Below are 44,903 nucleotides of genomic sequence, written 5' to 3'. Positions count from 1 at the left end.
AGCCGGGGCGGGTGCGGTCGGTGGACAGGCGGGGGTCGGCGAGCAGCGCGCGTGCGGTGGCGTGGCCGGTGACCATCCAGACCTGGCGGCCGTCGAAGAGGGTCGCGCGGGACAGGGCCCGTCCGTCGCGCAGCGGGTCGTAGCCGGTGGGCGGGTGGTAGGGGCAGGTGCGGTCCTGGGGGAAGGCGACGGGTTCGGCCGTGTTCGCCTGGCCGGTGATGTCCGTCAGTTCCGTCATCGAAAGACCTCGCAGACGAAGAGGTGCGTCGTGCCGATCTTCATTAGATGCCCGAGGCACCTATGGCACGACGGCAAGTTCGGCCAGATCGGTGATCGGCGTGAACTGGCCGGACGGCGTGGTCGGCGGGGGCGGGAACGCGCCGAAATTCGTTTGCCGCCGAGAGGGCGGCGGCCCCAGGATCTGGCCATGTCTCCTACGCACTCCATTCTGCCGCCGACCGCCACCGCCGTCCTTCCGGCGCCGGTCCAGCAGCAGCCCGGCCGTCCACGGAGGCCCGACGCCGCACGCCCGTGAGGGCCGCCCTGCTGGCGGGGCTGCTCGCCGGCTACGGCATCGCCGTGCCCGTCGGCGCGGTCGGGACCTATCTGGTCTCCCTCACCGCCCGCACCTCGCTGCGCACCGGCGCCTGCGCCGCCCTCGGCGTCGCGACGGCCGACGGCGTCTACGCCCTGCTCGCCGCGGTCGGCGGCTCCGCCCTCGCGGCGGCCCTGCGGCCGGTACTGGCCCCGCTGCGCTGGGCGTCCGCCCTGGTCCTGTGCGTCCTCGCGGTGTGGGGCGCGGCCGCCGCCCTGCGCCAGTACCGGGCCGCCCGGCTCGCCACGCGCCCCGAACGGCCGGTTCCGGGCGCGGCACGGACCTATCTCGGCCTCCTCGGGATCACGCTGCTCAACCCCGTCACGGTGATCTACTTCGCCGCCCTGGTGCTCGGCACCAGCACCGCGGACGCCGTACGGCCACTGGAGCGAGCCGTGTTCGTGCTGGCGGCCTTCGCCGCCTCGGCGAGCTGGCAGCTCCTGCTGGCGGGCGGCGGCGCCCTGCTGGGCCGCGCCCTCACCGGCCGCCTGGGACGGCTGGCGACGGCACTGCTGTCCAGCGGGGTGATCCTGCTGCTGGCGGCACGGATGACCATGTCCCCCGGCTGACCCCTGCCGGGGCCTCGGGGCAGGGGGGCGGCGCCGGCGCCCTGGCCTTCCGGGTCAAGGCGAACGCCGTCCCCCGGCCCCCGGGGCGAAGGCGCGGGCGACCGCGAGGCTGTCCTCGTAGACGTGGTGGCGTACGACCAGGCCGTCGTGGACGGTGAGGTGCAGGGCGAAACGGGCGGTGTAGGAGCGGCCGGTCGGTTCGGCCGTCTGGCGGATGACGCCGACCACCACCGCGTCCTCGCCGTCCACCAGGATGCGCTCGACGCGGGTGTCCGCCTTCTCCGGGACGTGGTGGGCGGCGAGCTCCCGGTAGTGGGCGACGGCGTCGGAGCGGGTGCTGCGGTGCCGGATCCAGGGGGTGTCGCGGCGGCCGTGCTCGTCCTCGGGCCAGCTCAGCCGCCAGTCGCCGTGCTCGGCGTACAGCTCACCGATCCGCTCGGGGTCGCCCTCGCCGATCCTGCGGAGCAGTTCCTCCACGACGGAGCGGGTCGGGAGGGTGCGGCTGGGGAACACTGCGGTCCTGCCCCCTTGCTCGGCCGGGTGCGTCGGGCGTGTGGTGATCACCACGGGAACCACTGTGCCCGAGGGACCCCGGGCGGCACGCCGACCCGCGCGGCGATCACCCGCGCGGGCGAACCGGCACGCGGTACGGATGATTTCCGGGGCACCAGACGTTGCTGAGGGCGGCAGGTCAGTCGCTGGACCGACGAAGGAGACGGAATCCATGCCACTTGAGGGCGAGTACGAGCCGAGCCCGACGCAGTGGGTGCGCGAGCAGGTCGAGCTGTACGAGAGCTCCGGCGGGACGAAGGGCACGACGCTGCGGGACACCGGGCTGCCGGTCATCGTCCTGACCACCCGGGGCGCGCGCAGCGGGAAGATCCGCAAGACGCCGCTGATGCGGGTGGAGCACGAGGGGAGGTACGCCGCGGTCGCCTCGATCGGCGGTGCCCCGAAGCACCCGGTCTGGTACTTCAACGTGAAGGCCGACCCACACGTGGAGCTGCAGGACGGCCCGGCCAAGCGGGACATGAGGGCCCGTGAGGTCACCGGCGCGGAGAAGGCCCAGTGGTGGGAGCGTGCCGTGGCCGCGTTCCCGCCGTACGCCGAGTACCAGGCGAAGACCTCCCGGGAGATCCCGCTGTTCGTCCTGGAGCCCCTCGACGAGAGCTGACACGAGAGCCGGCACGAGCACTGGTTCAGGCCGGGGAGCGGCTCCTTTCGGAAAAATCCGTGCCCGCCCGGCATGAACGCGATTCCGTACGGGCACCCGTGCGTCAGGCCCCGCCGCGTTCCCCCGTCGCGGCGGGGCTCTGTCGTGCCTCGCCCGCCGGCCGGTCGGTCACGTCGAGGAAGATCTGGTCGGCGGCCGGGACCGTACGGGTGATGGACCGCTTGATGCGCATGGAGACCTCCTCGACCCGCTCGCTGTCGAGGCCAGGCGCGAGGTCGATGCGGGCGGCCACCAGCATGGAGTCGAGGCCCATCTTCATCGTGAACAGCGCCTCCACGCTGTCGATTTCCGGCTGGGCGACCAGCAGGGACCTGATCCTGCCGCTCAGCTCCGGATCGGCGGCCTCGCCGATGAGCTGGTCGCGGGCGTCGCGACCGAGCCGGTAGGCGACGTACACCAGCAGCACGCCGATCGCCAGCGAGGCGGAGGCCTCCCACACGACCTGGCCGGTCACCATGTGCAGGGCCATGCCGATGATGGCGAGGGTCACGCCGACCACCGCCGTGCCGTCCTCGGCGACCACCGTGCGCAGCGCCGGGTCGCGCAGGCCGCTCTTGGCGCCGCCCTGCCGGTGCACCTGGTGCAGCGCACGGGCCAGGGAGAGTCCCTCGGCGAGCAGCGCCACGCCCAGCACGATCAGGCCCGCCACATAGCCGCTGAGCTTCTCCTCGGCCCCGTTGCGCAGCGCCTCGACGCCCTGGAAGAAGGAGAAGCAGCCGCCCATGACGAAGATCCCGACAGCCGCGAGCAGGGACCAGAAGAAGCGCTCCTTGCCGTAGCCGAAGGGGTGCCTGCGGTCGGCCGGCCGGTTGCTGCGGTGCAGCGCGGCCAGCAGGAAGACCTCGTTGAGGCTGTCGGCGACCGAGTGCGCCGCCTCCGACAGCAGCGCGGGCGAACCGGCGAGCACGCCGCCGACCGCCTTGGCGACGGCGATCACCAGATTGGCGCCCAGGGCCACCAGGACGGTGATTTTGGTGTGCCGGTCACCGGCCGGAGGGCTGCTCCCGGGCGGGGACGAGGATGCCCCTGCGGGCTGCGTCCCCGTGTCCTGGCCCGTGCTTCGGCCCGCGTCCGGCGCGCGCTCGCGCGCGCTCTCCGCAGAGGTCCTGTCGTCGGCCGTCCGTGCGGCCGTGTTCTGTTCCGAGGGTGTCCCGCTCACCTCCGCCGAATGCCCCTGCCCCGGCGGATCACACCGTGCCGACCGCCGAAAACGGGGAACGCGTCTCCCGGGAGCGTCCCGGCACGGTGAGGAGGAGACATGGGCGAGGACGGCAACAAGGCCTACGGCCACAAGACGTTCAACCGGTCCAGGAGCCACTTCACCGACCGGATCACCGCCGACGGCAGGGACGGCTGGCCCGTTGCGGCCGGGCGGTACCGTCTGGTGGTCTCCCGTGCCTGTCCGTGGGCGAGCCGGGCGGTGGTGTCGCGCCGGCTGCTGGGCCTGGAGGAGGCGCTGCCGATGGCGGTGGCCGACCCGATCCAGGACGACCGCAGTTGGCGTTTCACGCTGGACCCCGACGGGCGCGACCCCGTGCTCGGCATCCGGTTCCTGAGCGAGGCGTACGACAAGCGGGAGACGGACTACCCGGGCGGGGTGAGCGTGCCCGCCGTCGTGGACGTGCCCACCGGGCGGCTGGTCACCAACGACTACCAGCGGCTCACCCTCGACCTCGCCACCGAGTGGACGGCGCTGCACCGCGAGGGCGCGCCCGACCTCTATCCGCAAGGCCGGCGCGACGAGATCGACGCGGTGATGGCGGAGGTCTACGAGGACGTGAACAACGGCGTGTACCGGGCCGGGTTCGCCACCCACCAGGCGGAGTACGAGCGGGCGTGCACGGCCGTCTTCCGGCGGCTGGAGGCGCTCACCGAACGGCTGGCCGGGCAGCGCTACCTGGTCGGCGACACGATCACGGAGGCGGACATCCGGCTGTTCACCACGCTGGTCCGGTTCGACCCCGTCTACCACGGCCACTTCAAGTGCAACCGCTGGAAACTGGCCGAGAACCCGGTGCTGTGGGCGTACGCCAGGGACCTGTTCCAGACACCCGGCTTCGGCGACACGGTCGACTTCGACCACATCAAGCGGCACTACTACCAGGTGCACTCGGGCATCAACCCCACCGGCGTCGTGCCCCTCGGCCCCGATCTCTCCGGCTGGACCGCCCCGCACCACCGGGAGGAACTCGGCGGCCGGCCGTTCGGGGACGGGACGCCGCCCGGCCCGGTGCCCGAGGGCGAAGAGGTGGCGGCGCGCGGCCGCCCCGCATGAGAGTCCTCTGACGAGGAAGGAGTTCAGCATGGCGAACAAGAACAAGAAGAGGAAACTGCCGCTGGCCTACCAGCCGGTCGGCTTCGTGCTCAGCTGGGCCGGCGGTGCGCTGGCCGGCATGGCGTTCCGCAAGGCGTGGATGGCGATACGGCACGAGGAGGACGCCCCGGACGCGCTGGACCCGGACCGCGGCTGGGGCGAGATCCTGCTGGCGGCGGCGGTCCAGGGCGCCATCTTCGCGGTGGTGCGCAGCGCCGTCGACCGCACCGGCGCCAAGGCCATCGAGCGGTCGACGGGCGTGTGGCCGGCCGCCGACAAGGGCGGCCGGGACTGAGCCCGGGCGGAGCGGGGGCGCTCAGCCCTGCTTGGGCGCCATGGGCGGGACGAGGCGCAGGGTGAAGGAGTGGCCGGCCGGATCGGAGTAGCCGCGCTCCTCGTACGGGCCCGGCGCGTCGCGCGTCTCCAACGGCCGGCCGCCGAGCCCGACCACCCTGCGCTCGGCCTCGTCCAGGTCCTCCACCAGGAAGTCCAGGTGTGCCTGGAGGGAGTTCTCCGGACGGGGCCAGCTCGGCGGGGTCGCGTTGGCGTCCCGCCGGAAGGCGATCCGGAAGCCGTCGGCGCCCCTGATCTCCACCTGGTTGGCGCTCACGTCGGTCTCCCGACCGTCCAGGAACTCCTTGTAGAACTCGGCGAGTTTCTCGGGTTCGGCGCAGTCGAGCACCACGACGCCGGCGGTCACGAGGGACATGCTTCCTCCCGGGGATTCGTCTTTCCCCTGCGGATATCCCCGTCCGCCGGATTCAGTCGGCGACCAGCCACGCTCCGTCGCGCATCAACTCCCTTCCCTCCAGCTCGTTCTCCTCGCGCCAGGCCTGGACGCGCCGCGGGAGCACGTGGAAGTAGAGGTAGCGGGTGGTGAGCAGACGCGGGTCGAATCCGGTCTTGCCGGCGAACACCTCGGCGTCCTCCTCGGGGAGGTCCTCCGGGGTGACGGCCCGCGCGGTGCCCTCGACCATGACGACGTCGCGGGTCGGCCCGATGCCCAGCCGGACCCGGCCGGTGGCCACGAGGTTGCGGCCGGTGGGGCTCTCGGCCGCGGTGGCGATCAGCAGGGTGGCGCCGTCCCAGACGAACGACAGCGGGACGAGGTGCGGCGCGCCGCCGTCCGCGCCCGCGGTGGCGACCCAGGCGTCCACCTCGTGCTCCAGTCGGTGGAGGGTGTCCTTCTTGCGCTGACCCGCGGTGCGGGCGGGGGGCGGGGTCATGTCGTACGGCCTCCTCGGGACGGGTTCCACTCGTCCGACGTGCGGAACGCGTCCAGTGTGACCGTCAGCCTTCCGTCCGCGCACGGAAGGCGTCGAGGCGTGTCTGGGCGGCCGTCAGGAGCAGGTCGAGGGCGGCCGGGTAGGAGCTGTGGCGCATGGTGGCCATGAGGTGGCGCGCGGTGGCCGCGATGTGCGGGTGGGTACCGGCGGGCAGGTGGGCGTAGGTGGCCCGCCACACCTCGGCCTCGGCGTCCCGGGCGGGCTCGGGCAGGGCGGTGCCCGCGGAGTCCAGGGCGCCGAAGGCGACGGCCTGGTCGACGAAGGCGTGGTAGATCCGCACCGCCTCCGCGTCCGGGAACCCGGCGCCGCGCAGCGTGCCGATGATGTTCTCGACGGCCTGGATCTCGTGCGCCCGGCCGGTGACGCGGTGGGCGCTGAGCACCGCGGCCCGGGGGTGGGCGAGGGCGCCGGCGTGCATGCGCAGGCCGAGGTCGCGCAGGTCGGCGCGCCAGTCGCCGGTCGGCCGCCAGGCCCGCAGGGTGCGTCCGATCAGCTCGTCGGCGATGGCGAGCATCAGGTCGTCGGTATGGCGGAAGTACCGGTACAGGGAGCTGGGGTCGGCGCCGAGGGCGCGGCCGAGCCGCCGGACGGAGAGGGCGTCGGCGCCGTGCTCCTCGATCAGCCTGAGCGCGGTCTCGACGATCAGCTCCTCGGAGAGCACCACGCCCTGTCTGGTGGGGCGCCGGCGTCTGCGGTCGCCGGCCGGCACGACGCGTTCGGTCATGGAAGGCGCTCCTGACGGGGGGTGTCCGGCCGGGGTGTGCCCGCGCCCCGGTTGTGCCGGCACCTTATGACAACACTGTTGACCTGTGAAGCGGCCGGGCGGTTTCATCTGCGGTCACCGGGGCCGACCAGGCCCCCCGGTGCGAGCGGAGAGCCGGTCATGAGCAACGTCCCCAGCGGTGTGGATCCATCCGCGCCGCCCGAGCTGCGCAAATCCCTGAGCGTGCTGGACGGCGTCGCCGTCGCGGCGTCCAGCACGGCCGCGACCACCAGCATCGGCATCGGTCTCGGTGTGACGGCCGGGGTGGTCGGCCTGCGGCTGCCGGCCGTCATGCTGCTGGCCTTCCTGCCGGTCCTCGGCATCGCCGGGGCCTACTCCCGGCTGAACCGGGTGGAGCCGAACGCGGGCAACGGCTACGCGTGGGTGGGCCGTTCGCTCAGCCCCTGGCTCGGCTTCATGGTGGGCTGGGTCAACTTCACGGCGAGCCTCGCCTTCCTCGCGTACACCACGGCGGTCACCGGATCGGCGATGCTGCAACTGGCCGGGGACGCGGGCCTGCACCGGATCGGCTCGCTCGCCCTCGACCCGGGCTCGACCGCGCAGACCACGGCCGTGGGCATCGTCGTCCTGGTCCTGGTCACCCTCACCGCCGTGACCGGCGTGCGCACGGCGGCCAGGCTGCAGACCTGGCTGCTGGTCTTCGAGTACGCCGTGCTGCTCGGCTTCTGCGGGTACGGCATCGTCACCGGTCCGCACCCGTTCCGCCTGGCCTGGTTCGACCCGTTCGCCATCCCGTCGGCCACCGCGCTGGCGCAGGGCCTGCTGCTGTCGGTGTTCTGCTACTGGGGCTTCGAGGCCGCGTTCACCGTCAACGAGGAGGTGCGCGAGCCGCGGGACGCCTCCCGGGCCGGGATGATCACCCTGGTCACCATGCTCGGGCTGTTCCTGCTCGGCTCGGTCGCCTTCCAGCGGGTGCTGTCCGAGGACGAGCTGGCCGGGCACGGCGCGCAGGGGCTGGCGTACTTCGGCGACCGGCTGGCCGCCCAGCCGCTGGCCGCGCTGCCCCTGGTGGCGCTGATGTTCTCGGCCGTGGCCTCGCTGCAGGCCGGGGTCATCCCGACGGCGCGCGGCATGTTCGCCATGAGCCGGGACCGTACGCTCGGGCCGGTGTGGTCCAGGGTCAGCTCCCGCTACGGAACGCCCGCGGCCGGCACGCTGCTGGTCGGGGCGCTGGCCACGGCGGTGGCGGTGCTCGCCCTGGTGATCCCCCGGCTGGCCGACATGATCACGGCCACGGTGAACGCGGTCGGCATCGTCGTCTCGCTGTCGTACGCGCTGACCGCGCTCGCCGCCGCCGTGCGGTTCCGCTCCCTGCTGCGCGAGGGCCGGCGCCAGGGGGTGCGGGCGGTGGTCCTGCCCGCACTGAGCGCCGTCGCCCTGCTGGCCCTCGGCGGCTACCTCGGCTGGTCCTTCTACTCGTCCGCCGACCACTTCGAGGTCAGGGCGGACAACGGCTGGTTCCTGCTGCTCATGCCCGTGGTCATGATCGCGTCCGGGTTCGCCGTGGCCGCGTGGGCCAAGTGGGTGCGCAGGTCACCGTACTTCCGCACCGGCGCCGGTACCGACGCCGACTCCCGGCAGCTCCTGACCACCTCCGACTGACCCTTCAGGAAAGGCATCATGCACGCTGATCTGCTCTTCACCGGCGGCCCCGTCCTCACGCCCCGGGGCCGCACGGCGACCGCGGTGGCCGTGACCGGGGACCGCGTCATCGCCGTCGGGCACGACGAACTGCGGGACCTCGCCGGGCCGCGCACCGAGGTGGTCGACCTGGCCGGGCGGCTGCTGCTGCCGGGATTCCAGGACGCGCACGTCCATCCCGTGCCGGCCGGGCTCGAACTGACCCAGTGCGACCTGTCCGGGATCACCACGGCCGAGGAGAGCGTGGCCGCCGTACGGGCCTACGCCGAGGCCCACCCCGATCGGGCGTGGATCCTCGGCGGCGGCTGGTCGATGGAGGCGTTCGAGGGCGGTACGCCGACGCGGGACCTGCTGGACTCCGTGGTCCCCGACCGCCCCGTGTACCTGCCCAACCGGGACCACCACGGGGCCTGGGTCAACAGCCGGGCGCTGGAACTGGCCGGCATCGACCGCGACACGCCCGACCCGGCCGACGGGCGGATCGAGCGGGACGCCTCGGGCGAGCCCAGCGGCACCCTCCAGGAGGGCGCGATGCGGCTGGTCGGCGAGCTGGCCCCGGCGGCCACCGCGGCGGACCGGCTGGCCGCGCTGCTGCACGCCCAGCGGCATCTGCACGCGCTCGGCATCACCGCCTGGCAGGACGCGCTGGTCGGCGACTTCCTCGGCATGGACGACCCGGCCGGCGCGTACCTGACCGCGGCCCGGGACGGTTCGCTCACCGCGCGGGTCACCGGCGCGCTGTGGTGGGACCGGGAGCGCGGAGCCGAGCAGATTCCCGGACTCGTCGCGAAGCGGGCCGAGTTCAGCCACGGCAGGTTCCGCGCGGGCACCGTCAAGCTGATGCTGGACGGGGTCGCCGAGAACCACACCGCGGCGCTGCTCGACCCCTATCTGGACAAGTGCGGCTGTGCCACCGCCAACCGCGGCAAGAGCTTCCTCGACCCGGAGCACCTGCCGCGGTACGTGACGGAGCTGGACGCGCTCGGTTTCCAGTGCCACTTCCACGCGCTGGGCGACCGGGCGGTACGGGACGCGCTGGACGCCGTCGAGGCGGCCCGGGCCGCCAACGGGCCGAGCGACACCCGGCCGCACCTGGCGCACCTGCAGGTGGTGCACCCGGACGACGTGCCGCGCTTCGCCCGGCTCGGCGCCACCGCCAACATCCAGCCGCTGTGGGCCGCGCACGAGCCCCAGATGGACGAGCTGACGATCCCCTTCCTCGGCGCCGAACGGGCCGCGTGGCAGTACCCGTTCGGGGCCCTGCTGCGCTCCGGGGCGCGGCTCGCGGCGGGCAGCGACTGGCCGGTGAGCAGCCCGGACCCGCTGCACGGCATCCATGTGGCGGTCAACCGGGTGGAACCGGGCGGCGACGCGCCGGTGTTCCTGCCGGACGAGCGGCTGAGCCTGGCGGACGCGCTGACGGCGTACACGGCCGGGTCGGCGTACGTGAACCACCTGGACGACGGCGGGCGGGTGGCCGCAGGGGCGCTCGCGGACCTGGTGGTGCTGGACCGCGACCCGTTCGCCGGGCCCCCGGAGGCGATCGCGGAGACGCGGGTGGCGCTCACCTATGTGGGGGGCGAGCGGGTGCACGCGGCCGACAACGCCTGAGCGCCCCCGCCTGAGTTCTTGGACAGGTGTCCAGCTATCCTGGACACCTGTCCAACAAAGGGCGAAGGGGAGGGTGCTGTGATGGGGACCGTGGCGAGCGTGCTGGTGGGTCTGGTGGCCGCGCTGCACGCGTACATCCTGGTGCTGGAGATGTTCCTCTGGCAGAAGCGGCCGGGGCGCGGGGTGCACGGGTTCGACCGGGAGACGGCCCGGCTGACCGCGCCGCTGGCCGCCAACCAGGGCCTGTACAACGGCTTTCTGGCGGCCGGTCTCGGGTGGGGGCTCGTCGCGGCCGATCCGACCGGCTTCCGGGTCCGGGTGTTCTTCCTGGCCTGCGTCGTGGTGGCGGGCGTGTTCGGCGCCGCCACGGCCAACCGCCGCATCCTGTTCGCCCAGGCGCTGCCCGGCGCGCTCGCCCTGGCCGCCGTCCTCGCCGCGCGATGAGCCGGACCGCGCCCGGGGACCCGCGCGCCGCGCGGACCCGCGCCCGGCTGCGCGCCGCCCTGCTCGACGAGTGCGCGCTGCGCCCGCTGGCGGAGGTCGGGGTGGCCGCGCTGGTGCGCCGGGCCGGGGTCGGCCGGGCCACCTTCTACGTGCACTACGACGGCCTGGAGGCGTTGGCGGTCGACGCCTGCGCGGATGTCGTGCGGCAGGCGGTGGACGCGCTGCACGCCTGGCGCGGGCGGCCCGACCCGGTCGAGGCACCGCCCGCGCTGCGGGAGTTCTTCACCGGCCTGGCGCCGCATGCGGCCCTGTACCGGTCGCTGCTGGCGCCGGGCGGCGGCGGGCCGCTCGGCCGGGTGCTGCACCGGGACCTGCGGGCCCGCAGCCTCGCCGAGCGCGAATTGGCCGGCGCGGCGGACGCCCCGCTGGTCGCCTCTGCGGTGGCGGCGACCTTCGCGGGGGTGCTCGCGGACTGGCTGCACGGTCTGCTGCGGGCCACTCCCGAGGACGTGGCGGACCAGGTCTGGCAGTTGCTGGTCGCGCTGCACCGCAGCCGGTGACCGGTCACTTGCAGGCGACGCCCCGGGCGGCCCGCGGCCAGGCCTCCACGCCGGCGGAGGTGCGGATGTAGGCGGTGTCCCGGTCGGCGGTCAGCCACAGGTGCCGGCCGCGGCGGTGGTAGCCGGTGTCGCGGGCGTCCGCCGGCATGCGCACACGCTGCCGGTAGGGCGCATCGATCAGACCGTTCCGGCCGAAGACGCCCTTCGGGTCGCGGACGTACGTGCGCTCGCCGAGGGTGAGGAAGTGGACCGACTGCCAGTCGCAGTGCTCGGGGCCGGGGGAACCGCTGAGCCGCCGCACCGGCACCCGCTCCCCCGCGCGGTCCGTCCAGATCTCGTAGCCCAGATCGGCCGCCCACCGGCCGGGCAGCTCGGCGGGATCGCAGGCCGCGTTCGTCTCCGGGCCCCAACCGGGGCGGCCCTTCTGATCTCTGGCCACCACGACGGCCACCTTGGTGCGGCCCTTGACGTCGAAGGAGTACAGCACCCGGTCGGTCTCCTCGCGCTCGGCACGGTAGCCGTGGTCGGGCTGTCCGGGCTCGAACATGTCGAAGTAGAGCCGGAGCCCTTCCTCCGGTGTGTCACCGCCGTCCGACCGGCTCCAGCCGTCGGGGCCGCCGCCCTCGAAGATCTGCCCGTCGCACTCCAGTGCCCGCCCGGCCGCGCCGGACGCCGACCGCAGCGCGCGCGGGCCGCTGCCGTCGACGGCGCGGGTGGGGACGTGCAGGGGGCCGCGGTACGGGGACGCGGGAGGCGTGCCCTCGACCACCACGGGGGCCCCGGCGCCGTCGTCGCACCCCAGCGCCGCCAGAGCCACCGGCACCGCCATGGCCACGGCCACGAGTCCTCTGCGCATGTCCCACCCCTGTTCCCCGACTGCGGTTGCCCTCCTGCGACGCGCGAGGGGCGGGGAACGTTCAGGCGTTTTCCCGGCTTCGGGCACTGTCGTCCGTGTCACAGAGCGACACGGGGCGCGAAACTCGAAGACATATGTCAATCGAACATGCTCAAATTCCTTCTGTCGAGGGTAACTTGACGGTCGAGAACGGTTTCGGGGCGGGCGTGGGAGGTGGTGCCGTCGTGCAGCAGGAGCCCCCGCCGCCCACCCCGCACCTGCGCGTCCGCGAGGACCGCGGGCACACGGTGCTGGAGCTGCGCGGTGAGATCGACATCGCCGCGGCGGCGGAGATCATGCCCGCGCTCGACCGGGTCACCGGGCGGCCCGGCGCGCGTGTCGTGATCGACCTGCGGTCCGTCGAGTTCTTCGACTGCTCGGGTCTGCGCCTGCTGTACCGGGCCCGCGGCCGGGTGCTGGAGCGGGGCGGGCGGCTGCACCTCGTGTGCACCCACCCGCTGACGCTGCGCGTCTTCCGGGTCACCGGCCTGTCCCGGCTGCTTCCGCCGCAACCGACCGTGGAGGCGGCACTCGCCCGGTCGGAGGCCGCGTCCGGCTCGGCCTGAGGGCCTGCCGTCCGCCGTTCCGGGTGCGGTGCCGGCGTCAGGTGCCGTGCGGTTCCTCGAACAGGGCGCTGACGGATTCCCCGTTGTGGATCCGCCGCACCGCCTCGGCCAGGGCCGGGGCGATGGACAGGACACGCAGCTTGTGGGTGTGCTCGTCGTCCGGCACCGGCACCGTGTTGGTGCACACGATCTCCAGCACGTCGGACTGCTCACCCAGCCGCTTGAGGGCTCCGGCCGCGAACAGCCCGTGCGTGCACGCCACCCGGATCGAGCGCGGCCCCGACTCCCTCAGCCGCTCCAGGAGTTCGAGCACGGTGCTGCCCTTGGCGATCTCGTCGTCCAGCACGATCACGTCCCGGCCGGCGACGTCACCGATGACTGCGCTGATACTCACCCGGTCGTCCGGGAACCGCTGTTTGGCACCGGCCGCGACCCGCGCGCCGATCAGCCGGGCGAAGGCGGCGGCCTCCTTGGCGTTGCCGAGGTCGGGCGAGACGACCGTCGTGCGCGTCAGGTCGTACTGCCTGAAGTGCGCGGCCAGTTCGTGCAGGGCGTGCAGATGGTCCACCGGCACCGAGAAGAAGCCGTGCACCTGCGGCGCGTGCAGGGTCATGGCGAGCACCCGGCTCGCGCCCGCCGCCACCATCAGGTCGGCGACCAGCCGTCCGCCGAGCGAGATGCGGGGCGCGTCCTTCTTGTCGGACCGGGCGTAGGAGTAGTGCGGCATGACGACGGTGATCCGGGCCGCGGAGGCGCCCCGGGCCGCGTCGCACATCAGCAGCAGCTCGACCAGATGCTCCTGCACCGGTCTGACCAGCGGCTGGATCAGGAAGACGTCCCGTTCCCGGCAGTTGTCCTGGAGCTGCACCTCCAGACAGTCGTTGGCGAACCTGCTGACCCGGGTCGGGCTGAGCGGCACGCCGAGGTGTGCGCACACCTCGTGGGCCAGGTCGGGATGGGCACTGCCACTGAAGACGGCGATGTCTCGCACGATCCGCTCCTCGCATGATCAGTACGGGCTGGCGCCGGTCATGCTAGTGGTGGCACCGCTGCCACCAGCAGTTGTGAGCGGCGAAACGGGGCGGGACTGGCCCGATTGCACCGCGCTCCACGGCCGCCCGGCGGAGCGGCCGGTCGACCCCGTGACTCCCGTCCGTCCGCCCGGGTGCCTGCGTCATCGATGCGATTGCGCCGACTCCGCGGTCTGGCACGGCGTTCGGCGGGCATCCGGTCTCCAGGAAGGAGGGCCGTCCCCATGACGACTCCCGTCAGGCGCCCATCCCGGCGCATGCCCGCCTGGGCCAAGGTGGTGACCGCGGTCGTGCTGGTGCTCGTGGTGCTGTTCGCGGGCTTCGCCCTGGCCGTGGTGCCGAGCGTCAAGGAGCTGTTCGGCACCGAGTCGCACGACCGTTCCGGCCCCACACTGCTCAAGTCCATCCAGGACATGAGCCGTTACGATGCCGCGTCCGGCAACTTCCAGGTCGTCGTGGACCTGGACAAGGACGCCAGGTTCCTGCCCGACGCGATCCGCGGCAGCCGCACCCTGTACGTCGGGGCGGGCACCGTGGAGGCCTATGTCGATCTCGGCCGGATCGGTGAGAAGGACGTGAAGGTCAACGGCGACCGGACCTCGGCCACCCTCCGGCTGCCGCACGCACAGCTCGGCCGGCCGGCCCTCGACCCCGACCACTCCTACGCCGTGTCCAAGCAGCGCGGGCTGCTCGACCGGCTCGGCGACCTGTTCTCGGACAACCCCAACAGCGAGCAGGCGGTGCAGCAGCTCGCCGTGCGGCACATCGGCCGGGCCGCGAAGGACAGCGGCCTGACCACCCGGGCGGAGACCAACACCACGGAGATGCTGCAGGGGCTGCTGCACTCCCTCGGCTTCGAGGAGGTGCACGTCGCCTACGGGTCCTGACCCGCGCCCTCGGGTCAGCCGCCCAGCACCCCCGGCAGGGCCAGCGCGCCCAGCGCGGTGGCGCCGAACAGCAGCCAGGCCACGTAGTCGCCGACGTGGCCCGACTGCAGGCGGCGCAGGGGCAGCGCCCAGCCGGGCGTGGTCACCCAGCTCGGGCGGGTCACCGCGAGCGCGGCGAGCCCCAGGGCGATCAGGGCGGAGAGCAGGCCCAGCAGGATGCCCGCCGCCGTCCACTCGGCGGCGGCGTGGGCGCCGCCCGACCCGGCCTCGTTGACCGAGCGGGCCACCATCTCACCGAAGCCGGGGGCCAGTCCGGCGGCGAAGGCGGCCGCGAGCAGCACGGCGGGCACGGCCGTCATGGAGTCGGGGACGCGGCTCATGAGGCCGCTGGTCTCCGGCTCCTCGCCGGAACCGCTGGTCTCGTACGCGGCGTCCTTCGGACGCGGTCCGAGGCCGAGGAAGACCCGGGCGGTGACCCGCAGCACGGCGCCCCCCGTGATCGCGGACGCGACGACGAAGACCACGGTGAGCGGGCCGCCGACCGCCTCCTCGGCGACCCCCTTGCCGAGCGCCGTGGCGAAGGGCGGCAGCCCCGCGAGGGCGAGCCCGCCGATCGCGAACATCACCCCGAACCCGCGCATCGCGCGGGCCCTGCCGTGCAGGGCGTGCTCGTCCACGCTGCCGAACCGGTCGAGCAGGGCTCCGGTGCAGGCGAACAGGGCGGCCTTCACACAGGCGTGCCCGACGATGTAGAGGGCGATCCCGTCGTCGCCCTCGGGGGTCAGCACCCCGAGGCCGACGAGGAACAGTCCGGTGTGCGCGATCGTGGAGTAGGCGAGCAGCCGTTTGATGTGCCGCTGGTACCAGCACATGAGGGCGCCGATCACGGCGGTGAGGACGCCGAGCGTCACCAGGGCCCGGGTCAGGTCGGCGGCGGGGATGCCGCCGGGTCCGGCGAAGACGGTGGTGTACACGCGCCAGACGCCGTAGGAACCGAGTTCGACCATGACGCCGGACAGCAGCATGCACACCGGGGTCGGGGCGACGGCGTGCGCGTCGGGGAGCCAGAAGTGGAACGGCACGGCGGCCGCCTTCACCAGCAGCCCCGTCAGGACCAGGACGAAGGCGGCGAGGACGAGGGCGTCGGGCCCGCCGGGGCCGGCCGTGGCGTCCAGTCCCCGCCCGATCTTCGCCAGCGCCAGCTCGCCGGTGCGGGCGTACAGCAGGCCGAGGCCCATCAGCAGCGCGTACGCGCCGAGGGAGTTGACGACCCCGAAGGTCAGGGCCCCCTGCACGGCCTTGGGTTCGTCGATGCGGTAGCCGGTCAGGGCGTAGGCGACGACGCTCATCAGCTCGAAGAACACGAACGCGTTGAACAGGTCGCCCGCGATCGCGAAGCCGCACATGGCGCCCTGGAAGACCAGCATCAGTGCGGGGAAGGCACCGGCGTGGCCATGCGGCGGCTCGTCGAAGTAGCGCCAGGAGTAGGCGAGCGCCGCCAGGGTGAGCAGCGAGGCGAGTGCCGCCATGCCCAGCGCCGGGCCGTCACCGACCACCACGATGCCGACGCTCTCTCCGTCGGCCGGCCACCAGCCGCCGACCCACTCCACCAGGGGTGGCGAGGAGTCGAGGAGCAGCAGCAGGGCGAGGGCGGCGGTGCCGCCCGAGACCGCGAGGCCGGTGATCTCGGCCGCGGGCCGGGGCAGCAGCCGGCCCGCGGCCACCAGCAGGCCGGCGCCGAGCAGCGGTACGGCGACCAGCAGCGGGAGCAGGTGGTGCATCAGCCGCGCAGCTCTTTCAGTTCGTCGGGGTCGACCGTGCCGTGCCGTTTGGCGATCTGCAGGACGAGGGCGAGCAGCAGCGCGGTGACGGTGGCGCCGACGACGATGTCGGTGAGGGTGAGGGCCTGCACGACCGGGTCCACGACCGGCCGCGAGCCGGGCCTGATGTCGGAGAAGACCGGGGCGGTGCCTCCGTCGCGGTAGCCGACGGCCAGCAGCAGGATGTACGTGGAGGACTGGCACACGGCCAGGCAGCCGATGGCGTGGATCAGGTTCCGGCTGGTGGCGAGACCGTAACAACCCGTCAGGAAGACGTAGGCGGCGACCAGGTAGGGCAGGACGTGCATCACGGTCATGTCAGCTCCCCTTGTCCTCTGTGATTTCGACGGCCTGGTCGAGGAAGCTCGCGAGGAGCACGACGACCGCGCCCGCCACCTCCATGCCGACGGCCGCGTTCAGCACCGGGACGGTGCCGCCGGAGGACAGCGTGTTGAAGGTGCCGTAGGGCAGCAGCGTGTTGGCCAGGAAGGCGGTGCCGGCCAGGACGCCGGCGAGCCCGGTGACGAGGTAGCCGCTGACACAGAGCGCGTCGACGGTCGTGTACAGGCCGAGGGGGCGGACGCGTTCCAGGGCGCCGTAGTCGGCGCCCAGGTACAGCAGGTGCAGCGCGGTCGCGGCGACGACGCCGCCCTGGAAGCCGCCGCCGGGGCTGAGCTGGCCGTGGGCGATGATGTAGACGCCGGTGACCAGGGCGACGGGCAGCACGATCAGCGCGTAGCGGCGTACGGGCCGGACCACCTCGGCGGCTTCGGGCCGGTCGCGGTGTTCGTCGCGGGCCTGCCGCAGGAGCGCCATGCAGCCGAGGACCGCGGCGAACAGGATGCTGATCTCGCCGAGGGTGTCGTAGGCGCGCTGGTCGAAGTTGACGGCCGCGATGGTGTTGGCGATGTGCCGGCTCAGGGAGGCGCGCACGGCGCGGTCGCCGTACGGATGGCTCCGGCCGCCGAATCCGGGCAGGTCGAGGCAGGCGGCGACCAGCAGGGCGGCGATGCCCGCGCCGCCGACGGCGAGCACCCACAGCCGCAGCCGGCGGCTCACCGCGCGCCGTCCTCGGACCGGCCGCGCCGTCTGACCTTGCGCACCGACAGCATGATCAGCAGCGGGGTGAGCGCGGAGCCCACCGCGAGCTGCGACAGACCGACGTCCGGGGCCTGGAGCACGGTGAACAGGACGGCCAGGACGACGCCGAGCACGGAGAGCACCAGGGCCTGCCGGGCCGGTTCGCGCACCGCCACGGCGGCGGTGGCGGAGCCGGCCACCAGGAGCAGGGCGACGACGATCACGGCATCGGTCATGCCGCACCTCCCGCACGAGCGCGACGTGCCGGGTCAGCCACCGCGCACCCCCCGGAACCCGCCGGCCAGGGCGGACGAGGCGACCAGGTTCCCGCCGATCAGCAGGACGCCGATCACCAGCACCTTCACCATCGCCCGGCCGGGTCCGGTGGCCACGCACACGGCGACCACGGCCACCGCGCTCAGCGCGGCCGCGGTCCAGGTCAGTCCCCAGGCGCGGGGTGGGTCGTCCGCCAGTTCGTCGGCGAGCAGGCGGGCGAAGACGAGGGTGCCGATCGGGGCGAGCAGGGCCATCAGCAGGGCGAGGTCGACGTAGGCGGGGCGGGCGTAGCCCTGGGAGAGCAGCAGCAGGGCCGGGCAGAGGGCGGAGGTGATCAGGTTCTGGGCCGTGGCCCGGCGGGGCAGCGGCCCGGTGGAGACGCCCCAGAGGGCGGCCGTCCCGGCCACGGCCAGCTCGGCGGTGGCGGCGAGGATCCATCCGTTCACCGCCAGGTCACCGCCCGTCTTCCGGCCCGGGCCAGCAGGGCCGCGACGGCGGCGGCGCTCGCGCCGACCACACGTTCCAGGGTGTCGACGGAGGTGATGAACACCAGCCACAGCAGGGCCAGTCCGGCCCACCAGGCGAGGAGTTCGGCCGCTGCCAGGAGGACGGTGCGCGGGTCCGTGCGCCGGGACATCCGCCACCTCCTCGGTCCGATCCGCCCGCGCGCTGCCGCGAGCTCTGCCCGATATGCCGCTCGGGGCATCCAAGCACCGCCCGGCCTGTGAGGTGCGGCGGCACGCGGGCCCGGGGGCGGAGTGCCCCGGGAGCGTGAACGTGAAACCGGCGGTGTGCGCCCGCTGCTTGCGCCGGCGGCGGCATCTCGGGGCGCTCGGCGGGTAACCGCCCTTCGGGAACGGGGAAGTTGACGACTGGAGGACCGAATGGCCCGCACCGCCCTGCACCTGCCCGCGGCCTTGCGCCGCCCGACCAAGCGGGGCCGGGCCGGGGAAGCCCGCCCGAGGCGCGAGGGGACCGGGAAGCCGCGCCCGGCCGAGCGGTTCCGGACCGCGAAGGCCCGCCCGGACCGGAAGCGGGCCGGTCAGGCCCGTCCGGAGCCCGGACGGCACACGCTCGCCCTCCCCCTCCGGCTGCTGGCCATGCTGGTCGCCTTCGCGTTCATGGTGGCGTTCGCGGTGATCCTGGCCCGGCTCACGCTGCAACCGTCACCGGCGTCGGTGGCCCTGACGCACAGCAACCTGCACCCGGGCCGCTCGCTGCGGGCCTACGTCGACCACGGTCAGTTGCGGGACACGGTCAAGCAGATCGGCGGCAACGTGCTGCTCGGCGTCCCGTTCGGGGTGCTGGTGCCGGTCCTGGCGCCCCGCGCGCGCGGCATCCTGCACGTGGTGGCCCTCACGGCCCTGGTGATGCTGATGGTGGAGCTGGTCCAGGGGGCACTGATCACCGGGCGGGCCTTCGACATCGACGACGTCATCCTGAACACGACCGGCGCGCTGCTGGGCTGGCTGGTCCTCGGACGGCGGCTCGGGCGGGCGGTGCACGCGCGCGAGCCGCGGCCCGCCGACTGAGCGATCGTCAAGAGGTGGTCCGTACCAAGGTATTGACGCTCCGCTTATTTCACTTCTTAAATCAAGAGGCATCATCCCCCCACGCCGAACGGAGAGCCATGGCCTCCCCACGCCTGCTCCGCAGATGCCTCTTCGCCGCCCTGTCCGCCGCGCTGGTCGGCTCCGTCGCCGCCGGCCCGGCCCGGGCCCAGACCCCCGCGCCGGCGGCCGCGGCCGCCACCACCTTCTCCGACTCCTTCGACGGGCCGGCCGGCTCCGCCGTCGACTCCTCGAAGTGGACGCTGGAGACCGGCGACAACGTCAACAACCACGAGCGGCAGTACTACACGTCGGGCAACAGGAACGCGGCCCTCGACGGGCAGGGCCACCTGGTGATCACGGCCCGGAAGGAGAACCCGGCCGGCTACCAGTGCTGGTACGGCAGCTGCCAGTACACCTCGGCCCGGCTGAACACGGCCGGGAAGTTCAACGCGCAGTACGGCCATGTCGAGGCCCGGATGAAGATCCCGCGCGGGCAGGGCATGTGGCCCGCGTTCTGGATGCTCGGCACCCCGGTCGACTGGCCGACCTCCGGGGAGATCGACGTGATGGAGAACGTCGGCTTCGAACCCTCCACGGTGCACGGCACGATCCACGGCCCCGGCTACTCCGGATCGGGCGGCATAGGCGCCGGCTACTCGCTGCCGGGCGGGCAGGCCTTCGCGGACGCCTTCCACACCTTCGCCGTGGACTGGGCGCCCGGCTCCCTCACCTGGTCGGTGGACGGCAACGTCTACCAGCGGCGCACGCCCGCCGACCTGGGCGGCCGGACGTGGGTCTTCGACAAGCCGTTCTTCCTGATCCTCAACCTGGCGGTCGGCGGCTACTGGCCGGGCGACCCGGACGGCTCCACCCCCTTCCCCGCGCAGCTCGTGGTCGACTCGGTGTCGGTGACGACGAGCGACAGTGCGACCGGCGTACCGATCCGGGGGCTGGCGGGCAAGTGCGTGGACGTGGCCGGCGCGAACCCCGCCAACGGCACCCCGGTCCAGCTCTACGACTGCAACGGCACCGCCGCCCAGTCGTGGACCGTCGGCTCGGACGGCACCGTACGGGCGCTGGGCAAGTGCCTGGACGTCACCGGCAACGGCACGGCGGACGGCTCGACCGTGCAGCTCTGGGACTGCACGGGCGGCCCCAACCAGAAGTGGGCCGTCTCGGCGGCGCACGACATCGTCAATCCGCAGGCGAACAAGTGCCTCGACGTGACCGGGAACAACCCGGCCAACGGCACCCGGCTGCAGATCTGGAGCTGCTCCGGCGGCGCCAACCAGAAGTGGACGGTCGGCTGAGCCACCGGCTCAGTGCAGCGTCCAGGTGTACTTGCCGCCTCCCACCCAGCGCACCGCGTCCGGGTCGTCCAGGTCGTGGATGGGGATGCCGTGGGAGGCGGCGGCCTCCAGGACGTCGGTGACGGTCCTTGCCGCGCCGATCACCTCGCCGTCGATCTCCATGATCCTGAACGGCGGTTCGCCGTGCCTGCCCGGACACACCCCGAGCACCTGGACCCGCGGGTGGGCGATGTGGGGAACTCCTTGTTCGGTCATGCAATAGAGCCTAGAACGCCGGGCGGGCGGACGACTCGTCCGCGTCAGCCGTCCAGGAGGCCGAGCACCGCCGCCTCCACCGCCCCCTGCGTGGCCGGACGCCCGAAGTCCCCGTGTTCCCCCGGCCGGGCGAGCGCGGGGGCGATTGCCACGTCCTGCTCGACGAGAACACGGACCATCCGCGTGCCGCCCTCGGGTGCGCGGTCTCACGGCCGGCTCAGGGACGACGCCAGTCGTCGCTCGTCAGGTGCGAGCCGGCCTGCGGGCCCATGCGGAGCATGCCGCCGTCCACGCTCCAGGAGGCGCCGGTGACGTAGGAGGCGTCGGGGCTCGCGAGGAAGGCGATGACGGCGGCGACCTCGCGGGCGTCGCCGGGCCGGCCGAGGGGCACGCCGGGGCGCCGCTCGGTGTGCGGGTCGACGTCCTCCTGGCCGGTCATCGGGGTGGCGATCTCGCCGGGCGCCACCGCGTTCACGGTGATGCCGTGCTCGGCGAGCTCCAGGGCCATCACCTGGGTGAGCAGGCCGAGTCCGCCCTTGGCCGCGCAGTACGGCGCGGCGCCCACCCGGGGCTGGTGCTCGTGCACGGACGTCACGTTGACGATGCGGCCGCCGCCACCCTGCCGGATCATCTGCCGGGCCGCCTTCTGCCCGCACAGGAAGGGGCCGACGAGGTCCACGTCGAGCACCCGGCGGACGTCGTCGAGGGTGAGGTCGAGGTACGGCGTCATCGTGCCCGTACCCGCGTTGTTGACCAGGACGTCCAGCCGGCCCAGCTCGGCGCACAGCTCGTCCACGGTGTCGGCGGCGCCGGGAAGCCGGGTGAGGTCCAGGTGGGCGACGGCCGCCCGGCGGCCCGTCGCGCGGACCTCCTCGGCGGTCTCCCGGGCGCCCTTCTCGTCGGTGTGCCAGGTGATGCCGACGTCCAGTCCCTGCTCGGCCAGCCGTACGGCGGTGGCGCGGCCGATGCCGCTGTCGCCACCGGTGATCACGGCGGTTCGCTGCGTGTCCGGTACGGGCATGACACAGCTCCTCGGATGGTCGCTCGGACGGGTCTCCGCAGTACCCGGGGGTGTCGACGGCAAACCGCGGGTCGGGGGCGCGCGGGCCGACGGGGGCCCGGGGCCCCGCCGGGCGCGGACGGATCGTGGGCGGCCAGGTGGTTCCGCGCGCCGCTCGTGGGTGCGGGTGCCACGCTGGGGGGCATGGATCCCGTCGCCGCCCTGGACCGGATCGCCTTCCTGCTGGAGCGGTCGCTGGCGCCCGGCTACCGGGTGAAGGCCTTCCGCACCGCCTCCCGGACGCTGGCCGCGCTGCCGGACGGCGAGGTGGCGGAGCGGGTGTCGGACGGGACGCTGGAGTCGCTGAAGGGGGTCGGCCCGAAGACCGCGCAGGTGGTGCGGGAGGCCCTGGCCGGGCAGGTCCCCGGCTATCTGAGCAAGCTGGAGGAGGAGGCCGACGCGCGCGAGACCACCGGCCCCGGCGCACAGCTGCGGGCGCTCCTGCGCGGGGACTGCCACACGCACTCGGACTGGTCGGACGGCGGCAGCCCGATCGAGGAGATGGGGCGGGCGGCGATCGGGCTCGGCCACGAGTGGACGGTCCTGACGGACCACTCCCCCCGGCTGACCGTCGCCCGGGGCCTGTCCCCCGAACGGCTGCGCGAGCAACTGGACGTGGTGGCCGCGCTGAACGCGAGCTGGGCGCCGTTCCGGCTGCTCACCGGCATCGAGTGCGACATCCTCGACGACGGCTCGCTGGACCAGGAACCCGAACTGCTGGAACGGCTGGACGTCGTGGTGGTGTCCGTGCACTCCAAGCTGCGGATGGACGCACCCTCGATGACCCGCCGGATGGTGGCCGCCGTCCGCAACCCGCACGCGGACGTCCTCGGCCACTGCACCGGCCGGCTGGTCACCGGCAAGGGGCGGCCCGAGTCGGAGTTCGACGCGGACGAGGTGTTCGCCGCCTGCGCCGAGTCGGGCACGGCCGTGGAGATCAACAGCCGTCCCGAACGGCTCGACCCGCCCAAGCGGCTGCTGCGGGCGGCCGTGGCGGCCGGGGTGCTGTTCTCGGTCGACACCGACGCGCACGCCCCCGGCCAGCTGGACTGGCAGATCCTCGGCTGTGCCCGCGCCGAGGAGTGCGGGGTGCCGGCCGAGCGGGTGGTGACCGCGTGGTCCGCCGAGGAACTGCTGGCCTGGACCCGGGAGGGCCGGGTGCCGGCACGCGTGGCGGCTTCCTGACGTGGTACCCGACACCGGAACGGGAGAAAGGACCTAGCGGGATGGACCGTGCCGCCGTCTTCGACGTCGACGGAACCCTCGTCGACACCAATCATCTGCACGTCGTGACCTGGTGGGAGGCGTTCCGGCAGGCGGGCCACCGGGTGCCCATGCACGCCGTGCACCGGGCCGTGGGCCTCGGCTCCACCGATCTGATCGCCCATCTGCTGGGCGACGACCGCGACCAGGAGCAGGACGCCACGCTGAGCGCCGCCCACAAGGCGCTGTACGGCCAGTACTTCGACCGCCTGCCCGCCCTGCCGGGTGCCGGTGACCTGCTGCGCCGGCTGCACCGGGACGGCTGGCGGGTGGTGCTCGCCACCTCCGCGAGCGGCGCCGAGCTGGGCGCGCTGCGCCGGGCGATCGACGCCGACGACGCCATCGACGGCACCGCGAGCGCCGACGACGTGGAGCGGGGCAAGCCCGCGCCGGAGCCCGTGGAACACGCCCTGGAACTGGTGGGGGTGCCCGCCTCCCGCGCGGTGTTCGTCGGGGACACCGTGTGGGACATGCGCGCGGGCGGCAAGGCCGGGGTGCACTGCGTGGGCCTGCTGTGCGGCGGCGTCCCACGGGCCGACCTGGAGGAGGCCGGGGCGCGTTCGGTGTACGCCGATCCGGCCGACCTGCTGGATCGGCTGGCCGACAGCCCGCTGGCCTGAGCGTCGCCCAGGGTGAGCGAGGTCACGGGGCACGGCTGGAACACCCCAAGTCGGTTGCCCGTTGAACGAGCCGTGGATGCGGGCGGGACCGTGTCCCCGGGCCTCACCTTCAACCCACCGGGAAGATCGTCCGGCCGAGGCCCTGTGGAGCCCCTCGCCGCGAGGCGACCGCCGTCCGCGCCCACCAGTTGACCGCCCCGGTCGTGATTCCCCCGTCGCGGCCGGGGCTTTCCCGTGCCGCCGCCGTGTGCCCGCGCCCCGCACGGGTACCCGGCGGGTCCCCCGAAGCCCCGCGGGAAGGAGCCGAAGGTGAGCAGCGCAACGGGCAGCAGGGTCGTGGTCACGGGCGCCACCGGCAACGTCGGTACGAGTGTGGTGCGCCTGCTCTCGGAGGACCCCGGGATCAAGTCGGTACGGGGTCTCGCGCGGCGCAGGCCCGCATGGTCCCCGGCCAAGGTGGAGTGGGGCTCGATCGACCTCTCGTCCGAGACGGCGAACCTGGCCGAACGGTTCGAGGGCGCCGACGCCGTCATCCATCTGGCCTGGGCGTTCCAGCCCACCCACGATCCGGTCGCCACCTGGCGGACCAACGTGCTGGGCGGCATCCGGGTGTTCGAGGCGGTCGCGGCGGCCCGGGTGCCGGTGCTGGTGCACGCCTCCTCCGTGGGCGCCTACTCGCCCGGCCCCAAGGACCACGCGGTGGACGAGTCGTGGCCCACGCACGGCTGGCCGGACGCCGCCTACTGCCGGGAGAAGGCCTACCTGGAACGTGTCCTGGACACCTTCGAGCGCGACCATCCCGAGGTGCGGGTGGTGCGGATGCGCCCGGCGTTCCTGTTCAAGTGGGAGTCGGCGAGCGAGCAGCGGCGGATCTTCGGCGGCCGGTTCCTGCCGGGCCCGCTGGCCCGGCCCGAGATGCTGCCGTTCCTGCCGGACGTCCCCGGGCTGCGGGTGCAGGCGCTGCACACCGACGACGCCGCCGAGGCCTACCGTCTCGCGCTGCGCTCGAAGACCGCCCGCGGCGCGTTCAACCTCGCCGCCGATCCACCGGTCGACGCGGCTCTCCTGGGCGAGATGCTCGGCACCCGCCCGGTGCGGCTGCCGCGCACGGCGGCCCGCTCGGCGATCGCCGCGGCCTGGGGGCTGCGGCTGCTGCCCGCCTCCCCGCACCTGTTCGACGCGGTCCTGCGGCTGCCACTGATGGACTGCGCCCGGGCGCACACCGAACTCGGTTGGCGCCCGCGGCGCACGGCGGACGAGGTGCTGCGGGAGTTCCTGGAGGGCCTGCAGAAGGGCGGCGGAATGGATACCGAACCGATGCGGGGCCGCAAGGTCGGCTGAGCCGACGCCGAACAGAGGAGGAAGCCCATGACCGCACAGCGCGACCCCGAGAGTGGTCAGCCGGCGCGCCCGGTCCCCCGTGACCTGCCGGACCAGCAGGCCCGCCCCGGCGGGGACCCGTGGGACGCGGCCTCGCGCCCCACGCCGGGGGCCGAACCGGCGACGGACGAGGAGGACACGGAACGGGACGTGCCCGACACCGACGAGGCCGGCAGCGGCCCCCGGGGCGCACCGCCCAGCCCCACGGACGAACCGACCCCGCAGGAACCCACCGCCTGAGCCGGGGCGGCGCGGCTTCGCGGCGCTGCGTGTCACGTCGTCGGCGGCGTCACGGGCGTGACCCGGTACGCGGCCGACCGCCCGGTGTCGGTCAGAGCGGCGCCGCGGCCTCGGCCGGAGGCGCGGACGACCGCCGGCCGCGAGACGCACCGGTGAGAAGCCCGCCCGGGCCCGGCCACCGCCCCGGTCCACTCAAGCTTGCTGGCGCCAGTGCAGGTGACCTCGCCGCCTCGGCCCGGCGCGCGACCGCCGCCTGGCGAAACACGCCCGCTGGAAGCCCACCGGGCCAGCCGCCGGATCCGGTCCGCTCCGGCTCGCCCAGCGCCGGTTCACACGGCTTCGTGGCCTCGCCCGGATGTACGGCGGACCGCCGGCCGCCCGGCGAGGCACACCCGTGAGGAGCCCGCCCGGGCCCGGCCGCCAGCCCCCACTCCGCCTGGCCCGATCTCGGTTCAAGTGACCTCGCCGCCTCGGCCCGGCGCGCGGTCGGCCGCCGGACTTCCGGCCGTCGGCTCCCGCCGTCCGGTCAGGTGCCCCCGGTGTCGAACCCCTTCCGGCGAACCGCCGGAGGCACTCAGCGCGGGGCGCGTTCCTCCAGTGCGGCACGCCAGGCCGGGTGCCGGTCGGCGGCGGCCGGTTCGGCGCGGCGGCCGCCGCGGGTGAAGAAGTCGGCGAGGGGCAGGATGGCCGCGCCGACGGTGACCGCGTCGGGCCCGAGCCTGCCGAGGTCGATGCCGACCTTGTCGGCCGGGTGGCGCAGGGCGTACGTCAAGGCGTGACGGCGTACGGCGGGCAGGAAGCGGGTGCCGAGCTGGAGCCCCGCCCAGCCGCCGATCAGGATCTTCTCGGGCTGGAACAGGTTGATCAGGTCCGACAGGCCGGCACCGAGGTACTCGGCGGTCTCCTCCAGGACGGCGAGCGCGACGGGATCGGGTTCCCGGTCGTCGGCCGGGTAGGCGGCGGCGAGCATCGCGGTGAGCGCGGTCTCCTCGTCCACGCCCTCGGGCGGCCGCCCGCCCTCCTCGCGCCAGCGGGCGAGCAGTGATTCGGCGCCGGCGTAGGCCTCCAGGCAGCCCGGCGCCCCGCACCGGCAGCGGCGGCCCCGGACCCGTACGGTCAGGTGGCCCCACTCCACGGCGCGCCCGTGCTCCACCTCGGGGGTGACCAGACAGGCGCCGACGCCGGAGCCGAAGAGCACGACCACCGCGTTGCGCGCGCCGCGCCCGGCGCCGAACCACATCTCGGCCTGGCCCAGGGTCTTGGCGCCGTTGTCGATGAAGTACCGCACGCTCTCCGGGAGCCGGGAGGAGGCGCGGAGCAGCTCCTCGAGCGGGACCGCGCTCCAGCCGATGGTCTGCCCGTGCACCACGGCCCCCCGGTCCGCGGTGTACTCGACGATGCCGGGCACGCCGACCCCGACGCCGAGCAGCCGCTCGGGCACGGCCGCCTCGGCCGCGAGGACCTCGGCGATGCCGTCGCGGATGTGGCCGACGATGACGTCGACGTCGTAGCCCTGCTGGGTCAGCGGGCGCTCGGTGCGGGCGAGTTCGGTGAGGCCGAGGTCGAACAGCTCGACCCGGACGCGCGTCTCGCCGACGTCGACGCCGATCATCTGCCCGCTGTGCGGGGCGACGCGCAGCAGGGTGCGGGGCCGGCCGCCGTCGGAGTCGACGCTGCCGGCCTCCTCCACGAGACCGTCGGCGACGAGGTCCGCGACCACGTTGCTGACCGAGCCGGAGCTGAGTCCGGTGGCGGGGCCCAGCTCGAAGCGGCTGAGCGGGCCGTCGAAGTAGAGCCGCTGCAGCACGGCCGTGCGGTTTCCCCGCCTGAGGTCGCGTACCGTGCGCCCGTTCCGCCCCGCCATGTGGTTCCCTCCGAACCTTGTCCCGACCTGCAACATACCCTCCGGAACAGGCGGGACGCGACTTTCTGACAACCCTTATTTCATGTAATGAGCGAAGCGGCGCGCACTGTGACCGGCCCAGAACGGCCCGCACGACTCACCGGCTCCCCCACCGCACACCTCTCCCTGCCCGCCCTGCGTACAGGGTACGGAAGGCCCGGCGTCCTCCAGGTGCCTTACGGCACGCTCGCCGCGGCCGTCTTCCCGGGCCGCCGCGCTCAGCATGTGCACCGACCTCCAGTGCCCGCTGTACGTGCGCGGCAGGAAGGCGCCGGAGTCCGGGGCCCGGTTCGAGGAGAGCCTGACCCTCGACGAGCAGATCGCCCGGACGACCGGCAACCTCTCCGCCTTCCTCGACAAGCTGTACGTCTGAACCCGTACCTCCGAACCGCCGAGCGCCCCGGCCGAAAAGCGTCGGTGCCCGGCGGGCGGCAGGGGATCGTTGGGCCGTACGGCCGCCGCTCCGGTCCACCGGGTGCACCGCGCCGGTGCGCCCCTCGCCTCTCCGGTACCGCGACCACCTTTCCCACAGACAGGCGCGCATCCCGGTGAGTACCCGACGCCCTCGGCCCCGTCGACGGCCTCGCCCGCCCCCGTACTGTTCCCCTCGCCTCGTGCCCTGATCGACGAGACCGATCCGGGAGTCCTCGCGGACAGCTTCGGTCCGCGAATGCGCACGTTCGACCACGGCGAGGACGGGGAACAGGCCAAGGGATGCTCGACGTACGGAAGTGGACCGCAGATCTGCGGCGCCTGATCCCGCGCCGCCGGGAACCGGTGGTCGTCCAGACACTGCGGTCGGCCGCCGCGGCGACGATCGCCTACGTCATCGCGCTCCGGCTGAGTCCGGAACCGGCACCGCTGACCGCGCCGCTCACCGCCCTGCTGGTCGTCCAGGTCACCTTCTACGCCACCCTCACCAACGGCATCCGCCGGGTGAACTCGGTGGTGGCCGGCGTCCTGGTCGCCATCGCCTTCAGCCTCCTGGTGGGCCTGACCTGGTGGAGCCTCGCGCTGCTGATCGTGGCGTCGCTGGCGGTGGGTCATCTGGTGCGGGTCGACGAGTACGTGGCCGAGGTGGCGATCAGCGCCATGCTGGTGCTCGGGGTGACCACCGTCGGCTTCACCGCCTGGGCGCGGATCGTGGAGACGCTGATCGGGGCGGTGGTCGGGATGGCCTGCAACCTGCTGCTGCCGCCACCGGTGTGGGTGGACCAGGCCGGCGAGTCGATCGAGGACCTGGCGCGCCGGGTGCGGCAGCTGATGCTGCGCACGGGTGAGGAGGCGGCGGGCCGCACCCCGTGGGAGCTGGCCGCCGAGCGGCTGCACGAGGCGCGCCGGCTCGACCACGACATCGTCCAGGTGGACGCGGCGCTGCGGCAGGCCGAGGACAGTCTGCGGCTCAATCCGCGGGTGAAGGAGGGCCTGCTGCACCGGGTGGTGCTGCGCACGGGTCTCGACACCCTGGAGATCTGCACCGTCGTGCTGCGCGTCCTCGCCCGGACCTTCACGGACCTGGCGAAGGCACGCAGGTCCGAGGAGCTGTTCCCGCCCCGGGTCGGGGCCATGGTGGAACAGCTGCTCGCACAGATCGCCGACGCTGTGGTCAGCTTCGCGGTGCTGGTGACCACCCAACTGAGCGAGAACGCCGAGTCGGCGGAGGCGCGGCTGACGGCCGAGCTGCACAGCGCGGCCGGCACCCGCGACCGGCTCGCCGAGCTGCTGCGCGAGCAGGTGCGGGCGGACTGGGCGAACTGGCAGCTGCTGGGCGCCGTGCTGACCGAGGCGAACCGGATGATCGACGAGCTCGACACCGAGCACCGGACCCGCCGGCTCTTCGAGGAGCTGGACCGGGTGTCCCGGGAGCAGCGGGCGAAGCTGCCGCGGATGACCCGGGTGCGCGAGCGCCTCGGCGTGCAGGACCAGCTGTGGCGGAACCGTACGGGGGTCGGCGAGCGTTCTCCGTGAGGGAGCGCCGGGCGGGGCCGGCGCGTGAGGCGAGGGGGCGGGCCGATGGCCGGATCCGGGGTACGGATCGACGGGAACACACTGCGGCTGCCGGGCGGTGTGGCGGTGCGGTTCATCCGCACGCTGCGGCTGCCCGAGACGGGCACGCACCCGCTGCCGCCGGGGCTTGGCGAGTTCCCGGTCCGGCGGGTGTCCGACTACGCCGACCGGGTGCCGCAGGAGTGGCGGGCGCGCGGCGGTGTGATGCTGCCGGTCTACCTGCGGGAGGCCATGTGGCTGAGTTTCGCCGGCACGGTGGAGCCGGCCGCCCTCCAGGTGGGCGTGGGCAAGGTGTGCGCGGTCTCCGGCGAGCCGTGGCGCGGTCGGCCGGCCCGCGGCCCGCAGAACTACGTGGTGCTGCCCCGTCAGCCCTGGCTGGACGGCATCAACTCCGGCAAGGGCACGGTCCGCCAGTTCGTCGCCGTGCCGCTGGGTCTCGGGGCGACCGTGGAGGGCCAGGTCACCGGCGAGGAGGTGTGGGGCGGCGTACAGCTGCAGTCTTTCCCGCTGCGGCCGGACGTCCTGGCCGACTGGCGGCGCCAGGAGCGGGAGCGTGAGCGGTCGATGACGGCGCCGGGCGGGTACGGCGGGCCGCTGCCGGTGGCCGGCTTCGGCGCGCCGGCGCCGATGGCGGCGCCCGCGCCGGGCGGTCCCCCGCCGTCGGCCTCGGCCCCGGCGCCCGGGGCGCCCCCGCGGCGCGCGGCGGCCATGGGCCTGGGCGTCGGCGGCTCGATGCGCCAGGAGGTCTACCGGGACGACCGGCCGCTCACGGACTGGGCCGAGACACCCGCCGGGCGGGTGTTCGTGCACCTGGTGACGCCTCCGGAGTGGCGACGCATCACCGGCGAGGCGCCCCCGCCGTCCCCGGTGGACCGGGCGGCGTACACCAGCGCGGGACTGCCCTGGTTCGACTACTACGACGAGGACGCCGAGGACCTGGCCCCCGCGGACACGCTGGAGGCGGTCAAGCCGGTCGGGGACTGGCTCGGGGACGACCTGGAACCGTGGCAGCAGCCGTCGGCGGGCCAGGTGCTCCCACTGAAGGACGCGCCGGGCAAGCCGGTCGAGGACGGGGACTGGTGAGCCCCGTCGTTGCACCCCGCGCAACGCCCGTTGCCGGTCTTGCCTTTGACGGCGCATCCGCGCCAAGGTGGCTGGGACGCGGGGGGCTACCGACGACCTGAGGTGCTCGATGGAGACGGACGCGCGGGCGGCGCGGGCAGGCTGGAGCAGGCGCCGGTTCGTGGGCGCCGCGGCGGGCGCGGCCGCGGTGGTGGCCGTGCCCGCGCCCGCGGCGCCCCCGGCGGAGCGGGCCCCGGCCGCGAGACAGCGCCCGGCGGCCCGGCCGCCCCGGCGCGACGACCGCCCGCGCCCGCTCCTCCTCGGCACGTACACCTCCGTCGAGGGCGGCGGCAGCGGCATCGGACTGGCCTCGTACGACCCGGCGACGGGTGCGATCACCGGCTCGGGAAGCCTGGCGCGGGTGCCCGACCCGTCATACCTCGCGGCGCACCCGGACGGCCGCACCCTGTACGCGGTCGACGAGCGCCCGGACGGCGGGGTGAGCGCCGTACGCCTCGCGGACCGGCGCGTCCTCGGCAGCCGGGGCACGGGCGGCGGCGGGCCGTGCCACCTGTCGGTGCACCCGAGCGGCCGCTGGTTGCTGAGCGCCAACTACACGTCGGGCAGTGTCGCCGTGCACCCGATCGACGCCACGGGCGCCCTCGGTGAGCGCGCCGACCTGGTCACGCACACCAGCCCGCCACCCGGCCCCGGCCGGCAGGGCCCGCACGCGCACCAGGTCGTCACCTCCCCCGACGGCGGCCATGTCCTCGCCGTCGACCTGGGCACCGACACCGTCTACAGCTACCGCCTCGACCAGGCGAAGGGCACGCTGACCGAGGTCGCCCGAGCGCGAACCCGGCCGGGCGCGGGCCCGCGCCATCTGACCTTCCACCCGGACGGCCGGCACGCCTATCTGGCCAACGAGGTCGACGACACGGTCACCGTCTGCGGCTACGACCCGGCCACCGGCCGCCTGACGATCGGCGCCCCGCAGCCGACGGGCTCCGGCGCGGGCACCAACTACCCGGCGCAGATCCTGGTGACCGCGAACGGCTCGTACGCCTTCCTCGCCAACCGCGGCGACAACAGCATCGCGCGGTACGCCGTCGAGGACGGCGGGGCGGGGCTGCGCCTGCTGGGCACGGTGCCGGCCGGTGGGGACTTCCCCCGGCAGATCGCCTTCTCGCCGGACGGCCGGCTGCTGTTCGCGGCGAACCAGCGCTCCGGCACGGTCAGCGTCTTCCGAGTGGACCCCGACCGTGGTGAACTGCGCGCGGCGGGCGAGCCGTTCGCGTCACCCGTCGCCGTCTGCGCGCTGCCGCTGTAGGGCGCGCGGGCAGCCGGCGGCGCTCGCCCGGGCGAGCAGCGCGTGCACGCGCTCGGTGAGCTGCGCGACGTCGTCGGCGGGCGTGTGGAACGCCAGCCGTACGTCGCCGTGGGCGCGGGCGCGTTCGATGCGCAGGGTGAGCCCGTGCCGGTCGACGGCCAGGGGCATGACCCGGGTCGCGGCGTGCAGACTCTCGGGCCGCACCAGCCGGGTGAGCCGCTCGACGGCGTCCGGGTGGGCGTCGGCGAGGTGGGTGAGCAGCCGGGCCTCGGCGGCGGCCAGCGGGTCGGGCCGGGCCGCGGCGAACTCGCCCGGGTCGACGAGCACGGCGCCGGAGGGCCGGCGCAGCACCACGCGCGTGGGCCGGAACAGCAGCGCCCCGCCCGCGGCCGGGGCGAACCAGCCGGCCAGCCACACCCTGGCCCGGATCCGGTCGCGCACCGGCACGGGCGCCGGGTCGGCGAACTCCATTACTGCGGACGGCTCTTGGCGCGGTGCGCACAGCGCGGCCGCGAACAGGGCGCTGTCCTCGGGCACGTCGAGGAGCACCCCGCCGTCGCCGGTCACGGTGTGCGCGCCGACGTACTCCTCGCGCGCGCCGTCGGCGGTCACCCCGCACGACCACGCGGTGGCGAGCACCGACCGCGCCCGCTCCGCCGCGCCGGGTCCGGCCGCCCAGTCCTGCGTGTCACCCATCCCGATCACTCCTTAGGTAAGCCTTGCCTAACCTGTCGGAGTTCCGGGCGCGCGCCAACCACGCCCCGCCCGTACGGCTCGCCGTTACGCGATGACGCCCAGCAGGGCCCGTGCGCACAGGTCCCGCACCTGCTCCCGGGTCAGCTCGCCGTCCCGCAGCCACTCAAGGCAGACGGCCGTGGTGAACGCGAGCCAGCCGCGCACCGCGAGGCGCACCCGGGGCGTGCCCGCGAAGGCGGACCCGAACTCGGGGTCGGCGGCCAGCGCGGCGAGGATCTGCCGCTCCTGGGCGGCGAGGGCCCGCCGGTAGACGCGGCGCACGGCCTGGTCGCCGGCCGCGTCGGCCCGGTGGAAGGCGCGGAAGCCGTGGGCGTGGGCCTGGACGTAGGCGAGGTACGTGTCGAGGCCGGCGGTGAGCTGTTCGCGCACCGGCATCCCGGGCACGGCCGCCGTCATGCGCAGCATCCGCTCGCTCTCGCGCTCCACGACCGCGGCGAAGAAGTCCCGCTTCGTCGGGAAGTAGTGGTAGAGGAGCCCGCGGGAGACCCCGGCGATCTCGGCGACCTGCTCGATCCACACGTCGTCGTACGGGCTCTCGGAGAACAGCTTCGCCCCGACCGACAGCAGTTGCTCACGCCGTTCCCCGGTGCTGAGTCTGCGCCGGGTGCGCTCCCCCTGGTTCGCGGGCATGCCGTCACTTTACTTGACGCCGATTCAACGAGCGCCCCACACTGAAACGCGCTATTGAACCCAAGTACAACACGCGCGTCACAGGTGCAACGGTCCGCGGGATCAAGGGAGATCGCGTCATGGCTCAGACGACGGAGGCCGGGCTGCCGAAAGGGTTCCGCGGTGCCGAGCACGGCTGGCCCGAGCTGCGCCGCATCCCGCACCCACCGCGCCGGGTGCCGCTGCTCGGCGATGTGCTGGGCGTCGACCGGCGCCGTCCCCTTCAGGACTCGATGCGCTTCGCGCGCGAGCTCGGCCCGGTCTTCCGGCGCCGGGTCTTCGGCAACGAGTTCGTCTTCCTGTGGGGTTCGCGCCTGGTCGCCGACCTCTCCGACGAGTCCCGCTTCGCCAAGCACGTGGGCCTCGGAGTCGCCAACCTGCGTCCGGTGGCCGGGGACGGCCTGTTCACCGCCTACAACCACGAGTCCAACTGGCAGCTCGCGCACGACGTCCTGGCGCCGGGATTCAGCCGCGAGGCCATGGAGGGCTACCACGGCATGATGCTCGCGGTGGCCGCGCGGCTGACCGGCCACTGGGACCGGGAGCTGGCCGCTGAACGGCCGGTGGACGTGCCCGGCGACATGACCAAGTTGACCCTGGAGACCATCGCGCGCACCGGCTTCGGCCACGACTTCGGGTCCTTCGAACGGGATCGGCCGCACCCCTTCGTCCGGGCGATGGTGGGCACGCTGACCTACGCGCAGCGGCTCAACAGCGTGCCCGTACCGCTCGCTCCGCTGCTGCTGCGCGGTCCCGCACGGCGCAACGCGGCCGACATCGCCCACCTGAACCGCACGGTGGACGCTCTCGTGGCGGCCCGCCGGCGCTCCGGCGGGGGTGACGGCGACCTGCTGGACCGCATGCTGGAGACGGCGCACCCGGAGACCGGCGAGCGGCTGTCGGCCGAGAACGTCCGCAAGCAGGTGATCACGTTCCTGGTGGCGGGCCACGAGACCACCTCGGGCGCGCTCTCCTTCGCCCTGTACTACCTGGCCCGGCACCCGGAGGTCGCCGCCAGGGCCCGCGCCGAGGTGGACCGCGTCTGGGGCGACACCCCCGAACCCGGCTACGACCAGGTCGCCAAGCTGCGCTACGTGCGCCGGGTGCTGGACGAGTCGCTGCGGCTGTGGCCGACCGCGCCCGCCTACGCCCGGGAGGCCCGGCAGGACACGGTCCTGGCCGGGGAGCACCCGATGCGCCGCGGCGCGTGGGCGCTGGTGCTGCTGCCGATGCTGCACCGCGACCGCGAGGTCTGGGGCGAGGACGCGGAGCGGTTCGACCCGGACCGCTTCGAGGCGGGCGCCGTGCGGGCCCGGCCGCCGCACACCTTCAAGCCGTTCGGCACCGGCGCGCGGGCCTGCATCGGCCGCCAGTTCGCCCTGCACGAGGCGACGCTCGTGCTCGGACTGCTGCTGCGCCGCTACGACGTGCGGCCCGAGCCCGGCTACCGGCTCCGGGTGACCGAGCGGCTGACCGTCATGCCGGAGGGGCTGCGGCTCCGGCTGGAGCGGCGTCCCGCGCCCGCGCCGGCCCCGGTCACCGTCCCGGACGACGGCTCGGGCTCAGCCGCCCGTTGCCCAGTGCACGGGGCGGGTGACTGACCCGGGCAGCCGGGTGCCGGCGCTGCCCCGGGCCGCGTTCACCTGCGGCTGGGTGAGGAAGAAGGCGCCGGTGAGGTCCGCGTCGGTCAGGTCGGCGTCGCGCAGGTCGGCGCCGATCATGTCGGCGTCGCGCAGATCCGCGCCGGTGAGGTCGGCGGCGATCAGATAGGCGCCGCGCAGGCTGGCCCCGCGCAGGTCCGCGCCCCGCAGCCGGGCGCCGATGAGGTCGGCGCCGCGACGGTCCCTGCCGCCCCCCTTCCCTGCCTTCGCGGCCTTCCCGGCCTTGGCGTTCCCGCCCTTGGCGTTCCCGCCGGGCCTGCCGTTCCGGTCCGGCTTCCCGTCGGGCACGGGGACGCCCGCCCGGACCAGCTCACTGGTGCGCAGCAGGAGCACGTTGACCTCCTGCCGGTGCGCCGCGACGTCCAGCGCGGCCAGCTCCTGCGGGGTGCCCAGGGTGAGCCGTTCGGTCTGCTCCAGGAGCCGGCGCAGGTCGGGGTGGACGGGCCGGGCGGCCTCCAGGCCCAGGGCCTCGGTGAGGTACCACAGCAGTTCGTGCAGCTGGCGGACGACCGGGAAGACGTCGAACATCCGGCGGGCGTGCTCCTTCGGCCCCGTCCGCCAGTCCTGCCCGCCGAAGGTGACCCGCGAGACCTTCTGGCCGGCGCCGAAGCAGTCGTAGACCGTGCAGCCCGTGTAGCCCTTCGCGCGCAGGTCGGCGTGGATGCCGCAGCGGTGGTCGCCGCCGAGGTTCGCGCAGGGCCGGCCCGCGGGCTTGTCCACGGGGAAGTCCGCGGAGGCGGAGAACGGCAGGACGACGCAGCACAGCCCGAAGCACTGGGCGCAGTCGCCGCGCAGGGCGGAGCGGTCGGTGGTGTGGTCCGGCATGACGTCCAGCCTAGTGGCCCGTGTCCTCACCCCACCGGCCTGTCCCGACCCGCCTCGGCCTGCGCGTACGGCCTGGCGCCGGCTCAGCCCCCGAGCGCGGGGAGCGCGAGACGGGCGAGCCGGTCCGGGTCGGCCAGGATGGTCGAACCCTACGGACTCCGCAGGGCGCCCTCCCGCCGGCTCACGCCTCGTCCCGGGTGAGCGCGAGGAGGCGGTCCAGGACCCTCGGTGCCCCGGCGCGCAGGCCGTCGTGCTCGAACTCGTCGGTGACCCAGGTGCGCAGGCCCCGGACGGCGTGCGCGGTCCGCAGGGAGTGGGCGGTGTCCACGTACATGTCGTCGTGGTAGATCGCCGCCGCGACGGGAACCTCGTTGGCGGCGAGCCGGTCCGGGTCGTACAGGGGCTCCCAGTCCGTGCGGGCGGCGAGCAGTTCGGCGGTCTCGCGCAGCGGTCGCAGGGCCGGATCCGTCTCGAACATCCAGGGGTGCACCGTCTCGCCGGTGAACAGCACCGGGGTGTCGCCCGCGAGCGCCTTGGCGGCGTCGAACTGCGGGAACTCCGAGCGGACGCGCTCGGCGGCCCAGGCGGTGGGCCGGGCGTCCTGGCCGTAGATCGACTCGTGCGCGAGGGCGTACAGCGGGTGCCCCGCGTACGACAGCAGGCTCTGGGCCTGCTCCTGGAAGGAGTCCGACAGCTCCGTGCCACCGGGGGTGCGGACGAACGCGTCCTCCAGCAGGTAGTGCAGGCGGTGGCTGCCGTCGCTCGCGCCCAGCATGAGCCCGAGGGACTGGAACGCCTCCACGGTGAGGCGATAGCCGCCGGGCAGGACGACGTCGTGGGTGAGCAGGTGGTCGGCGATCCGGCGGGCCCGTTCGACGTCCTGGGGGTACCGGGCGTAATGGGCGGTGACCTTGCGTTCCACGCGCGGGTACGCGGCCCGGTAGACGTCGTCGGCGTGGGCGTCCAGGGAGGGCAGGCCGCCGGTGATGACGGCGGTGCTCAGCCCCTCGGGAGCCAGCGAGAGGTACGACACCGTGCAGAAGCCGCCGAAGCTCTGGCCGAGCACGGTCCAGGGGGCGCCGCCGGTCACCTCGCGGCGGACGGCCTCGCAGTCGCGGACGATGGAGTCGGCGCGGAAGCGGGTGAGGTGGTCGGCCTGCGCGGCGGGGCCGCCGCGCAGCGGGAGCGTCTGCCGGGTGGCGGGCGTGGAGCGGCCCGTGCCGCGCTGGTCGAGGAGGAGGACGCGGTAGTCCTTCAGGGCGCGGTCGAGCCATGCCTGACGTCCGACGAAACGGTTCGCCCCGAAGCCGGGGCCGCCCTGCAGGTACAGCAGCCAGGGCAGGTCCTGCCCCGCCCGGTCGCTCGCGACGGCCTCCCGGGCGTACAGCTCGATGGTCTCGCCCCCGGGGTCGCCGTGGTCGAGGGGCACGGTGAAGTGGCGGTCGGTGAGGACGACACCGGGCTGACGGTAGCTGTGACTCAACGAATCTCCCGGGACGGACGGTACGGACGCGTCCCAGTTCAGCACATGGACGGCCGTGGGCCGAGCCCCGGGATCATGGTTTGTTACTGAACGAGCGGTCAGCGGGCGGCGAGGCTGGAGCGGCGTACCACCAGCTCCGGCTGGAGCACCACCCGGCGGTGCTCGTGGACGCCGGGTCCGGTCCGGTCCCCGGACTCGTACTCCGTCTCCTCCAGCAGCAGTTCCGCGGCGAGGGCGCCCATGGTGACGGCGGGCTGGCGGACCGAGGTGAGCGGCACGGCCGCCGCCGCGGCGAACTCGATGTCGTCGTACCCGACGATGGCCAGGTCGTCGGGTACGGTGACACCGGCCGCGTACAGGGCCTGGAGCACGCCTAGGGCGAGCAGGTCGTTGGCGCAGAAGACGGCGGTGGGTCGGTCGGCGAGCCCGAGGAGACGGGCTCCCGCGTCCCGGCCGGCGGCGACGTCGAGGCGCTCGGTGGGCAGTTCGCGCAGCGCGTCGGGGCCGAGGCCGGCCTCGGCGAGGGCGTTCAGGGCACCGGTGCGCCGGTCGCGGACCTGGTTGAGGCCGGGCGGCCCGCTGACGTAGGCGATGGAGCGGTGTCCGGCGTCCACGAGGTGGCGGACCGCCAGCGCGCCGCCCGCCACGTCGTCCACGGAGACCGAGCACTCGGTGGCGCCCTCGGCGACCCGGTCGACCAGCACGAACGGGATGCCGTGCCGGCGGAAGGCGGCGATGTTGCGGCCGGTGGCGTCGGCCGGGGTGAGCAGCACCCCCCGGACCCGCTGTTCGGCGAAGAGCGACAGGTAGTCGGCCTCCTCGGCCGCGTTCTGCGCGCTGTTGCAGACCATCACGCCGAGCCCCGCGTCGCGGGCGGCACGCTCGGCGCCGCGCGCCACGTCCACGAAGAAGGGGTTGCCCATGTCGAGCACCAGCAGCCCCATGATCCGGCTGCGGCCCGCGCGGAGCTGGCGCGCGGACTCGCTGCGGACGTAGCCGAGCCGGTCGATCGCGGACAGCACCCGCGCCCGGGTCTCGCTGGCGACGGAGTCCGGGCGGTTGATCACGTTCGACACGGTCCCGACCGACACTCCGGCGGCGCGGGCGACGTCCTTGATACCCACCGACTGGGCCATCGGGCGGGGACCTCCAGGGGATGAGGGGGTGGCGGCGAAGGCCTGCACAGGCGAGAGGGCCTTCACATTACCGTCATGACCGGTTTGGCGGCCCCGGTCGGGGCGGCGGCGCGGGCTCGGTCACACCGAGCCCGGCCGGGGCGGTGCCGGTGGTCACCGCCGCCGTACGGCAGGGTCCGGACCCGGGGGCGCGGCGGCTCCCGGCCCCCGGTCGTGGGTCAGGCCAGGTGGAACACCTCGGTGAGGGGTTCCATGGCCTCGTCGGGCCGGGCGCCGTCCGGCGACTCGAAGAACGGCGCCATCTCGGCCTGCCGGCGGGCGTTGACGTCGGTGGCCGCCATGGCGGCCTGGGCCGCGGCGAAGTCCTCGGTCTCCAGGTAGCCGACGAGCAGTCCGTCGTCCCCCAGGAAGAGCGAGTAGTTGTGCCAGCCGGCCGCCTTGAGGGCGTCGAGCATGTCCGGCCACACGGCGGCGTGCCGCGCGCGGTACGCGTCGAGGCGGTCCGCCCGGACCTTCAGCAGGAAGCACACGCGCTGCATCAACGGCCCCTCGCGGCCAGGGCCTGTAGCGAAAGTGGTCCTCTGCCGCGCTCCGGGCGACGAGGCCCCTTTCGCAACAGGCCCTAGAAGTCGAACCGGTCGATGTTCTTGGTGTCGAACACGGTGGGCCTGCCCAGGTTGATCACGCCGTCCTTGCCGATGGTGTAGGTCGTGGAGCCGGCCTTGAAGGTCTCGCCCTCCTTGCCGGTGATCTGCCCGGAGGCCAGGGCGACGGCGGTGCGCGCGGCGAGGTCGCCGAGCTTGGCCGGGTCCCACAGCTCGAAGGCGTCGACGGTGCCGTTCTTGACGTACTTGCGCATGTCGTTCGGCGTGCCGAGGCCGGTCAGCCTGACCTTGCCCTTGTACTTGGAGCCGGACAGGTACTGCGCGGCCGCCTTGATGCCGACGGTGGTCGGGGAGATGATCCCCTTCAGGTTCGGGTGCTCCTGGAGCAGGCCCTGGGTCTGCTGGAAGGACTGCTGCGCGTCGTCGTTGCCGTAGGCGACCTTGACGAGCTTGACGTTCTTGTACTTGGGGTCCTTCAGCTCGTCCTTCATGTAGCCGATCCAGGTGTTCTGGTTCGTCGCGGTCTGCGCGGCGGACAGCACCGCGATCTCGCCCTTGTAGCCGATCTGTTCGGAGAGCAGCTGCACCTCGGTGCGGCCCAGGTCCTCGGCGGAGGCCTGCGAGATGAAGGCGTTGCGGCAGCCCGGGTTGGTGTCGGAGTCGTAGGTGACGACCTTGATGCCGTTGGACATGGCCTGCTTGAGCGCCGTGCACAGGGCACCGGGGTCCTGTGCGGAGACGGCGATGGCGTTCACCTGCTGCTGGGTGAGGGTGTTGACGTAACTGACCTGCCCGGAGGTGTCGGTGGCGCTGCTCGGGCCCACTTCCTTGTACGTGGAGCCGAGTTCGGCCAGGGCCTTCTCGCCGCCCTTGTCCGAGGTGGTGAAGTAGGGGTTGTTGACCTGCTTGGGCAGGAAGCCGACGGTCAGCCCCTTCTTGGTGGCCGCGTTCGGGTCGGCCTTGCCGGCGGAGGAGGCCGTGCCGGAGTCGTCCTCGACGTCGCTCTTGGTGGTGCCGCCGCAGGCGGTCAGGGCGAGGGCGAGCGAGGTGGCGGCGGCGAGCGCGGCGCAGGCGCGGCGCAGGGTTGACGCGTGCATACCGAGGTCCTTTGTGTACGGGGGTGGGTGCCACGCGCCCGGGCGGGCGCGGACGGATGTCGGGGGCGGGCCGGGCACGAGCGGCCGGGCGGCCCGCGGACGGTCTAACCGGCGGAGCCGGCCGCCCTGGCCAGGGCGATCTGCCGGGCGACCCGCGGGCCGAGCACGGAGACCACGAGCAGCACGCCGGTGACGACGATCTGCGACTGGGCGGAGACGTTCAGCAGGCTCATCACGTTCTGCAGCGCGCCCAGCAGGAAGACGCCCGCGATCGCGCCGCCGAGCGTGCCCCTGCCGCCGTCGAAGTCGATGCCGCCCAGCAGCACGGCGGCGACGACGGAGAGTTCGAGTCCGGTGGCGTTGTCGTAGCGGGCGCTGGCGTAGTGCAGGGCCCAGAAGATGCCGGTGAGGGAGGCCATGAGGCCGGTCACGGTGAACAGGACGAGCTTGTGCCGCCGGACGCGGACGCCGGCGAAGCGTGCGGCCTCCTCGCCGGCGCCGATCGCGAACAGCGACCGGCCGAACGGGGTGGCGTGCAGCACCAGGACGGCGATCACCAGCAGGACCAGGAAGGGCAGGAAGGCCTGCGGCAGGAAGGTGCCGCCGAGGCGCCCGGCGGCGAACTGCTGGTACTGGGCGGGGAAGTCGGTCACCGCGTCGGAACCGAGCACGATCTGCGCGATGCCGCGGTAGGCGGCGAGGGTGCCGATGGTGACGGCGAGGGACGGCAGCCCGAGGCGGGTCACCAGCAGGCCGTTGACCAGCCCGCACACCACGCCCAGCAGCAGGCACACCGGGATGATCGCCTCGATGGCCATGCCCTCGTTCCACAGCCGCCCCATCACCGCACCGGACAGGCCCGCGGTGGAGGCGACGGACAGGTCGATCTCCCCGGCGACCACCAGCAGGGTCATGGGCAGGGCGATGAGGGCGATCGGCAGCGTGTTGCCGATCAGGAAGGACAGGTTGAGGGCGTTGCCGAAGCCGTCCACGAAGGTGAAGGAGAACAGCAGCAGGACGACCAGGAGCGCGCCGACGACCGTGTCCCAGCGGATGGCGCGGGTGAGCGACTCAGGCACCGGTGTTCTCCTTCGCGACGGCGGTCCTCCGCGGGGCCGACTTCTTCTTCAGGGCGGCGGCCACCCGCAGGGCGACGATGCGGTCCACCGCGATGGCGAGCAGCAGCAGGACGCCGTTGATGGCCAGCACCCACACCGAGCTGACGCCGAGGGCGGGCAGCACGCTGTTCACGGAGGTGAGCAGCAGGGCGCCGAGGGCGGCGCCGTAGACGCTGCCGGAACCGCCGGTGAAGACGACTCCGCCGACCACGACCGCGCTGACGACGGTGAGTTCGTAGCCGTTGCCGGTGCCGGAGTCGACGTTGCCGAACCGGGCCAGGTACAAGGCACCGGCGAGCCCGGCGAGGGCGCCGCAGACGGTGTAGGCGGTCAGGAGGCGCTTGCGGACGGGGATGCCGGCGAGGCGGGCGGCCTCGGGGTTGGAGCCGAGGGCGTACAGCTCCCGGCCGCTGCCGAAGTGCTTGAGGTAGTAGGCGGTGGCGACGAGGACGGCGAGCGCGATCAGCGCGAGCCAGGGCACGGCCGACAGTCCGCCGGAGCCGAAGTCCACGAAGCCGCCGGGCAGGTCGGCCGCGGTGATCTGGCGGGAGCCGACCCAGATCGAGTCGACACCCCGGATGATGTACAGGGTGCCGAGCGTGACGACGAGGGCGGGCACCTGGCCGAGGCTGACCAGCAGGCCGTTGAGCAGACCGCAGCCGATGCCGAGCAGGACGGCCAGGACGACCGCGACGACCGGGTCGCCGCCGCCGTGCAGATAGGTGCCGGCGGCGAAGGCGCTGATGCCGAGGGTGGAGCCGACGGACAGGTCGACGTTGCGGCTGATGACCACCAGGGACTGGCCGGTGGCGACCAGCACCAGGATCGTGGCGTTCAGCAGCAGGTCCTTGATTCCCTGCTCGGACAGGAACTGGCTGTTGCCCGCCTGGGTGACGGCGATCATCACCAGGAACACGACCAGGATGGCCAGTTCGCGCATCTTGAACACCCGGTCCACCAGACGGGTGCCGCCGGACTCGGGCACCTCGGCGGCGGGGGCGGTGGGGGCCGTGACCGTCATGCGGCGGCCCTCCCGGTGGCTGCGGCCATCACGGACTCCTCGGTGGCGTCGGAGCGGGGGATCTCCGCGGTGAGCCGGCCCTCGTGCATGACCAGCACGCGGTCGGCCATGCCGAGGATCTCGGGCAGGTCGGAGGAGATCATCAGGACGGCGACCCCGTCGGCGGCCAGCTCGCCGAGCAGCCGGTGCACCTCGGCCTTGGTGCCGACGTCGATGCCCCGGGTGGGCTCGTCCACGATGAGCACCTTGGGGCCGGTGGCCAGCCACTTGGCGAGCACGACCTTCTGCTGGTTGCCGCCGGACAGCGTGGAGACGGCGTCCGTGATCCGGGCGTACTTCACCTGGAGCCTGACCGCCCAGTCGAGGGAGCGGCTGCGCTCGGCGCCGCGGTCCATCAGTCCGGCCCGCGATGTCGTGCGCAGTCCGGTCAGACCGATGTTGCGTTCGATGGACATGTCCATCACCAGGCCCTGGGCGCGCCGGTCCTCGGGGACCAGGGCGAGGCCCGCGGCCATGGCGGTGGACGGGGCGCCGTTGGTCAGCGAGCGGCCGCCCACCAGGACCTCGCCCGCGTCCCAGCGGTCGACGCCGAACACGGCTCGGGCGACCTCGGTGCGGCCGGCGCCGACGAGCCCGGCCAGTCCGACGATCTCGCCGCGCCGGACGTCGAAGGAGACGTCGGTGAAGACGCCCTCGCGGGTCAGCCGGCGCACGCTCAGCGCGATCTCGCCGGGCGTGACCTCCTGCTTGGGGTACAGCTCGTCGAGGTCGCGGCCGACCATGCGGCGCACCAGGTCGTCCTCGGTCATCCCGGCGAGGGGTTCACTGGCGATCCAGGCCCCGTCCCGCAGGGTCGTCACCCGCTCGCAGATCTCGAAGATCTCCTCCAGCCGGTGCGAGATGAAGAGCACCGCCGCGCCCTGCTCGCGCAGGGTGCGCACCACGCCGAAGAGCCGTGCGACCTCGCTGCCGGTGAGGGCGGCGGTCGGTTCGTCCATGATCAGGACGCGGGCGTCGAAGGAGAGGGCCTTGGCGATCTCGACGATCTGCTGGTCGGCGATGGACAGGCCGCGCGCGGGGCGGTCGGGGTCGAGTTCGACGCCGAGGCGGCGCATCAGGGCGGCGGTGGCCGCGCGGGTGGCCTTCTGGTCGATGCGGCCGAGGGCCCGCCGGGGCCGGCGGCCCATGTAGATGTTCTCGGCGATCGACAGGTCAGGGAAGAGGGTCGGCTCCTGGTAGATCACGGCGATGCCGGCGTCACGGGCGTCGCCGGGGCCCTGGAAGACGACCGGCTCGCCGTCGAGCAGCACCTGCCCGGTGTTCGGCTGGTGCACCCCCGCGAGCGTCTTGATCAGGGTCGACTTGCCCGCGCCGTTCTCCCCGGCGAGGGCGTGCACCTCGCCGGGGAACAGCTCCAGGGACACTCCCCGCAGGGCGCGCACGGCTCCGAAGGACTTGGTGACGTCCCTCAGGGCCAGCACCGGGGCCGGACCCGTGTCGGACGGGTGGGTCATGGATGGCTCCTCGACGACACCGGGGGCACCGCCACCCGGAGGCGTGAAAGGTTTCAACTGGATTGCCGGGACGTTAGGCATCCCAGGCAAGTCGCGTCAATGGGTCCGGGTCCAAAAACTTTCGATGGTCGAAGTTGGAAGCAGGGTTACGGAAAATACTTCCACCCTGGGTCCTTGACACCCCTGCGGGTGCCTCATAACTTGCCGTTCTGAATCGTTTCACACGCTCAGTCGTTCCACCGGACACCCCAGGAGCCCCGAAGTGACCGACCTCGCCGCGGTGAAGGCCGCCCTCAAGTCCCAGGCCGTCGAGACGCCGTCGTGGGCGTACGGGAACTCGGGGACCCGCTTCAAGGTGTTCGCGCAGGAGGGCGTGCCGCGCACCGCGCGGGAGAAGCTGGCCGACGCCGCGAAGGTGCACGAGTTCACCGGCGTGGCCCCGACGGTCGCCCTGCACATCCCGTGGGACGAGGTCGACGACTACGCCGCGCTGGCCGGGTTCGCCGAGGAACACGGGGTCGGGCTGGGCGCGATCAACTCCAACACCTTCCAGGACGACGCCTACCGGCTGGGCAGCATCTGCCACCCCGAGGCGGCCGTGCGGCGCAAGGCCGTGGACCATCTGCTGCAGTGCGTGGACATCATGGACGCCACCGGCTCCCGGGACCTGAAGCTGTGGTTCGCCGACGGGACGAACTACCCCGGCCAGGACGACATCCGCGCCCGGCAGGACCGGCTCGCCGAGGGCCTCGCCGAGGTGTACGAGCGGCTGGGCGAGGACCAGCGGATGCTGCTGGAGTACAAGTTCTTCGAGCCGGCCTTCTACACCACGGACGTGCCGGACTGGGGTACGGCGTACGCGCACTGCCTGAAGCTGGGACCGAAGGCCCAGGTCGTGGTCGACACGGGCCACCACGCGCCCGGCACCAACATCGAGTTCATCGTCGCGACCCTGCTGCGCGAGGGCAGGCTCGGCGGCTTCGACTTCAACTCCCGCTTCTACGCCGACGACGACCTGATGGTGGGCGCGGCCGACCCGTTCCAGCTCTTCCGGATCATGTACGAGGTGGTGCGCGGCGGCGGGTTCGGCTCCGAGGTGGCGTTCATGTTGGACCAGTGCCACAACATCGAGGCGAAGATCCCGGCGATCATCCGGTCGGTGATGAACGTGCAGGAGGCGACGGCGAAGGCGCTGCTCGTCGACCGGGACGCGCTGGCCGCCGCCCAGGCCGCCGGTGACGTGCTGGGCGCGAACGCCGTGTTGATGGACGCGTACGACACGGACGTGCGGCCGCTGCTGCGCGAGGTGCGCGAGGAGATGGGGCTCGACCCCGAGCCCCTCACCGCGTACGCCCGTTCCGGCTGGGCCGAGAAGATCGTCACCGACCGGGTCGGCGGCCGCCAGGCCGGCTGGGGGGCGTGAGGTCTTGCCGGGGGCGGGC

General features: G+C 73.6%; 48 protein-coding genes and 2 pseudogenes. 22 read left to right on the top strand and 28 right to left on the bottom strand.

From position 1 onward, the window contains the following. Positions 1–238, bottom strand: a pseudogene (locus V7E45_RS11500) (cytochrome P450); the annotation flags it as partial. Between the two features lie 293 nt (positions 239–531). Here V7E45_RS11500 and V7E45_RS11495 point away from each other — a divergent pair. Further along, positions 532–1,164 carry a LysE family transporter gene (locus tag V7E45_RS11495; protein ID WP_333774009.1) on the top strand — a complete coding sequence of 211 codons (633 nt, stop codon included), beginning with the start codon at positions 532–534 and terminating at the stop codon, positions 1,162–1,164. 54 nt (positions 1,165–1,218) lie between these two features. On the opposite strand, the gene V7E45_RS11490 is transcribed toward V7E45_RS11495, so the two are convergent. Next, positions 1,219–1,677 carry a nuclear transport factor 2 family protein gene (locus V7E45_RS11490; protein WP_333774011.1) on the bottom strand — a complete coding sequence of 153 codons (459 nt, stop codon included), beginning with the start codon at positions 1,675–1,677 and terminating at the stop codon, positions 1,219–1,221. A gap of 211 nt (positions 1,678–1,888) precedes the next feature. Between V7E45_RS11490 and V7E45_RS11485 the strand changes: the two genes are divergently transcribed. Continuing rightward, positions 1,889–2,338, top strand: a complete 450-nt coding sequence (locus V7E45_RS11485) for a nitroreductase family deazaflavin-dependent oxidoreductase (protein WP_333774008.1) — start codon at positions 1,889–1,891, stop codon at positions 2,336–2,338. A 103-nt stretch (positions 2,339–2,441) separates the two neighbouring features. Here V7E45_RS11485 and V7E45_RS11480 read toward each other — a convergent pair whose 3' ends face one another. Further along, positions 2,442–3,557 carry a cation diffusion facilitator family transporter gene (locus V7E45_RS11480; protein WP_333774007.1) on the bottom strand — a complete coding sequence of 372 codons (1,116 nt, stop codon included), beginning with the start codon at positions 3,555–3,557 and terminating at the stop codon, positions 2,442–2,444. 99 nt (positions 3,558–3,656) lie between these two features. On the opposite strand from V7E45_RS11480, the gene V7E45_RS11475 reads away from it, so the two are divergent. Further along, positions 3,657–4,673, top strand: a complete 1,017-nt coding sequence (locus tag V7E45_RS11475; protein ID WP_333774006.1) for a glutathione S-transferase family protein — start codon at positions 3,657–3,659, stop codon at positions 4,671–4,673. A gap of 28 nt (positions 4,674–4,701) precedes the next feature. After that, positions 4,702–5,007, top strand: a complete 306-nt coding sequence (locus V7E45_RS11470) for a DUF4235 domain-containing protein (protein ID WP_333774005.1) — start codon at positions 4,702–4,704, stop codon at positions 5,005–5,007. A gap of 21 nt (positions 5,008–5,028) precedes the next feature. Here V7E45_RS11470 and V7E45_RS11465 read toward each other — a convergent pair whose 3' ends face one another. From V7E45_RS11465 to V7E45_RS11455, 3 genes are all read right to left on the bottom strand, one after another. Continuing rightward, the gene (locus V7E45_RS11465; protein ID WP_333774004.1) at positions 5,029–5,421 is read right to left on the bottom strand and encodes a VOC family protein; all 393 of its coding nucleotides are present in this window, start codon (positions 5,419–5,421) and stop codon (positions 5,029–5,031) included. 52 nt (positions 5,422–5,473) lie between these two features. Further along, positions 5,474–5,938 carry a pyridoxamine 5'-phosphate oxidase family protein gene (locus V7E45_RS11460; protein WP_333774003.1) on the bottom strand — a complete coding sequence of 155 codons (465 nt, stop codon included), beginning with the start codon at positions 5,936–5,938 and terminating at the stop codon, positions 5,474–5,476. Positions 5,939–6,002: 64 nt separating this feature from the next. Beyond that, a complete protein-coding gene (locus tag V7E45_RS11455) occupies positions 6,003–6,722 on the bottom strand; it encodes a TetR/AcrR family transcriptional regulator (protein ID WP_333774002.1) in 720 nt (239 codons plus the stop codon). Between the two features lie 159 nt (positions 6,723–6,881). Here V7E45_RS11455 and V7E45_RS11450 point away from each other — a divergent pair, with 159 nt between their 5' ends. From V7E45_RS11450 to V7E45_RS11435, 4 genes are all read left to right on the top strand, one after another. Beyond that, positions 6,882–8,384, top strand: a complete 1,503-nt coding sequence (locus tag V7E45_RS11450; RefSeq protein WP_333774001.1) for an APC family permease — start codon at positions 6,882–6,884, stop codon at positions 8,382–8,384. A gap of 18 nt (positions 8,385–8,402) precedes the next feature. Further along, a complete protein-coding gene (locus V7E45_RS11445) occupies positions 8,403–10,034 on the top strand; it encodes an amidohydrolase (RefSeq protein ID WP_333774000.1) in 1,632 nt (543 codons plus the stop codon). An 81-nt stretch (positions 10,035–10,115) separates the two neighbouring features. Beyond that, complete coding sequence (locus V7E45_RS11440) at positions 10,116–10,478, top strand: DUF1304 domain-containing protein (RefSeq protein WP_333773999.1); 363 nt, start codon at positions 10,116–10,118, stop codon at positions 10,476–10,478. Then, a complete protein-coding gene (locus V7E45_RS11435; protein WP_333773998.1) occupies positions 10,475–11,038 on the top strand; it encodes a TetR/AcrR family transcriptional regulator in 564 nt (187 codons plus the stop codon). The genes V7E45_RS11440 and V7E45_RS11435 overlap by 4 nt, the downstream gene beginning before the upstream one ends. Positions 11,039–11,042: 4 nt before the next feature. Here the strand turns inward: V7E45_RS11435 and V7E45_RS11430 are convergent, their stop codons facing one another. Then, the gene (locus V7E45_RS11430; protein WP_333773997.1) at positions 11,043–11,894 is read right to left on the bottom strand and encodes a hypothetical protein; all 852 of its coding nucleotides are present in this window, start codon (positions 11,892–11,894) and stop codon (positions 11,043–11,045) included. Positions 11,895–12,118: 224 nt separating this feature from the next. Between V7E45_RS11430 and V7E45_RS11425 the strand changes: the two genes are divergently transcribed. Then, the gene (locus V7E45_RS11425) at positions 12,119–12,499 is read left to right on the top strand and encodes an anti-sigma factor antagonist (RefSeq protein WP_333773996.1); all 381 of its coding nucleotides are present in this window, start codon (positions 12,119–12,121) and stop codon (positions 12,497–12,499) included. 37 nt (positions 12,500–12,536) lie between these two features. On the opposite strand, the gene V7E45_RS11420 is transcribed toward V7E45_RS11425, so the two are convergent. Beyond that, positions 12,537–13,490: a ribose-phosphate diphosphokinase gene (locus V7E45_RS11420; RefSeq protein WP_333773995.1), complete on the bottom strand. Its 954-nt coding sequence runs from the start codon at positions 13,488–13,490 to the stop codon at positions 12,537–12,539. Positions 13,491–13,754: 264 nt separating this feature from the next. Between V7E45_RS11420 and V7E45_RS11415 the strand changes: the two genes are divergently transcribed. Beyond that, complete coding sequence (locus V7E45_RS11415) at positions 13,755–14,417, top strand: DUF4230 domain-containing protein (RefSeq protein WP_333773994.1); 663 nt, start codon at positions 13,755–13,757, stop codon at positions 14,415–14,417. 14 nt (positions 14,418–14,431) lie between these two features. On the opposite strand, the gene V7E45_RS11410 is transcribed toward V7E45_RS11415, so the two are convergent. The 6 genes from V7E45_RS11410 to V7E45_RS11385 are packed head-to-tail and all read right to left on the bottom strand — an operon-like array spanning position 14,432 to position 18,230. Next, positions 14,432–16,198 (bottom strand): complex I subunit 5 family protein, encoded by a 1,767-nt coding sequence (locus V7E45_RS11410; protein ID WP_333773993.1) that lies wholly within the window; start codon positions 16,196–16,198, stop codon positions 14,432–14,434. After that, a complete protein-coding gene (locus tag V7E45_RS11405; protein WP_333774010.1) occupies positions 16,198–16,545 on the bottom strand; it encodes a sodium:proton antiporter in 348 nt (115 codons plus the stop codon). The genes V7E45_RS11410 and V7E45_RS11405 overlap by 1 nt, the downstream gene beginning before the upstream one ends. A gap of 10 nt (positions 16,546–16,555) precedes the next feature. Next, positions 16,556–17,296 carry a hydrogen gas-evolving membrane-bound hydrogenase subunit E gene (gene mbhE / locus V7E45_RS11400; protein ID WP_333773992.1) on the bottom strand — a complete coding sequence of 247 codons (741 nt, stop codon included), beginning with the start codon at positions 17,294–17,296 and terminating at the stop codon, positions 16,556–16,558. Continuing rightward, a complete protein-coding gene (locus V7E45_RS11395) occupies positions 17,293–17,553 on the bottom strand; it encodes a Na(+)/H(+) antiporter subunit B (RefSeq protein ID WP_333773991.1) in 261 nt (86 codons plus the stop codon). Before V7E45_RS11395 ends, mbhE begins: the two co-directional genes overlap by 4 nt. 33 nt (positions 17,554–17,586) lie before the next feature. Beyond that, positions 17,587–18,039, bottom strand: coding sequence for a monovalent cation/H+ antiporter complex subunit F (locus V7E45_RS11390; RefSeq protein WP_333773990.1), 453 nt, complete (start codon positions 18,037–18,039; stop codon positions 17,587–17,589). Further along, positions 18,036–18,230 (bottom strand): hypothetical protein, encoded by a 195-nt coding sequence (locus V7E45_RS11385; RefSeq protein ID WP_333773989.1) that lies wholly within the window; start codon positions 18,228–18,230, stop codon positions 18,036–18,038. Before V7E45_RS11385 ends, V7E45_RS11390 begins: the two co-directional genes overlap by 4 nt. A gap of 247 nt (positions 18,231–18,477) precedes the next feature. On the opposite strand from V7E45_RS11385, the gene V7E45_RS11380 reads away from it, so the two are divergent. Further along, entirely contained in the window at positions 18,478–19,125 is a 648-nt protein-coding gene (locus V7E45_RS11380) for a VanZ family protein (RefSeq protein WP_333773988.1), read from the top strand. Positions 19,126–19,223: 98 nt separating this feature from the next. Beyond that, entirely contained in the window at positions 19,224–20,456 is a 1,233-nt protein-coding gene (locus V7E45_RS11375) for a ricin-type beta-trefoil lectin domain protein (RefSeq protein ID WP_333773987.1), read from the top strand. A 9-nt stretch (positions 20,457–20,465) separates the two neighbouring features. Here the strand turns inward: V7E45_RS11375 and V7E45_RS11370 are convergent, their stop codons facing one another. Genes V7E45_RS11370 through V7E45_RS11360 form a run of 3 tightly spaced genes read right to left on the bottom strand, consistent with a single transcriptional unit; the run spans position 20,466 to position 21,732 of the window. Further along, the gene (locus tag V7E45_RS11370; RefSeq protein WP_333773986.1) at positions 20,466–20,711 is read right to left on the bottom strand and encodes a hypothetical protein; all 246 of its coding nucleotides are present in this window, start codon (positions 20,709–20,711) and stop codon (positions 20,466–20,468) included. Between the two features lie 44 nt (positions 20,712–20,755). Continuing rightward, positions 20,756–20,890, bottom strand: a complete 135-nt coding sequence (locus V7E45_RS11365; RefSeq protein WP_333773985.1) for a hypothetical protein — start codon at positions 20,888–20,890, stop codon at positions 20,756–20,758. A gap of 38 nt (positions 20,891–20,928) precedes the next feature. Then, positions 20,929–21,732, bottom strand: a complete 804-nt coding sequence (locus V7E45_RS11360; protein WP_333773984.1) for an SDR family oxidoreductase — start codon at positions 21,730–21,732, stop codon at positions 20,929–20,931. A gap of 183 nt (positions 21,733–21,915) precedes the next feature. Here V7E45_RS11360 and V7E45_RS11355 point away from each other — a divergent pair, with 183 nt between their 5' ends. The 4 genes from V7E45_RS11355 to V7E45_RS11340 all read left to right on the top strand — a co-directional run bounded on the left by V7E45_RS11355 (position 21,916) and on the right by V7E45_RS11340 (position 25,274). Continuing rightward, positions 21,916–22,956 (top strand): PHP domain-containing protein, encoded by a 1,041-nt coding sequence (locus V7E45_RS11355; protein WP_333773983.1) that lies wholly within the window; start codon positions 21,916–21,918, stop codon positions 22,954–22,956. Positions 22,957–22,997: 41 nt separating this feature from the next. Then, positions 22,998–23,654, top strand: coding sequence for an HAD family hydrolase (locus V7E45_RS11350; RefSeq protein WP_333773982.1), 657 nt, complete (start codon positions 22,998–23,000; stop codon positions 23,652–23,654). A gap of 309 nt (positions 23,655–23,963) precedes the next feature. Further along, on the top strand, positions 23,964–24,995 hold the full coding sequence (locus V7E45_RS11345; RefSeq protein ID WP_333773981.1) for an SDR family oxidoreductase: 1,032 nt from the start codon (positions 23,964–23,966) through the stop codon (positions 24,993–24,995). Positions 24,996–25,022: 27 nt separating this feature from the next. Beyond that, a complete protein-coding gene (locus V7E45_RS11340; RefSeq protein ID WP_333773980.1) occupies positions 25,023–25,274 on the top strand; it encodes a hypothetical protein in 252 nt (83 codons plus the stop codon). Positions 25,275–25,848: 574 nt separating this feature from the next. On the opposite strand, the gene V7E45_RS11335 is transcribed toward V7E45_RS11340, so the two are convergent. Further along, positions 25,849–27,138 carry an ROK family transcriptional regulator gene (locus V7E45_RS11335; RefSeq protein ID WP_333773979.1) on the bottom strand — a complete coding sequence of 430 codons (1,290 nt, stop codon included), beginning with the start codon at positions 27,136–27,138 and terminating at the stop codon, positions 25,849–25,851. A gap of 154 nt (positions 27,139–27,292) precedes the next feature. Between V7E45_RS11335 and V7E45_RS11330 the strand changes: the two are divergent. From V7E45_RS11330 to V7E45_RS11315, 4 genes and pseudogenes are all read left to right on the top strand, one after another. Further along, positions 27,293–27,550, top strand: a pseudogene (locus tag V7E45_RS11330) (FBP domain-containing protein); the annotation flags it as partial. 341 nt (positions 27,551–27,891) lie between these two features. Then, a complete protein-coding gene (locus V7E45_RS11325; protein ID WP_333773978.1) occupies positions 27,892–29,145 on the top strand; it encodes an aromatic acid exporter family protein in 1,254 nt (417 codons plus the stop codon). Between the two features lie 45 nt (positions 29,146–29,190). After that, entirely contained in the window at positions 29,191–30,267 is a 1,077-nt protein-coding gene (locus tag V7E45_RS11320) for a hypothetical protein (RefSeq protein WP_333773977.1), read from the top strand. Positions 30,268–30,376: 109 nt separating this feature from the next. After that, positions 30,377–31,576, top strand: coding sequence for a lactonase family protein (locus V7E45_RS11315; RefSeq protein ID WP_333773976.1), 1,200 nt, complete (start codon positions 30,377–30,379; stop codon positions 31,574–31,576). Here the strand turns inward: V7E45_RS11315 and V7E45_RS11310 are convergent. Both V7E45_RS11310 and V7E45_RS11305 read right to left on the bottom strand, forming a co-directional pair. Next, positions 31,544–32,272 carry a DUF2470 domain-containing protein gene (locus V7E45_RS11310; protein ID WP_333773975.1) on the bottom strand — a complete coding sequence of 243 codons (729 nt, stop codon included), beginning with the start codon at positions 32,270–32,272 and terminating at the stop codon, positions 31,544–31,546. The genes V7E45_RS11315 and V7E45_RS11310 overlap by 33 nt on opposite strands. Positions 32,273–32,356: 84 nt before the next feature. After that, on the bottom strand, positions 32,357–32,962 hold the full coding sequence (locus V7E45_RS11305) for a TetR/AcrR family transcriptional regulator (protein WP_333773974.1): 606 nt from the start codon (positions 32,960–32,962) through the stop codon (positions 32,357–32,359). A 119-nt stretch (positions 32,963–33,081) separates the two neighbouring features. Between V7E45_RS11305 and V7E45_RS11300 the strand changes: the two genes are divergently transcribed. Then, positions 33,082–34,602 carry a cytochrome P450 gene (locus V7E45_RS11300; protein WP_333773973.1) on the top strand — a complete coding sequence of 507 codons (1,521 nt, stop codon included), beginning with the start codon at positions 33,082–33,084 and terminating at the stop codon, positions 34,600–34,602. Here the strand turns inward: V7E45_RS11300 and V7E45_RS11295 are convergent. The 8 genes from V7E45_RS11295 to V7E45_RS11260 all read right to left on the bottom strand — a co-directional run bounded on the left by V7E45_RS11295 (position 34,564) and on the right by V7E45_RS11260 (position 43,461). Continuing rightward, entirely contained in the window at positions 34,564–35,487 is a 924-nt protein-coding gene (locus V7E45_RS11295; RefSeq protein WP_333773972.1) for a pentapeptide repeat-containing protein, read from the bottom strand. The two genes, V7E45_RS11300 and V7E45_RS11295, sit on opposite strands and share 39 nt — an antisense overlap. Before the next feature lie 181 nt (positions 35,488–35,668). Continuing rightward, positions 35,669–36,970, bottom strand: a complete 1,302-nt coding sequence (locus V7E45_RS11290; RefSeq protein WP_333773971.1) for an alpha/beta fold hydrolase — start codon at positions 36,968–36,970, stop codon at positions 35,669–35,671. A gap of 98 nt (positions 36,971–37,068) precedes the next feature. Continuing rightward, positions 37,069–38,106: a LacI family DNA-binding transcriptional regulator gene (locus tag V7E45_RS11285; protein ID WP_333773970.1), complete on the bottom strand. Its 1,038-nt coding sequence runs from the start codon at positions 38,104–38,106 to the stop codon at positions 37,069–37,071. Between the two features lie 218 nt (positions 38,107–38,324). Further along, a complete protein-coding gene (locus tag V7E45_RS11280; RefSeq protein WP_333773969.1) occupies positions 38,325–38,645 on the bottom strand; it encodes an L-rhamnose mutarotase in 321 nt (106 codons plus the stop codon). 83 nt (positions 38,646–38,728) lie between these two features. After that, positions 38,729–39,808, bottom strand: coding sequence for a rhamnose ABC transporter substrate-binding protein (rhaS, locus tag V7E45_RS11275; RefSeq protein ID WP_333773968.1), 1,080 nt, complete (start codon positions 39,806–39,808; stop codon positions 38,729–38,731). 104 nt (positions 39,809–39,912) lie between these two features. Then, positions 39,913–40,887, bottom strand: coding sequence for an ABC transporter permease (locus tag V7E45_RS11270; protein ID WP_333773967.1), 975 nt, complete (start codon positions 40,885–40,887; stop codon positions 39,913–39,915). Next, positions 40,880–41,947: an ABC transporter permease gene (locus tag V7E45_RS11265; RefSeq protein WP_333773966.1), complete on the bottom strand. Its 1,068-nt coding sequence runs from the start codon at positions 41,945–41,947 to the stop codon at positions 40,880–40,882. Before V7E45_RS11265 ends, V7E45_RS11270 begins: the two co-directional genes overlap by 8 nt. Further along, positions 41,944–43,461 (bottom strand): sugar ABC transporter ATP-binding protein, encoded by a 1,518-nt coding sequence (locus V7E45_RS11260; RefSeq protein WP_333773965.1) that lies wholly within the window; start codon positions 43,459–43,461, stop codon positions 41,944–41,946. The genes V7E45_RS11265 and V7E45_RS11260 overlap by 4 nt, the downstream gene beginning before the upstream one ends. A 262-nt stretch (positions 43,462–43,723) precedes the next feature. Between V7E45_RS11260 and rhaI the strand changes: the two genes are divergently transcribed. Then, complete coding sequence (rhaI, locus tag V7E45_RS11255) at positions 43,724–44,884, top strand: L-rhamnose isomerase (RefSeq protein ID WP_333773964.1); 1,161 nt, start codon at positions 43,724–43,726, stop codon at positions 44,882–44,884. The last annotated feature ends 19 nt before the right edge of the window (positions 44,885–44,903 follow it).

It is taken from the genome of Streptomyces sp. IBSBF 3136 (genome assembly GCF_036815105.1).
Lineage (GTDB): Bacteria > Actinomycetota > Actinomycetes > Streptomycetales > Streptomycetaceae > Streptomyces.
The sequence above is the reverse complement of the archived record's forward strand: the minus strand, read 5'-3'. Positions and strand labels throughout refer to the sequence as shown.

Coding starts and splice junctions, on each gene's coding strand:
- V7E45_RS11315 (WP_333773976.1), top strand. CDS start 30,377: ATGGAGACGGACGCGCGGGCGGCGCGGGCAGGCTGGAGCAGGCGCCGG.
- V7E45_RS11355 (WP_333773983.1), top strand. CDS start 21,916: ATGGATCCCGTCGCCGCCCTGGACCGGATCGCCTTCCTGCTGGAGCGG.
- V7E45_RS11445 (WP_333774000.1), top strand. CDS start 8,403: ATGCACGCTGATCTGCTCTTCACCGGCGGCCCCGTCCTCACGCCCCGG.
- V7E45_RS11455 (WP_333774002.1), bottom strand. CDS start 6,722: ATGACCGAACGCGTCGTGCCGGCCGGCGACCGCAGACGCCGGCGCCCC.
- V7E45_RS11370 (WP_333773986.1), bottom strand. CDS start 20,711: ATGACCGAACAAGGAGTTCCCCACATCGCCCACCCGCGGGTCCAGGTG.
- V7E45_RS11460 (WP_333774003.1), bottom strand. CDS start 5,938: ATGACCCCGCCCCCCGCCCGCACCGCGGGTCAGCGCAAGAAGGACACC.
- V7E45_RS11340 (WP_333773980.1), top strand. CDS start 25,023: ATGACCGCACAGCGCGACCCCGAGAGTGGTCAGCCGGCGCGCCCGGTC.
- V7E45_RS11350 (WP_333773982.1), top strand. CDS start 22,998: ATGGACCGTGCCGCCGTCTTCGACGTCGACGGAACCCTCGTCGACACC.
- V7E45_RS11360 (WP_333773984.1), bottom strand. CDS start 21,732: ATGCCCGTACCGGACACGCAGCGAACCGCCGTGATCACCGGTGGCGAC.
- V7E45_RS11475 (WP_333774006.1), top strand. CDS start 3,657: ATGGGCGAGGACGGCAACAAGGCCTACGGCCACAAGACGTTCAACCGG.
- V7E45_RS11335 (WP_333773979.1), bottom strand. CDS start 27,138: ATGGCGGGGCGGAACGGGCGCACGGTACGCGACCTCAGGCGGGGAAAC.
- V7E45_RS11265 (WP_333773966.1), bottom strand. CDS start 41,947: ATGACGGTCACGGCCCCCACCGCCCCCGCCGCCGAGGTGCCCGAGTCC.
- V7E45_RS11395 (WP_333773991.1), bottom strand. CDS start 17,553: ATGACCGATGCCGTGATCGTCGTCGCCCTGCTCCTGGTGGCCGGCTCC.
- V7E45_RS11320 (WP_333773977.1), top strand. CDS start 29,191: ATGGCCGGATCCGGGGTACGGATCGACGGGAACACACTGCGGCTGCCG.
- V7E45_RS11435 (WP_333773998.1), top strand. CDS start 10,475: ATGAGCCGGACCGCGCCCGGGGACCCGCGCGCCGCGCGGACCCGCGCC.
- V7E45_RS11305 (WP_333773974.1), bottom strand. CDS start 32,962: ATGCCCGCGAACCAGGGGGAGCGCACCCGGCGCAGACTCAGCACCGGG.
- V7E45_RS11410 (WP_333773993.1), bottom strand. CDS start 16,198: ATGCACCACCTGCTCCCGCTGCTGGTCGCCGTACCGCTGCTCGGCGCC.
- V7E45_RS11450 (WP_333774001.1), top strand. CDS start 6,882: ATGAGCAACGTCCCCAGCGGTGTGGATCCATCCGCGCCGCCCGAGCTG.
- V7E45_RS11295 (WP_333773972.1), bottom strand. CDS start 35,487: ATGCCGGACCACACCACCGACCGCTCCGCCCTGCGCGGCGACTGCGCC.
- V7E45_RS11285 (WP_333773970.1), bottom strand. CDS start 38,106: ATGGCCCAGTCGGTGGGTATCAAGGACGTCGCCCGCGCCGCCGGAGTG.
- V7E45_RS11310 (WP_333773975.1), bottom strand. CDS start 32,272: ATGGGTGACACGCAGGACTGGGCGGCCGGACCCGGCGCGGCGGAGCGG.
- V7E45_RS11325 (WP_333773978.1), top strand. CDS start 27,892: ATGCTCGACGTACGGAAGTGGACCGCAGATCTGCGGCGCCTGATCCCG.
- V7E45_RS11280 (WP_333773969.1), bottom strand. CDS start 38,645: ATGCAGCGCGTGTGCTTCCTGCTGAAGGTCCGGGCGGACCGCCTCGAC.
- V7E45_RS11470 (WP_333774005.1), top strand. CDS start 4,702: ATGGCGAACAAGAACAAGAAGAGGAAACTGCCGCTGGCCTACCAGCCG.
- V7E45_RS11485 (WP_333774008.1), top strand. CDS start 1,889: ATGCCACTTGAGGGCGAGTACGAGCCGAGCCCGACGCAGTGGGTGCGC.
- rhaS (WP_333773968.1), bottom strand. CDS start 39,808: ATGCACGCGTCAACCCTGCGCCGCGCCTGCGCCGCGCTCGCCGCCGCC.
- V7E45_RS11430 (WP_333773997.1), bottom strand. CDS start 11,894: ATGCGCAGAGGACTCGTGGCCGTGGCCATGGCGGTGCCGGTGGCTCTG.
- V7E45_RS11465 (WP_333774004.1), bottom strand. CDS start 5,421: ATGTCCCTCGTGACCGCCGGCGTCGTGGTGCTCGACTGCGCCGAACCC.
- V7E45_RS11260 (WP_333773965.1), bottom strand. CDS start 43,461: ATGACCCACCCGTCCGACACGGGTCCGGCCCCGGTGCTGGCCCTGAGG.
- V7E45_RS11385 (WP_333773989.1), bottom strand. CDS start 18,230: ATGTCCCGGCGCACGGACCCGCGCACCGTCCTCCTGGCAGCGGCCGAA.
- V7E45_RS11405 (WP_333774010.1), bottom strand. CDS start 16,545: ATGCACGTCCTGCCCTACCTGGTCGCCGCCTACGTCTTCCTGACGGGT.
- V7E45_RS11375 (WP_333773987.1), top strand. CDS start 19,224: ATGGCCTCCCCACGCCTGCTCCGCAGATGCCTCTTCGCCGCCCTGTCC.
- V7E45_RS11365 (WP_333773985.1), bottom strand. CDS start 20,890: ATGGTCCGTGTTCTCGTCGAGCAGGACGTGGCAATCGCCCCCGCGCTC.
- V7E45_RS11415 (WP_333773994.1), top strand. CDS start 13,755: ATGACGACTCCCGTCAGGCGCCCATCCCGGCGCATGCCCGCCTGGGCC.
- V7E45_RS11440 (WP_333773999.1), top strand. CDS start 10,116: ATGGGGACCGTGGCGAGCGTGCTGGTGGGTCTGGTGGCCGCGCTGCAC.
- V7E45_RS11300 (WP_333773973.1), top strand. CDS start 33,082: ATGGCTCAGACGACGGAGGCCGGGCTGCCGAAAGGGTTCCGCGGTGCC.
- V7E45_RS11380 (WP_333773988.1), top strand. CDS start 18,478: ATGGCCCGCACCGCCCTGCACCTGCCCGCGGCCTTGCGCCGCCCGACC.